The organism is Kordia sp., from assembly GCF_965283645.1.
In the GTDB taxonomy this organism is placed as follows: Bacteria; Bacteroidota; Bacteroidia; order Flavobacteriales; family Flavobacteriaceae; genus Kordia.
On sequence record NZ_CBDIPG010000001.1, the window covers coordinates 1,384,114 to 1,441,784 of the forward strand.

Below are 57,671 nucleotides of genomic sequence, written 5' to 3' on the forward strand. Positions count from 1 at the left end.
CATATTACAAAGAGTCTATATTTGAACCTCTTGAAATGTATTCAACTGGTTTTAATGCACATCGAAGTGAAACTATAAAATTAGTGAAAACGTATAAAATTGATAAAACTGGAACGCTTGTTTTACTGAATAAAGCTGAGGATTTTGATAAAAATAAGACCGCAAAAGTATATATGGGCGGAAGCGGATTGATCTCAACTGCTGAAGATTATTTGAAGTTTTGTCAAATGCTACTTAACAATGGAAACTATAAAAATGTGAACATCGTATCTAGAAAATCTATTGAGCTAATGACTCAAAATCAGATTCAGGATTTAGTATATCCCAAAGGATACAATCGTATCTTAGGAAAAGGAAATACATTCGGGTTTGGTGTCAATGTAGTTACGGAAAAAGGAAGTATGAATGAGTTATATTCTATTGGCAGTTATTTTTGGGAAGGTTCTTATTCTACTTCATTTATTATAGATCCAAAAGAAGGATTTACAGCAATTATCATGACACAAATTGGAGGATTAAAATCTCTTGATATACGAAAAAAGTTTAGGAAATTTGTATACAGTGCTTTAAAATAGTAATTGCATTGTATTTCATTTTTTTAATGGTTAATTAACCTGAGTTCGATATAACAACTACAAAATTAAAATTTAAGTATTTGACTTTTAATCACTTATATTAGAATTCTTTGCTCGTATAAAGAATACTGAATCAAGTTCAGTACAAACTTCACTAAAGAAAGTGCGCTTTTAGTTCACACACTTATATCTTTAAATCAAGATGTTTATAAATGTAGACATTTCCAGAGGTATTTTTAGTTTTTCAAAAAAAGAAAAACCACTATTGACTTTTATTTCGAACTCATGTTAATTAATAATAAGCGTTACTTTTTTGATTAATCAGCTATTTTCAATATTCTTATTTTAGACCAGTGTTTTACTATACTTTTTCCTTAACTCCTTTATACCAGTAGTAAATTCCAAATACAGCAGTTACAATTGCAAAAGCAATTCCGTTTTCGCCAAGCCAATGTTCAGTTCCTTCAACTTTTACTGTTAGCGGTGGAAATATTTTTTGAATATATACATTACTAACTGCATGAAAGATTACTGCTGGCCACAAACTTTTAGATTTGAAGGTGTAATACGTCATAATAAATGACATTGAGATGATAATAATAAAAAATGTTGTCAATTCCAATGCTACATTTTTTCCATAGTAAACAATTAATGGCCAATGCCAAGATGCCCAAATAATTCCACTAAAAATAGAAACACCTGTAAAAGAAAGCACCTTTTTTAATTCATAGATAAAGAAACCTCTCCATCCAATTTCTTCTCCTAAAGTTGTTGCCATTGCCCTTATAACTCCAATAGTTCCTAGCAATAGTACGGCTATGATAACTGCAACTGTTGGCGTTAATGTTCCTATTCCCATTAGTTTGAGTTCTTTAGCCCATTCTAAAATTACTTCTACAGTTGGTAATCCACCTAATGCAAATAGCCAAATAAGTAAGTAGGTTATTGAGACATATAGTACAGGAATAAGATAAGACAATCGAATGTATTTCCAGTTTCCCCAATTCCAATGTAAGGAAGAAATAGACCTTCCTTTTAGTTTAAGCGTGATAATTGCAGCTATGGCAGGACACCACATTAAACCTCCAATATATATGCGAGATGGATATAAATTAACTATCGCATAATGAAATAATGAACTTAAAACGGTAACAATGAGAAGGAACATAAAGATGGTACTCCAAGCTTCCTTTCGTTCGGATAAATTTGCTTTCATTTTAAATTTTTAGTTGGTCCGTCTATAAAAGACGAATGGATAGTAGTTTTGTTACCTCAAGTTTAGAGTTTTCGTGTATAAGCGCAATAGTGAAAAAAAATCACAAACGTTTGGTTTATAAATTACTTACTTAAAATGAAATAGCGGTAAGAGTACGTGCCCGAACCGCTATTACGCTTGTAAATTTCAATAACTGTTTACTTACGCTACATGAGTGAATATCTTGTTTACAATTTTCCAATTATTATCAATAGTAGCTAGTGATAAATAATCATAATAATTATATCCTAGCATTGGAACATGTAATTTTACCATTGCGATTTTACCCATAATATCTATTCCAATTATTTTCATTTGGAAAGATTCGCCCAAATCTTTCGGGCTTGGTCTATTCTCGACTCCAGCTAGATATTCTTTTATGCTTTTGAGATATTCAATTTCTTTTACATCTCCATATATATGCACATTATCGTCAAAACAGGCTTCAAGTTTTGCACTATCTCCATTGAAAATTCCCATGAAGTAATTGGTAATTAAATTTTCAATTTCTTTTACATCCTTTTTATACATGATGATTTCTTTTAGATTGCATGTCCGACAGTATGACCGCCAGCCACATTAATTGTTTCTCCTGTTACAAAATTTGATGTAGCCAAATAATAAGCCGCTTCAGCAATTTCAGTTGCTTCTCCAATTCTATTTAGCAAGTGCAATCCGGCTAAACTGTCTGCATCTTCAATTCCAATTTTGCCTTGTAGCGGACTTCTAATAATTCCTGGAGCAATTGTATTTACCTTGATATTATTTTTTCCAAATTCAGTTGCTAATTGTCTTGTTAATGTATGTATTGCGCCTTTACTTGTTAATGGTGCGGTTGCAGGAAATCCATCTATAGCATGATCAACTAAAACAGTTCCTATATTAATTATGGAGCCATTTTGTTGTTTTATCATTTGAGGAATTGCCGCTTGAGACGTGAAATAAGTTCCTTTTAGGTTTACATTCCAGTAAAGGTCTAACTCTTTTTCTTCAACATCTAAAAAGGGTTTTGGAGCAAATACTCCTGCATTGTTAATTAAAACATCTACAGTGTTGAATTTTTTAAGTGCTAAATCGATAAGGTTTTTACCTGTTTCTTGCTTGCTAATGTCACCAGCAAAATAAATTGCATTAGATGGAGAACCTAATTCATGGTAAGCCTTTCTTAAATTTTCCTCACTTGAAGAGTTCATTACAATATTACTTCCTCGTGTTATAAAATATTTTGCAATTTCTTTTCCAATTCCTGTAGATGCACCTGTAATTATTACGGTTTTATTTTTCAATTTCTTTATTTTTTAGTTCCTAAATATTGTTTCCCATTTACTCCCCAATTTTCAATAGGTATTTCATCAATAACTACATGTGTTGTTTGCGGATTTTTGTTAAGTATGTCAACTACTAGTTGTGTGGCACCTTCTATCAATTGACGTTTTTGTTCTTGTGTTACTTGTTCGTCAGTAACTCTAATATTAATGTATGGCATAACTTTTTTATTAAATTATTTGTCATACAAAGTTGGTGAGAACTTCATTTTTCTGAAAGGAGATTTATCACTTCTTTGGAGTGATATAGATCACATTTGTTGAATTTTTTAACACTGATTAAATGCACTTTTGAAGTACAATTCTACCAATTTTGCTTTTCAGGCGAAAAATATACTGTGATTTTTGTCAGTTCTTCTTTCTAATTCATGATCAAACATGATTGCACTAATTAAAACTTTGATTTATTTTTTTAAGTACGGCTTCCTTTTTAATCTTTTTCAACACAAAAAGAGCAATCATAATAAACGGTAAGGTCAGAATTATAGGAGCAATTGAAGCACCGTTTCTTCTGTAGTTTTTATACTAGGTAAGAATGTAAGAGAAAAGGGAAAATTTATTAGTTCGTGAGTTAATGTAACAGGTATTATTTTATTCGCTTTTAAGACTACTACACCGAAAAAGAAACCAATAAACGAAGCAAAAGCTACTTGTATTAAAACAGTAAATACATCATCATTGCTCACCAAATTAATAAGGTGAAATAGTCCGAAAATCATGACGGGAATTAATGTACCAATAAGAATTCCATTCTTATGAAAGCTCTATTTGTTTTCAAAATAATAATTGTAATAATCCTTTAAACAGAAGCTCTTCGGCAAACCTAATTGTTAAGCAAGCAATGAGTAGTAGCAATAAGTTGTCTATCTGAATTATGTCAAATCTTGAGATAAAATACTCAAAACGCCAAGCACCATAAGGTAAATAGGGATCATATTCAAAGACTTAAATTTCCAGCTATAACTAGAAGATAAGCCTACAATACTTTCTATTTTCAATATTTTACATTTCTTTAATGTTGTATGTAAATATGATTCTTTTTAATTTTCAAAGATTGTTTTCCATTAAATCCCCAATTTTGAATTTGTATTTCATCTATAACTACGTGTGTCGTTTCGGGTTTTTCATTTAAAACACTCACTATCAATTTCGTAACACCTTCAATTAATAGTTTTTTTTGTTCACTTGTTACATTTGTATCAGTAACTCTTATGTTGATGTAAGACATATTTTTCTGTGTTATAATAAAGTATGCAACACTACTAAACCCTTCTTAATGGGTTCTTAATCCCATTTTGAAGTGGTAGAAACTGCATACTTTCCTGCTCCTACTAAAAATAATACAATCGCTCCAAATAGATATAATCCTTGTAGCTCAATTCCCCAACCACCAAATTGATTTAAGGTAAAAATATCGGCGGTATGCGCCATTAAAACTGCAATGAGTATATTAAAAGCTAAAACTAAACTCGCCAATCTTGCTCTCCAACCTATGATTATTACTATTGGCGCAATTATTTCGCCTATAAAAACCAAGTAGGCTATAAACTCTGGCATTCCCATACCACTGAGTAAACTTTTGACAAATGCATAATTGGATGTTAAGTTTGCAATTCCGTGAAATAGAATCAGTACACCAATACTTATTCGTTGTAATAGCAATCCTGCGTCTTTGTTTTGAGATTCTTCTAAAGCATTCATATCATTTAATTTATTGTTAAAATTAGTATGATGCAAAAGTCATTAAATAGTAAGACAGACCACAGGACAATTATCACTAAAAATTTGTGATACATATCACATATTAGAGTAATTTTTGGTATTATTTTATGAATTTAATCGACTTAGAGTTTCTCTACTAACACCTAAATAGGAAGCTATTAATTTTTTTGGAACTCGTTGGAAAAGTTTTGGATATTGTTCAAGAAGTAATTCATAGCGTTCTTTAGAAGAATTTTTTAATAGTGATAAAATTCTGTTTTGAAGAGCAATTCTACCAAACTTACTTTTCTTTGCCCAAAAGCGTTCCATTTTGTGCATTTCTTTGGTAAGTTTTTCTCTGTTTTCAAATGTGATGTACAACAGTTCGCAATCTTCAATGCAGTCTATATTAATTTTAGATATTGATTGTTTTACGAAAGATTCATAATCAGTTATCCACCAATTTTCCATTCCGAATTGTAGAATATGTTCTTTTCCTCTTTCGTCAAAAAAGTAGCTTTTTAGACAACCTTTCACGATCCAATATTCTTTATCGGCAATTTCCCCTTCCTGCAAAATATATTGATGTTTGCGTTTGTTTGTCCGTTCAAAGTGACTCAATACGAATTGAAACTCCTCATTAGTTAGCTCAATTAGTTCTTCTATATGTTGTCTTAGCGGATGTTTCATATTGATTGTAGCACACGAAATTGGATACGACTCGTTGCCTATTTTTGAACACCAAATTTAGCAAATATAAACCGAATAGAAAATTTGTTGGTTCGAATAGCATAAATAAGCTAGATTCAAGCTATTAATTTTATACGTTACTAAGTGCAGTCTTTTTTGCTTTTGTGAATATGTGTGATCCTATTAAAAATAAAAATGCTATTCCAAAGCCTAAAATTCCAATATTAATTCCAAACACAGTCTTTTCACTTCCATCTACATATTTCATAGAACCACCATATCCATCTTTTATAAAGAATGCTACTAAAAAACCTCCCATAACAATGAGACTCAATACAGCACTCAATTGGACTTCTTTTTTGTACCAAACTAACCACAAGCATAAAAACCCAATACTTGAGTTGGTAATCAATTGCCAGACTTCATGAATTCTGGCATGTGGAGTCCAATCTGGATTCCAAACATGCGTTTCATTGAGATCCAAATAAGGTACGACAACTGCATATAAAAATACACTGAATGTGATTGCTATTTTTTTTATCATGACTAATTGTTTTTAGATGCACACGACTAATGTTGTAGAACGTATTTCACGTAAAGTATTCTAAAGTTTGAGAAAACTTTTTTTATCAAGAGCGTTCCCATTAAGTGTTTTATAAATTTCGTTTCTGAATTCTTGATAGTATAATAAAACGCCGCTTGGATCTTCAATTTGTGGCCAATGCCCGATGTTTTTCTCCAATATTTTTACGTTCGGGTTTGGAATTAGTTCTTTGTATCGATTTGCCATATGAATTCCAGAATTGGGATCAAATGGACCATTTATAAAGCACATTGGAATCTTTGTGTTTTGCATGGCGTGTATCCATCTTTCTTGATGGTTTACTTTGTTAAAAACCAATCTTCCAATTAAATATGCAATTGACTTACCATCATTGTAGTTTAAAATATCCCAAAATTGATTTATGAGCTTATCCGTTGGCTGTGTGTTGGGACCAAAAACTGATTGTATCGATTTTTCCAGTTTCTTTTTTGTAAGAAGCTTGCTCAATAATTTCCCAATAGGCTTTGGAGATTGTGAAAGTAACCGCTGTATCATTCTAGGTTTGTAACTATCCATGAACAAACCTCCGTTCATAAATGCCACCGATTGTATTTCAAAACAGTTTTGTGAAGCTAAGTCTCTTGCTAATAATTCTTGTACAACACTGACTCCTAAATCATGTGACAAAATATGAGTTTGTTTGATACCCCAAAATTCAGTTAAAAAATTGATCATTTCGCAATGTTCATGAAAGCTATAGTGATGATCTTTAGGTTTGTCTGAAAATCCCATACCCAAATAATCAAATGTATAAACGGTGTAGTTTTTTACTAGGTTTTCCCAAACAGATTTCCATTCGAAAGTATTGAAAGGATATCCGTGAAGTATTAAAAGATTAGGACCGCTACCTTCTTTTATGTAAAATACTTGATGATTTTTTACATTTATTGTTTGCCCCTTGTTTTTCCATGCAATCACTTCTTTGTCCATTCCTAATTTATTATGATTAGCAATGTCAAAGTTACTTATTAGGTATGATAGAAATTTGTAAGAATCGGTCGTTTTCGTTATTTGATAGGCTTTTCGGAGTGTTGTTTGTGTATTTTTTTATCTCTTTATTAAAATGAGATCTGTCATAATAATTTTGGTTAGAAAATAATTCACCTTTCTTTATGTCTTTGAATGATGCTGAACATCGTAGTATATTACAATAGCTTTTTAGTGAAAGTCCGAACATTTTATTAAAATATCTATTGATTTGTCTGCTCGACCAAAATAATTTATCTGCAAAATAACCTACACTTTCATTGCCTTTAGTTTTACTCAATAAGCTGAACAATTTGAGTTTTCGATTGTCTACTTTTTTTCCCTTATTAACTTCTTTTTTTAGTATAGAATTTAAACTATCAATCGTAGCTGAATTTTCGGAAAAGTCAACTAAATTTAGATTCCAAAAACTGTCGGGCAACTTTTTTTCAGAATTTAAAAACGGAGCAATACTTTCGTAGAATATATATTCAACGGCTGGTAACTTGAACTGTATACCAAAAATTTGATGATTTGGTGGAATTACTACTTCAATCTCTTTTGTATACAATCCTGTTAGCGCGGTACTTTGGTATTCGTAATTATCAAAGCGGACGAGAATATCAAAAAAACCATCTGGTAAAATGGTATAATTAAGAGCTTCTGAAGAATCGTTGTCCAACCACCAAAAACATCGGATGTATTGTTTCAAAACGGTATTAGGTGCTTGTTGGTAGTAGTTCATGTTTTATATTTAAGTTTGTGTCAAGATTACGAATAATAGTTTGTGCATTGCATGGTTAGTTGCTATTGTTAAACAACTAAAATAGCGAAAGGAAACCGAATTTTTGGGAAATCCATAAAATTTTCAAAGTAAACAAGAATTGAGCAATTAACTATATATACATCACCAATAGCTTTTCTGCTTTTTTATTTTAGCTGGATTAGTTACAAAGATATAGGCAAAAAGTATTGCTAAAATCATATATACTACTGTGAGTGAAATTATAATTTCTGGATGTATTTGGATACCAGAAACAATTTTAATTAAAGCAATTGCCCCAACTCCAAACTGCAGTAGATTTCCAATGGCAATTGGCTTATTATATATTCCTCCAATTAGCGTTCCTCTTGCCATCCAATTCATAATTGCAAAACCCAAATATAGTGCACTCAATATATTCAAAAAGAGTGTTGTAATGACATTTGATTCTACATTGAGATACTCCATTATTTCTTTTGGTAAAAAAGAAAAGAGGATTCCAGCAATCGCCTAGAATAAAGCACTTAACGTCATGACTATTCTTGTATTCATGATTTTTTTAATTTTTTACTAAATTTTCCCAAACAATACTTCTTTATCAATCCCTAATTCATTGAGATTGGTAATATCACAAAGTTACTTATTAGGCATGATTGAAATTTGTAAAAATCGGTCGTTTTTATTATTTGATAGGCTTTTGAAAAGGTGATTTTACCTTCGTATTAAGAATGAAAATTCTAAAAAACTATGAAATTTTAAGAAAACACTATGCCCATACTTACTAAGCGAAGATCGTTTACAAATGCTGAAACGATATAGGAGTTATGTTAATGCATATAATGATTTAGTAAAGAAACGAAATAGAAATATACAAAATTCGATACATACCTATGTTATATATTTTTTGCTTGAATTTAATTTGTATTTTAGTTCAATTAAGAACGCAAAAAAACATATATATAACATTGTGTAAATCTGCATTAAAACGTAGTTTACACTTAACGTTGTGGTTAATTTGAGAAATGAATAGTTTACTAAAGAAAATATCAGAGAAAGCGATTAAATTAGCTGATTTTGAGTTTACTCAAGAGCAGACTGAAAATAAATGGTTGGGAACTAAATCAGCATCTGAAAACGAAATACAACTGACCGAAAAAAGACTCGGAATTGAATTTCCGACGGATTTTAAACAGTTTCTATCTATCACAAACGGATTTTCTGCACCAAACGACATCGAACCGACTTTTGAGCCAATTAAAAAAATTGACTTTCTAAAAAATATTGACAGTTTTGTAATAGAAGCTTATAGTATAAGCGGAATTGAAAATATCGGGAAACAACTTGAAAAAAGCATTTTAGTTGGAGGAATAAATCAAGAACAATACTTTCTTCTAATTCCACCGAATTCAACAAATAAAAAGTGGAAATACTGGAAATTTGCAAATTGGCATCCTGGAGAAGTAGCACATAAAAATTTGGAAAGTTATTTTACGGAAGTTTTGAACTTTATGAATGAACAAATTGAATCGGAATAAAAAAACGAACCACAACACAAGTAACTGTTGCAGAATCCAATAATTTCACAAAAAACAAGGCATTCTTAGTGCTTTTTAGAGCATCTTTCTTATAATTCTTACTATGAAGTTCTAAAATGGACACCGCTTACAATCAAGATATCGTTGTTTTCTAGTGATTTTACTTTAAAAATGGCTAAGCTAAGCAAGCTTACTCTACTTTTTTCATATCTTGATTTTCCCTTACAGTTATTTTAATTATTCTTAATACATTTGGTTCTAAAAGGAACTTATCATACATGCAAACAAGTATTTATACTTCAAAGAAACTCGAAAAAATTATTTCAAAACTTATAAAAACGTCTGAAATTGAAACTAGTGAAGGAATTCTAGGAAAATGGAATGTAACATTGTTTTATATCAATCGAAAGAAATGTTTCCTATTTACCAACGCAAAGACAGCTTATAACGTAATCTTAACTGATATTAAAGCGACAGATTTAAATGTAATAGATGATTTGTTCAAAGATACTTTATATGCTCAATTAACTTATGATACTATTATAACTAGTTTCTCTGATTTAGACTCCATTATTGGAACAATAAATTTTTATACAACAGACAACGACAAAAGAACAATAGGATTCCAAAATCATTCCATTCAAATAATGAATCATTGGAAGCATCAATTTGCCAGAATTGAAAAAATGCATATAAAAGATTTAACTAATAGAATGAATACGCTACCTATTCATTTAGGAAAAGGGAAAAAAATGTCTGATTACACAACTCCTGTTAAAGAAATGAAAAAGCTTCTATCATAGAAAAGTATTTGTAGGTAAGGTTTTTTCAGTACAAGACACATATACATATCATTTAATCGTTCAAAGAGTTATCATTATTAACTCATAATATCGTTACAAATCATGCAACATCTGAATAATTTCAAAGCTTCGCCAAGCGGAGTAAACATAAAACAATTCGAAATAACAAAGTCGTTATTTATACTAGAGTTTCCGATATAAAGCAACGAGACAATACAAGTTTAAATAGTCAATTAAAATACTGTAGCGAATATGCAGTTAAAACAAAATGGAAGTCTGGGGTTAATTTGGTAGAACAAGTGAAAGTGCCAAGACAGATGATCGTAAAGAGTTTCAACGTATGCCAACTTTTGTAAAAAAGAAAAAGATAGCTAATATTATTGTGTATAATACAGATCGTTTTCCTGAGCAGGAGAAAGCGCCTTTCATAATACGTCGTATTGGAATCAATTTAATAGCTGTAACACAACTTGCAAATACAAAAACTTCTAGAGGTCGTTTTTATCAAAATACTTAAAGAAATACAACGATGAAAAAGAAGGAATTCAGAAAGAAATCCAAAAAAACAGTTTAGATAGTTCGAACCTTGAAACGTACATTGATAATTCGATTGATTTACTCTATAACTTACACAATATTTGGAGATTAGGGAATTACAATGAAAAACAAAAGTTTCAAAAACTCATGTTCCCTGATGGAATTGTGTATGATCGAAAAAATGATGTAGTTCGAACCAGTAGAGCTAATTCAATATTTGAATTAACACGCTCACTTTTAATAAGTTTAAACCAACAAAAAAGCGGACAAAAAAACAATAATGTTAATTTGTCCGCTCTTGTGATCGCGACAGGATTCGAACCTGTGACCGTCTGCTTAGAAGGCAGATGCTCTATCCAACTGAGCTACGCGACCATTGCACTTTCTAAACGGAACCTGTGACCGTCTGCTTAGAAGGCAGATGCTCTTTTAATATTTCGATTTGTCGGGGTGGCAGGATTCGAACCTGCGACCTCCGCGTCCCAAACGCGGCGCGATAACCGGGCTACGCTACACCCCGAAATACTAAAAAAATTCTAAAAAAAGCGGAGAGACTGGGATTCGAACCCAGGCATCCCTAAGGATGACAGCTTAGCAGGCTGCTGCATTACCACTCTGCCACCTCTCCAATATTCTTTATGATTTAAGAACTTACGCAATCGTGAAATTGCGGTTGCAAATGTAACTTTTCATTTTATATCAAACAACTATTTGCGTGTTTTTTTAGTCTTTTTTTGTTATTTTTTTTACAATATTTTAATTTTCAAGAGACTACCTTTTATTCAGGGTATTCAATTCGTAAATGATAAATATTATTTAACTTCTTTTTTAGCACTTTTTTGATGGTTACAATTTCTTTTAAAGTAATATCCGCATTCATAAATTGCAATTCATCCATTTGCTTGTCAATGATACGTTCTACGAATTCATCAATTTTTTGTGATGTTGGTTCTTTCAAACTTTTTGAAGCCGCTTCCACCGAATCTGCCATCATTAAAATTGCCGTTTCTTTTGAAAATGGAATCGGTCCAGGATACTGAAATTTCTCAATAGCAACATTTTCATCCAATTCTTTAGCCTTTTTATAAAAATAATATACGGTTGATGTTCCATGATGTGTTCGTATGAAATCAATGATACGATCTGGCAATTTGTTACTTTTCGCTATTTCAATGCCATCCAACACATGATCAATAATCATGGTAGCACTTTCGTCAGGCGCTAATTCGTCATGCGGATTTACAGAAGTTGCCTGATTTTCAATAAAAAATGTCGGATTGTTCATTTTACCAATATCATGATACAACGCTCCTACTCTGACCAACATCGTGTTTGCGCCTATTTCACTTGCCGCGGCTTCCGCCAGATTTGCCACTTGAAGCGAATGATGAAACGTACCTGGCGCTTCGTTAGCGAGTCGTTTCAAGAGTTTAGAATTTGTATCCGACAATTCTAACAACGATACATCTGACACCAATCCAAAAATCTTTTCGTAGATGTAAATTAAAGGTTGTACAAACAATGTTGCCAATCCACATAACATAAACTGCATGAAATAAATCCAAGTTACATGAACATTTCCTAATTCATTTTTACTAAATACTTCTGAAAATTTTATTCCACCTTCATGTGTGATGTAGAATGCAAAATACGCCACTATATAGATTAATGTGATCTGTCCGACAGAAATGAAGAGATTCGCGCGCTTATATAGCTCAGAAACCGTTAAAATCGTTACGATACCAGCAATTATTTGTAAAAAGATATATTCTGAACTGTTTGGTACAATAAAGCCTAGCAATAAAACTGTTAATACATGTGCAAATAACCCTAAACGTGCATCAAAAAATGCTTTTAAAATGAGCGGAAGAATACATAATGGTACAACATATACATAGTTTGCGTTATACTTTACCACTAAAGTTGTCAACACAATCATAAACACAATATTCATGAAAATAAAAGTCACTTTATTATTATTTTCATAGATATCAGGACGGTATTTTCGAATGAACAATAACAACATCAATAATGCTAAAGCCACTAAAATTGTATAACCAAAGACTATCCAATTGTAATTTGATTCATTCCAAACTTGTGATTCGTATTCTTTTTTGAGCGAGTTTAACTGTGCTAATTTTTCTCCTTCTACAACTTCTCCTTTTGCAATAATTCGAATACCTTCTTGAATGTTTCCAAGTGTAGGCGCAATTGTGCTTAATTCTTGCGAAAGCACACTATTTGTCATTTCAGTATTGACAGAAATATTAGGTTCTACAACATCAAAAAACAAACTATATAACTGCGTTTCGTAATTTTCTAACAATTCTTGCTGTACAAAATCACTAATATAATTTTGGAGATTATTTAGTTTGATGAATTTATTATAACTAACATTTAGTGGTTCATTATCTTGAATTAAAAAAACTAGTTTGTCCGTTTTAGAATCATCTGCAGTTGCTATAACTCCATTTTTGTAAAAACTGGATAATAACTGATTTGCTTTGGATTTTAACCTAGAAAATGCTCGTGACTCAATAACACTATCATTGGCAAAAAGTTCATTAAATTCTTCATTAAAATCCTTTTTTACACGTTTTACAACAGCTTCATCGTAGTAATAATATGTTTTTGCATTCGCGATAATAGCTGCTCTATCAGCTTCAATATCTTCAGGACTTTTCAGGACAGGAAAATCAAAAGGAGCAATTAAGGTTTCATACTGCCAAGGTTTCCCTTTTTGAAACTCATATTGAAACTTTCCGCCTTTTGGAAAAAGATATACAACCAAAAAAGTCGTGAGTATATATAAAAAGGTTTTATAGACTAACGATTGGTTCTTATATAACTTATTGATGAGTTGCTTCATTAAACGAATATATGGTAATATTTAAAAGTAATAAAATTAAGCATGCTTATTATCGCTTAAATTGATAATTTATAGGGATATCTTCTAAAAAATAATTAAATTCGCAACAATTAAACTTTAAGCAAAAATCATGAGTAAAGAAGTTGTTATTGTAGCAGCTGCAAGAACTCCAATCGGAAGTTTTTTAGGCGCTTTATCCACTATACCAGCTCCAAAGTTAGGAGCAACTGCCATAAAAGGTGCATTAGCACAGATAAATTTGGCTCCAGAACATGTTCAAGAAGTGATCATGGGAAATGTTGTGCAAGCTGGAACAGGACAAGCTCCTGCTAGACAAGCCGCTATTTTCGCTGGAATTCCAGATACAGTTCCATGTACGACTATAAATAAAGTATGTGCTTCAGGAATGAAAGCCGTAATGCAAGCCGCACAAGCAATTGCATTGGGTGATGCAACTATTGTTGTTGCCGGAGGAATGGAAAACATGAGTTTAATTCCACATTATTATCACGCAAGAACAGCAACTAAGTTTGGACCTGCTACGATGGAGGACGGAATGCAAAAAGACGGATTGGTAGATGTGTATAATAATGTAGCTATGGGAGTTTGTGCAGATGCCTGTGCAACTGAATATAACTTTTCAAGAGAAGACCAAGATGCATTTGCAATTCAGTCGTACGAACGTTCAGCGAAAGCTTGGGCTGCAGGAAAATTTGCAAATGAAGTTGTTCCTGTGGAAGTGCCACAACGACGTGGAGAACCTGTTATTGTAAGTGAAGATGAAGAATACAAGAATGTAAAGATGGAAAAAATTCCTGCTTTGCGTGCCGCATTTACAAAAGACGGAACCGTTACTGCCGCAAATGCTTCTACTATTAATGATGGTGCTGGAGCAATGGTATTAATGAGTGCTGAAAAAGCTACCGAATTAGGTTTAACGCCTTTAGCAACTATAAAAAGCTATGCAGATGCCGCTCACGAGCCAAAATGGTTTACAACTGCGCCTGCAAAAGCACTACCGAAAGCATTAGCAAAAGCCAACATTAATATTGAAGATATTGAGTATTTCGAATTTAATGAAGCATTTTCAGTTGTTGGATTGGCAAATATGAAGATTCTTGGGCTAACTGATAAAAACGTAAACGTAAACGGTGGCGCTGTTTCTTTAGGACATCCATTAGGTTGTTCAGGAGTTCGTATCTTAATTACGTTATTGAATGTTTTAGAACAGAATAATGCAAAATTAGGAGCGGCGGCTATTTGTAATGGTGGCGGTGGCGCTTCTGCGTTAGTACTAGAAAGAGCTTAATATTTTCAATCTAAAAATTACCCGAATTTAATACATGCAATACGGAATTTGCAATTTGAGTATTGTTCCGCTTCGTGCTGAACCAAGTGATACAAGTGAACTCGTGTCACAAGTTTTGTATGGAGAACATTTTAAAGTGTTAGAAAAACGCAAAAAATGGAGTCGCATTCGTATTGCATATGATAAGTATGAAGGCTGGATTGATAATAAACAGTATTTAGAAGTTTCTGAAGATATTTATAAAGAGAAAAATAAAGAAGAATTAAAGTTATCTTCTGATTTGGTCGAATTTATTACTGATGAAAAACTTTTGATGCCAATTCCTATTGGTGCCGTTTTGAATTCGTTGTCATTACTTTCACATCAATATGATGGAAACATTGTAAGTGGAATTCTTCCAAAAGAGAATATTGTAAAAACTTCCTATATGTATTTGGGCGCACCGTATTTATGGGGCGGAAAAACACCTTTCGGGATTGATTGTTCAGGTTTTACACAAATGGTGTACAAGTTGAACGGTTACAAACTTTTGCGTGATGCTTCACAACAAGCAACACAAGGTGAAGCGTTGAGTTTTATTGAAGAAAGTGAACCGGGCGATTTAGCATTTTTTGATAATGAAGAAGGAACTATTATTCACGTAGGAATCATTATGGAAGATAATTACATCATTCATGCACATGGAAAAGTTCGCATTGATCGTATTGATCATTCAGGAATTTTTAATGTAGAAACCAATCGTCATACACATAGACTTCGTGTTATTAAGAAGATTATTTAAATAAAAACATACAGTATTATAAAAAGAGGTTGTCTAAAAAAGTCGTTATTCCGAATGAAATAAGCAATCTTTAAAATTTAAGTTATTGATTAACAGATTACTTCGAGATTAAAAATTTCTCGTAATGACAGTATTAGTAGCTTTTTAGACAACCTCTTTTTTATAAGCTTAGAACAACTACTTACGTCTTTCCAGTTAAAAAATTGATTACCAACAGAGTTCACTCTAATTGTTTGTGACTGATTTACCAATCGTTTTTTTGAATGATTTCAGACAAATATTCCAATTCGCTTTCCCATAAATCAGCTGAACTCATTTGCTCTCGAAATTGCAAGATTATGCTTTTAGCATTTACCACAGCATCTTTGTACCAAGGAAATTCTTGAGTCGTGGATATTAATTTCGCAATTGCTTTTAGATTTTGATCATTTTCTATGAGCCAAAAGGCATGTTGACTTCTAAAAAATGGACAATGATAAAATTCTGCTGCCGCCTTGTTCCAAGTAGTTTCATCAGTTGCTGTATTTGATAACAATCCAACAGCATATACCGACGAATTGAGAATGTCGTTACTATACTCTATTATTTCAATAATATTGATTTCATCTTTGTTCCAATCTTTCAATGTACTACTCTTTAAAATAGCTTGATAGATTTCATGGGCTTCATCATGTTTATTCGTCATATGCAAAGAATCAGCCAAAGCAATTTGAGCTTTTTTATTTTCGCTATTTAGATTGATTGCTTTTTGAGCTAATTCAATACTTTTGTCATAATTAGACAGGAAGAAATGACATTTTGATAAAGAAGCTAATATTTCATCATTTTTGAGATCATCTTCAGAGATGTACTTTTCACTAAACATGAGCGCTTTTTCTGGATATCTATCAATGACGAATCTTTCTATAATTTGTTCTTTTGGTATGTTACTTAGATATATTTCATCAAGTGCCGAAAATATGACACTTCTTCTGTCCCAAACAGATTGAATCGTTTTCCATTCGTTATACGTTCCTTCAAAAGCAAACGAAGGTGGAATTACATTTCCTTTTTTATCTTTAAATTCATAATCAACCTTACCATCTGTAACGCCTATGTATCTTTTTAGGGCATCGTCAAAATCTGAAGTAAATTCCTTGTCTTCAATTATTTTTTTTCTTCCAAATAAGTTTCCAAACATTCGTTTTCTGTTTTATTATGCTACGTTTATTCTTTGTGAGATATGTAGCAATTAAATTTCAATATTCTCAAGTATTTTGTAACGAAAATATATTTTTTCTTCTATTTAAGAAACTATTTAAAACAAAAAACCTCGCGAATTGCGAGGTTTTATATGATATATGGTTAGAAAATTATTGTCCTAACTGAGTCAATTTTGCCTTTACAGCTTTCATCTTAGCATCTTCTCCTAAGAAAGAGTATAAACCTTTTAGTTGTTTTAAGATTTGTACATTATCAGGAACTTTTACAGAAAGCGCTTCCAATACTTTTAACGCTTCTTTATACAATGCTGTTTGCTGTGCTTGTAACTCGTCAAACTTTTTATTGTCAGCAGTTGAGTTTCCTAATTTATTCATCTTGTCTACTACATCTGCGGCTTCATCAATGTATGTTTTTGATAAGTTGATTCCTGCATTTGTGTATCCTGGATCAATTTGCAATACTCTAACATATGCTTTTCTAGCTTCTTCAAGTTCACCATTTTCAGCACTAATTACTCCAATGTTGTAATGCGAATCTGCATCATTAGGGTTTTTAGTAATGATTTCTTGCATGATTTCTTTGAACTTATCTTTTTTACCTTGATCGTAATAGATTTTACCTTTTGCTAATAATAAAGATGCATCATCTGGATTTGCGGCAATTGCTTCATCAACAGCAACCAATGCTTTTTCGTTATCTCCAATATGATTTGAGTAAATCCAAGAAATATTTTTGATGATTTCTGGCAATCTAGATTTCGTTTTCTTTTCAGAAGCATCTTTGTGCGTTCCACCTTTAATAGAAAAATCTCTTACTGTTTTTTCAGGAAAAGCTTCTTTTTTACCTGTTGCAACATTAACTGCATAGTACTCCGTTTTTACACCTGTATAATTCAAATCTTTCAATTCTTCATAATACTTTAATGCTTTGTCATAGTCTTTTCCAGTAATTGAGTTTGAAGCTGCAAAGTATAAGTAATCTTTGTTTGACGGCTCCATTTGATACGTTGCATATAATATGTCAGCGGCTTTGTTATAATCCTTCGCTTTTTGAGCTACGATTGCATTATCAACCAACTTACCAATCATTTCTTGCAATAATGGTTGCGTATCTTTGGTGTAATTAAATTTATTTTGTTCTTTTTCGAACGCAAGTAATTTTCTAAAGTTTTCGCTTGCTGTTTTAAAAGAATTTTCAGCGTCCATTCCTTTTTTGGCTAACTCAAAGTATGTTTTCCCTTTTAAGAAATAGTATTGTGCTTTGTATTTAGCGTCAGCACTTTCGATTAAAGATTCAACACTTGCAATTGCGGCTTTCGCTTCTACAGTGTTTCCTTTTTTTAATGCTTTCTCAGCGGTTCTTAATTCTTTCTTTTGTGCAAAAGTAAATGCGGTAATTAATAATGCTGCGAAAATTGAAATTGTCTTCTTCATTTTTCTAATGTTTAAAATAATTTGAGAGTTTGTTATTATTATTCTTGTGTTTCGTTGTCACTACTATCATCTGTATCAACAGCTGTGCCATTCTCTGTAGCATCAGTGTTTTCAGCACCTTCAACTCCTTCTAGACCATCAACAATATCTTCTTCTTCCTCTTCATTCATTACTTTAGCTACTGCTGCAATTGAATCTTTTCCTTTAATGTTGATTAATCGAACTCCTTGTGTAGCACGTCCCATAACTCTTAAATCTGAAACAGCCATACGAATTGCAATTCCCGATTTGTTAATGATCATTAAGCCATCTTCATCAGTTACGTTTTTAATCGCAACCAATTCTCCCGTTTTATCTGTTACAGAAATAGTTTTCACTCCTTTTCCTCCACGGTTGGTAATTCTGTAATCTTCTAAACTAGATCGTTTACCATATCCATTTTCAGAAACCACTAAGATGTTACTTTCCATATCGTTAACAGCAACCATTCCTACGACTTCATCACTTTCGCTAGCAAGTCTGATTCCACGAACACCAGAAGCATTTCTTCCCATTGGACGTGTTTTCTCTTCTTCAAATCGGATTGCCTTCCCAGATTTTACAGCTAACATTACCTGACTGTTTCCAGTTGTTAATTTTGCTTCTAGTAATTCGTCTCCGTCTTTAATCGTAATTGCATTGATACCATTGGTACGCGGACGTGAATATTGCTCTAAAGGTGTCTTTTTTACTTGCCCTTTTTTCGTAGCCATAATCACATAATGATTATTGATATATTCTTCGTCTTTTAAGTTTTGCGTACAGATAAATGCTTTTACTTTATCTTCTTTTTCAATATTGATTAAATTCTGAATTGCTCTTCCTTTTGATGCTTTACTTCCTTCAGGAATTTCATATACACGCATCCAGAAACATTTTCCTTGCTGTGTAAAGAATAACATGTATTGGTGATTGGTTCCAACGAAAAGATGCTCTAAGAAATCTTCATTTCGAGTTGCACTTCCTTTTTGTCCAACGCCACCTCTGTTTTGTTTTTTGTATTCTGTTAACGAAGTACGCTTGATGTATCCAGCATGTGAAATTGTAATAACTACTTTTTCATCCGGAATTAAATCTTCAATACTTACATCTCCACCAGCATATTCTATTAAAGAACGTCTTTCATCACCATATTTATCTTTGATAACCGTAAGTTCATCTTTGATGATGTCCATTCTTCTTGACTTGTTTGCCAAAATATCACGATAATCTTCAATGCTTTTCATGATGTCGTCATACTCAGCACGCAACTTGTCTTGTTCCAGACCTGTTAACTGACGTAATCGCATTTCCACAATCGCTTTGGCTTGAATTTCCGTCAATTCAAAACGCTTGATTAAGTTGTTACGAGCATCTTCCGCATTTTGCGAACCTCTAATAATAGCAATTACCTCATCAATATTGTCAGAGGCAATAATTAAACCTTCTAAAATGTGCGCGCGTTCTTCTGCCTTTCGCAGTTCGTATTCTGTTCTACGTGTTACTACTTCGTGTCTGTGCTCAACAAAATAGTGAATCATTTCTTTCAGATTCAATAATCGTGGACGTCCATGAACTAATGCAATATTATTTACACTAAACGAAGATTGTAGTGCAGTATACTTGTATAATTTATTTAATACAATATTTGGAATTGCATCACGCTTTAAAATATATACGATACGCATTCCTTTTCTATCCGATTCATCACGAATTGTAGAAATACCATCTATCTTTTTATCATTGATCAAGTCAGCAGTTTTCTTAATCATATCTGCTTTATTTACTTGATACGGGATTTCAGTTACAATGATACATTCTCTACCTTGCACTTCTTCCATTGTAGCTTTTCCGCGCATGACAACTTTTCCACGCCCTGTTTTAAACGCTTCACGAACACCATCATATCCATAGATGATTCCACCTGTTGGAAAATCGGGTGCTTTTACATGCTGAATTAACTCATCAATTTCTATATCAGTATTATCAATATATGCATGAATTCCGTCAATTACTTCAGATAAGTTGTGTGGTGGCATGTTTGTAGCCATACCAACGGCAATACCAGATGCTCCATTAATTAACAAACCAGGAACACGTGTTGGTAAAACGGTTGGTTCTTTTAAAGTATCATCAAAATTTAATGAATGATCTACGGTATCTTTGTCAATATCTGCCAACATGTCGTCAGATATCTTACGCATTCTTGCTTCCGTATAACGCATTGCTGCAGGACTATCACCATCAATAGATCCGAAGTTACCTTGTCCATCTACAAGCATGTAACGCAAACTCCATTCTTGCGCCATACGAACCATTGCGTCGTATACAGAGGTATCACCATGTGGGTGATACTTACCTAATACTTCTCCAACAATTCTTGCAGATTTCTTATGAGCTGAACCAGATCTTACTCCGAGTTCATGCATTCCAAATAGTACTCTACGATGCACGGGTTTCATACCGTCTCTAACATCTGGAAGTGCACGTGACACAATGACTGACATCGAGTAATCGATGTAAGCAGACTTCATCTCATCTTCAATATTAATAGGGATTAATTTTTCTCCTTCTGCCATGTATTTTATGTTTTAATATTTCGAGTTTTACAAATCGGGTCAATATACAACATTTGCTAGTATTCAGCGAGGATTTACTGAAGCATTTTAACGTTTTTTTATTAACAATTTTTAATAAGTTTTTTTGATAATTTAATATTATAATTTTTGAATTCGCTGTTTTTTTTCGTCTATTAGCTTTGACAACCTTCTATGACGGAACAATTTTTGTATTATTCGTTCCGAAGTATTAATTTTAATGTCGAAAGGAAACAAGATTTATGGATGATAATTTCTCCCCAAGAGTAAAAGATGTAATCGCCTACAGTAAAGAGGAAGCATTGCGTTTAGGCCATGATTTCATTGGTACTGAACATTTAATGCTAGGACTTCTTAGAGATGGTAATGGTAAAGCTATTAATATTTTGAATGCATTAGATGTCGATTTGACACATTTGCGCAGAAAAGTAGAAATACTGAGCCCAGCAAACCCAAATGTGGCAGTCGCACCAAACGAAAAGCGAAACCTACACTTAACTCGACAAGCCGAAAGAGCGCTGAAAACTACATTTTTAGAAGCAAAACTTTTTCAAAGTTCTTCTATCAATACCGCACACTTATTATTGTGCATTTTAAGAAATGAAAATGATCCTACTACAAAGCTTTTAAATAAGCTAAAAGTGGATTATGATAACGTTAAAGAGCAATTTAAATATATGATAACAAATGATGACGATTATATAGACACTCCACGCGCAAACTCCGACTATGATGAAAATAGCGGATCGCAAGAGCCTTCAAAGGAAAATCCGTTTGGATCTTCTAATACTGGAGGAAAAGTAAATAAAAAATCAAAAACCCCTGTACTCGATAATTTTGGACGCGATCTTACTGCTTTGGCAGAAGAAGGAAAACTCGATCCTGTCGTAGGACGCGAGAAAGAAATTGAGCGTGTTTCGCAAATATTAAGTAGACGTAAAAAGAACAATCCAATATTAATTGGAGAACCTGGCGTTGGTAAATCTGCCATTGCTGAAGGATTGGCCAATAGAATTGTAAAACGTAAAGTATCACGGATTCTCTTTAACAAACGTGTTGTTACATTAGATTTGGCAAGTTTGGTTGCTGGAACGAAATACAGAGGTCAGTTTGAAGAACGCATGAAGGCCGTTATGAACGAACTAGAGAAGAATGACGACATTATTCTTTTCATTGATGAAATTCATACCATTGTTGGTGCTGGTGGCGCTACTGGAAGTTTAGATGCTTCCAATATGTTTAAACCTGCGTTAGCCAGAGGCGAACTGCAATGTATTGGTGCAACCACGTTAGACGAATACAGACAACATATTGAAAAAGATGGTGCGTTAGAAAGACGTTTCCAAAAAGTAGTTGTACAACCAACTACAGTTGATGAAACCATTGAAATTTTAGAGAACATTAAAGATAAATACGAAGAACATCACAATGTAAGTTACACGCCAGAAGCGATTAGAGCTTGTGTTACGTTAACAAATAGATACATGAGCGATCGTTTCCTTCCAGACAAAGCTATTGACGCATTGGACGAAGCAGGATCAAGAGTTCATATCACAAATATTGATGTTCCCAAGCAAATTCTCGATTTAGAGCGTCAGCTAGAAGAAGTTCGTGAAAATAAAAATTCTGTCGTTAAAAAACAGAAATATGAAGAAGCGGCAAAATTAAGAGACGACGAAAAACGTCTTGAAAAAGAACTAGCCATTTCGCAAGAAAAGTGGGAAGAAGAATCTAAACAACACAAAGAAACTGTAAGTGAAGACAATGTAGCTGATGTCGTTTCAATGATGACTGGAATTCCTGTAAATAGAATTGCACAAACCGAAAGCAACAAATTGGCACAACTTCCTGAATTAATCAAAGGAAAAGTAATTGGTCAAGATGAAGCCGTTGGAAAAGTGGTAAAAGCGATTCAGCGTAACCGTGCTGGACTTAAAGATCCGAATAAGCCAATTGGGTCATTTATCTTTTTAGGGCAAACTGGAGTTGGTAAAACGCAATTAGCGAAGGTATTAGCGCGTGAACTTTTTGATTCAGAAGAAACACTGATCAGAATTGACATGAGTGAATACATGGAAAAATTTGCGATTTCTCGTTTGGTTGGAGCGCCTCCAGGATACGTTGGGTATGAAGAAGGTGGACAATTAACCGAAAAGGTTCGTAGAAAACCATATGCTGTTGTATTGCTTGATGAAGTTGAAAAAGCGCATCCAGATGTCTTCAATATGTTATTACAAGTATTAGATGATGGATATTTAACAGATAGCTTGGGAAGAAAAATTGATTTCAGAAACACAATCATCATTATGACATCAAATATTGGTGCGCGTAAGTTAAAAGATTTTGGTGCTGGTGTTGGTTTTGGTACAAATGCTAAGAAAACACAAGCAGACGATCACGCAAGAGGTGTGATTGAAAATGCCTTGAAAAAAGCATTTGCTCCTGAATTCCTAAACAGAATTGATGATGTTGTAATCTTCAATGCACTTGAGCGTGAGCATATTCACAAAATTATTGATATCGAAATTGCGAAGTTGTACGCTAGAATTGAAGATTTAGGATACGATTTATTATTAAGCGACAAAGCAAAAGATTATATCGCTGATAAAGGTTTTGACAAACAATACGGAGCAAGACCACTAAAAAGAGCAATTCAGAAATATGTAGAAGATGCATTAGCTGAAGAAATAATTACCTCAAAAATTCATGAAGGTGACAAAATTTTCATGGACTTAGATGGTAAAACTGATGAGTTAACTATTAAGATTGAAAAAGCAGAAAAGCCTACCGAATCTTAATAATAAAACTTTTAAAATAATTATAAAATCCTGTTTTTTTTAAAAGCAGGATTTTTCTTTTCTCTACTTTTGTGTTCTTTACGGATAAAATAGGTTGTTTATCTAAAATATTCTTAAAGTATCTCAAAATCAAAAAGATACTGTAAGTATACAAGTAATTTAGCCGTCTAATAAAAATAAACTACCCTACATAATGCAGATTGCTGGAAAACAATTAAGAGATATTTACAATTTCGATGGCGGAAAATTATATGTATATAATGATTTGGTTATTGGAGAAGTTTTTGAAGGTGTTCATGTATCAGTAGGCGAAACGCTATCTTTTTTTGAATTCTTTCAAGAAAATTTCAAAATTCCTTACGGATATATTTCGTATCGTAAAAACTCCTACTCTATTGATCCGCAAGTTTATAAACTACTTCCTAATAATAGTTTGTTAAAAGGAATTGCAATTGTTTCTGATGACAAATTTTCTTCTTTAAGCGCGCACATAGAAAAAAACTTTTTCAACGGACGCTATGAATTGTTCACTACACTTGACGCCGCTGTAAATTGGTTAGACAAAATTATTCCATTAGAAGAACATAATCTAAGCACAAAAAAAGATACACTTTAAAAGCTAAAAATAGCACGTACAATTTTTCAAAAATTTTGCTTCTTAACAAATAGTATGTAGTTCATCTATTTTATTCTCGTTTTAAAATAAAAAAAGGTATCTTTAATAAAAGCGTCAACAGTGCAATTAGCTAACGAACATAAAAATTCTCACATCAAGAAGTACATACTGAGTATTGGAGAAATCAAAATCTATGAAGATTATATGGTTGCCCAATTAAACGAAGGCATTACGTTGAATATTGAAACGGTACACGAAATTATATTAATTGCAGAAAAACACTTTCCAAAAAAACCATTTGCATACATTACCGTTCGCAAGCATTCATATGCGGTTGACCCGATGTTGTATTTAAAAGTATTTGAAATTGAAAACTTAAAAGCAATTGCAATTGTTTCAAGCAAATTTATTGACAATCATAATGTCAAAATTGAAAAGCACTTTTTCAATAAACCTATGAGCATTTTTAAAACAATTCTTGAGGCAATTACTTGGGCAAAAACTTACTTATAGCCTTTTATATTGAATGCTAAATTTTGAATTTTGAATTGCTTCATTCCCAAAACACACAACACACAACCCACAACCCATAACTCACAACCCACAACCCACAACCCACAACTGATAATAAACTACTCAAACAAAATCTCATTTTCAATCACCATATTTTGCAAAAACGATATTGTATCTTTAATTGCTATATGTAATTCTCTATCTTCATCAACAAAAGGAACTTCTTCACGATATAGTAATAAATACGTTTCGATGAATTCTGAACTTTTCAAAGGCGCTCTAAACACCAATGCCTGCGAAGCATTCAACAATTCAATTGCCAACACACGCTCAACATTATCAATTACTTTCTTAGCTTTTGTTGCCGCATTTGCGCCCATACTAACATGATCTTCTTGTCCGTTAGATGATACAATAGAATCAATACTTGCCGGTGTTGCAAATTGCTTATTTTGACTTACAATACTTGCTGCAGTATATTGTGGAATCATAAAACCAGAATTCAATCCAGGATTATTTACAAGGAAATCTGGTAAATCGCGCAAGCCTGAAACCAACTGAAATGTTCTACGTTCCGAAATATTTCCAAGTTCAGCTACTGCAATTGCCAAATAATCAAGTGCCAACGCCAACGGTTGTCCGTGAAAATTTCCACCTGAAATAATTACATCTTCTTCAATAAAAATATTTGGATTATCGGTTACCGAATTAATCTCAGTTTCAAATGTTTTTTTAATAAATGCCAACGTATCTTTTGTGGCTCCATGTACTTGTGGCACACATCGAAACGAATATGGATCTTGTACATGTTTCTTTTCTTTCGAAATTAATTGGCTTCCAGCTACAAATTCTTGAACTCGTTTTGCTGTTTTCAGTTGTCCATTGTGTGGACGAATCAGATGAATTAAATCATTAAAAGGTTCCAAACGCCCATCAAAAGCTTCCAACGAAATTGCCGCAAAAAAGTCTGCAAAATACGATAGTTTGTAGGCTTTTAACAACGTATGAACTCCATACGCGCTCATAAACTGCGTTCCGTTTAGCAAAGCCAATCCTTCTTTTGCTTTCAATTCAATTGGTTCCCAATTAAACTCCTTCAAAATTTCTGACGTAGGCACTTCTTTTCCTTTATAATACACACTTCCTTTTCCTAAAAGTGGTAATGACAAATGTGCCAAAGGTGCTAAATCGCCTGAAGCACCAAGTGAACCTTGCTCAAAAACAACAGGTAAAATATCATTATTATAAAAATCAATCAAACGTTGCACCGTAGCTAATTGTACACCAGAATGTCCGTAACTCAACGATTGCACTTTTAACAATAACATCAACTTTATAATCTCTTTTGAAACACGATCGCCTGTTCCACAAGCGTGCGACATTACAAGGTTTTCTTGTAATTTAGAAAGGTGTTCATCTGAAATTTTTACATTGCACAACGATCCAAAACCTGTATTAATACCGTAAATTGGTGTTTTTTGATCTTTCAATCGCTGTTCCAAATATTCACGACATGCAACGATTTTATTTACCGAAGATGCTGCTAGAGAAAGTGTTGCATTAGACAGTAACAATTCCTTAATTATTGTAATATCAAGTAATTGAGAACTTATTTCGTGTATCATGTTAAAAATGCTATAAAATTTAATTCAAAAGTGAAAATTCAAATCATATAATCCAAATAATTGTCAATAATTTATTAATTAAAAAAAGAATCGTTTAAATTTGAATAAACAAACTTTGAAAAAATGAAAAAAATACTGCTATTAATTACAGCTTTCGCAATCTTTTCTTGTGAAAAAGAACCGGAAGCTCCAAAAGATTATGTAACGCTATCTGGAAAAATTGAAAACAAAAACAGTGACTCACTTGTTGTTCGAAGCAGAACATACTCAAAAACGATAAAAGTCAATGAAGATGGTACGTTCAAAGATACTTTAAAAGTTGCTAATGGTATGTATAATCTATTTGACGGAAAAGAAAGCACGAACATTTATCTAGAAAATGACTTTGATTTAAATGTTACGTTAGACACGAAAATGTTTGATGAAACTGTAAAATATACTGGTAAAGGCGCTGTACATAGTAATTTCCTTGCGGAAGAATCGTTACTGCAGGAAAAAATGCTAGATATAGAAATGTTATCAAGTCTTGATTCGCTAGGCTTAGAAAAGGAAATCGAAAACATGTCTAAAAAACTGAACGATTTCTACAACTCAAAAACGGAAGTTGACAGCACAATTATTGCCGCTAAGGTAAAAGATATTGAGCCAATGTTAAAATTCTACAAACAATTTGCAGGAGAAGCAATCACGCTTAGAAGAAAATTTCCACGTGGAGCACCTTCACCAACATTTGATTATGAAAATCACAAAGGAGGAAAAACTTCTTTAGCCGATTTAAAAGGAAAATACGTATATATTGATGTGTGGGCAACTTGGTGTGGACCTTGTATTGCCGAAATTCCTTCTTTAAAAAAGGTTGAAAAACAATACCATGGTAAAAATATTGAATTTGTTTCCATTTCCATAGATACGCCAAAAGCATACGAAACTTGGAAAAAAATGGTAACTGACAAAGACTTAGGTGGTACACAACTAATTGCGGATGATGCTAAAGAAAAAGAAAGTTTCATTAATTTATATAAGATTTCTTCAATTCCAAGATTTATCTTAATTGATCCTAATGGAAATGTTACAAGTGCTGATGCGCCAAGACCTTCTAGTCCAAAGCTAATTGAACTATTCAACGAACTGAAAATATAATTCTCACCAAACTTTACATAATGAAAAAACTCCTCATACTAATCACTGTACTAGCAATTTTCTCCTGTAAAACGGAGCCAAAAGTAGACTATGTGTTGCTTTCTGGAAAAATTGAAAACCCAAAAAGTGATAAAATAAATATTTCTGGAAACGATTTTAAACATGAAATTGCAATCAATGAAGATGGCTCATTTGCTGATACACTTCGTATTGAAAATGAAGGATATTATTCGTTCATTCATGGTAGAGATCGTACTTCATTATATACACAAGCAGGTGACGAATTAAAAGTTACGCTAGATGCTGCAAAGTTTGATGAAACAATTACATATGAAGGAAAAGACGCTGATAAAAATAATTATATCGCCGCTAAATTTCTAGCAAATGAAGATTTTGATTTTCAGAAAGTGTATGCTAAAGAAGAGGCTGACTTCCTAAAAACTATTGGAGACGCAAAAACCAAAAAGGAAGAAGCGTTAACCAATACAAAAGGATTAAGTGCTGATTTCGTGGCTACTGAAAAAGAAAATATCAACTATGAATATTTAGCAAATCTTGCAAGATATCCTAACTATCATCCATACTTTGCTAAAAAAACAGACTTCAAACCTTCTGAAACGCTATTAGATGATTTAAAAAATATAAACTATGATGACGCAAAAGCTTTTGATTTATATGACTCTTATAAAGAAATTGCTACAAGTCATTATATGAAAAAAATATATGAAGATTCATTAATGACTTCAAGTATTGATTTGGTAAAAGGACTAAAATCACAAAACATCAAAAATGAATTGGCGACTCAAATGGCGTATATGTTAACGCCTTCAAACGAGAATTCTGAAAAATTATACAATGCTTTACAGACAATTTCTGACAAGGATGATTTCCAAAAAGAATTGACTAAAAAGTATAACAAAATAAAAAATTTAGTAGCTGGAAAAGAATCGCCAAAGTTTGACTATGAAAATCATAAAGGTGGAAAAACTAAATTGGATGATTTAAAAGGAAAGTATGTATATATCGATGTGTGGGCAACTTGGTGTGGACCATGTTTGGGAGAAATTCCTTCATTAAAGAAAGTTGAAGCAGAATACCATGACAAAAACATAGAGTTTGTTTCTGTATCAATTGACACCGAGAAAGCCTATAAAGCTTGGAAAGAAATGGTAACTGAAAAAGAATTAGGTGGCGTACAAGTAATTGCTGACAATGCTTGGAAATCTAAATTTGTTACAGATTATGCAATTGAAGGTATTCCTAGATTTATCTTAATTGATCCAGAAGGGAAAATTGTAAATGCTGATGCACCAAGACCTTCCGATCCAAAACTAATTGCACTTTTTGACGAATTGAAAATATAAACTCATTCGTATTCAACATAAAAAAAAGCGCTTTGAAAATATTCAAGGCGCTTTTTTTATTATTTAGCTTCTTCCTGTTTCGGTTCTTCTGGTTTTTTAAACAAATCCAGATATGCTTCACCAATATGAGCTACAATATCACTAGCCGTTAATGCCTGATATCCTAATCCTGTTAACGCAATATCTCCAGCTTTTCCATGTAAATACACTCCAAAAATTGATGCCGTAATTGGATCATAACCTTGTGCTAACAAACCTGTAAGCATTCCCGTTAACACGTCGCCACTTCCTGCAGTTGCCATTCCTGGATTTCCAGTATTATTTATATATAAAGAATTATCGTAAATCGTAATTGTATTTGCGCCTTTTATGATTAAAACGATATCATACTTTTTTGCGAATGCTTTTGACTTTTCTAACTTATCAAAATCATCAGACCACTTCCCTATCAAACGTTCCAATTCTTTTGGATGCGGCGTTAAAATTGACTTTGCAGGAACTAATTTTAACATGGTTTTGTTTGTTGCTAAAATATTTAATGCGTCTGCATCAATAATCAATGGTTTTTTGTTTGTCTTCAAAAATGCTTTCAACGCATTAACGGTTACAGCATCTGTTCCCATACCAACGCCCATTCCAATAACTGTTGGATCAATATCATATTTTATTTTAGTGATATTTTTCTCACCTTCATCACAAACCACCATTGCTTCCGCTAAAGCTGTTTGTAAAATAGGATATCCACATTCAGGAATATACGCTGTAACCAATCCTGTTCCAACACGTAAACATGCTTCACTTGCCAACGTTACTGCGCCCATTTTACCAAAACTTCCGCCCATAATCATACTATGTCCGTATGTTCCTTTGTGTGCATATTTCTCTCTAGGAATATATAATGGTAATACTTCAAATGTATCAATCAACTGAACTTCTGTATCAGTCGTTTGTAAATATTCTTGATCAAGTCCAACATCTAACGCTTCCCATTGTTGCATATACACGCCTGTTTCTGGTAAAAAGAAACTCAATTTTGGTGCTTGTCCTGTTAATGTAAAATTACTTTCAATCACTGCTTCTTTATCTTCAGGAGCATGATTTGGATACAATCCGGAAGGAACATCTAACGAAACCGTATAAGCATCGGAAGCATTAATATATTTAATTAAAGTCTTTACCCAATCTGATGTTTCACGATTCAATCCAATTCCAAAAATAGCATCTACAATAATATCATCTTTATGCATTTCTGGAAAATCTTCTCCCGAACTCAACAAACGCGGCCAGACTTTAAATTCTTTAATTCGATCATAATTAATTAAAAAATCTTTGGTACGCTTATCGCTGAAATTTACAACGTACGTATGTACATTATAACCGTGGTGCAACAATTGTCTTCCTAACACCAATCCTAAACCGCCATTATTTCCAATTCCGCTGTAAATATGAATTGGTACTTGCGCGCCTTGCATGTGCGCGTGAAACCAATTAAAAATTTGAGTTCCTGCAAATTCTAGCAAGTCATTAGAGCTAATTTGATTTTTTTCAATAGTAGTAGTAATCGCTTCGTAGATTTGAGCCGCTGAATATATCTTCATGTAATAAGTTTATTAAAGCAAAGATTACACTTTTCATGAAATCACTTGCAATTTACTATGCTTTTTTAGTGCATTTTTAAAAAAAAGGCATTTTCACTACACATACGTGAAAAATGATTTTATAATTTGTTAATGGTCATAAAAGTAATACATTTGAATAACATCATACTATAAAATATGTGCTTAGTAGCAAACAATATTACTTTCTTTAATTGCTTTACAGTAACTACTACAACTGTAACAATTTCTACTAGAACCCCTTTTGGGGTTTAGCTATATAGTATCCGTTAGGTGTTTATTTACACAATTTTAGTATAAAAAATTCTATATAAACACTTCTCTCAATTTTCAAAATAACCATATCAACATAATACCATGAACGTACTAAAATTTGGCGGTACTTCTGTCGCCAATGCACAAAACATAAGTCAAGTCATCGATATTATATCGAAAACTTCTCAAGATAAAAAAGTTGCCATTGTTGTTTCTGCTTTTGGAAACACAACAAATATGTTACTAAAAACTGCCGAACTTGCCGCAATAAAAGACGAACATTACAAATCGTTGTTGCAAGAAATCGAAAACAGACACATGCAAGTCGTAAAAGATTTGATTCCTGTTACGGCACAAAGCGCCATTATAAGTCATACAAAGCGACTTCTAAACTATCTTGAAACTTTGTATGAAGGTTGCTTTTTATTGAGTGAGTTAACGCCTAAAACACTAGCTACAATTGCTAGTTTTGGAGAATTATTATCTTCTTACATTATTTCAGAAGTTATGAAATTTCGTGAATTGGATAGTATATACAAAGACAGTCGCGAATTAATCATCACTTCCGAAAGCTATGAAAATGCACAAGTAGAAATGAGCATTACGGCTAAAAACTGTGTAGATTTCTTCACTGAAAATAAACATCAAATTGTCATCTTACCTGGGTTTATTGCAGAAACAGAAAATGGACAAACAACAACGTTAGGTCGCGGTGGTTCAGACTATACAGCGGCTATCATTGCCGCCGCAGTAGACGCTTCACAATTACAAATTTGGACAGATGTTAGCGGAATGTACACTTCCAATCCACGAATTGTAAAACAAGCAACTCCAATTCCACACATATCGTATCAAGAAGCAATGGAATTATCGCACTTTGGTGCAAAAGTGATTTATCCACCAACAATTCAACCAGTACTAGAAAAAGAAATTCCTATTCTAATCAAAAACACGTTCAGACCAGAAGATTCAGGAACACTAATTACAAAAGAACCTAACGAAAAACAACAAGCTGTAAAAGGAATCAGTTACATTGAAAACATTTCACTACTAACGCTAGAAGGAAGTGGAATGATTGGAATTCCAGGATTCTCAAAACGATTATTTGAAACTTTATTAGCGCAAAAAATAAACATAGTACTAATTACGCAAGCTTCTTCGGAACATTCAATTTGTATCGGAATTAACGACAAAGAAGCATCCAAAGCAAAAATAGCCATCGACGAAACATTTGCATATGAAATTGCTTCTGGAAAAGTAGACCCAATATTAGTTGAACAACAATTGGCTATTTTAGCACTTGTTGGTGAAAACATGAAAAATCATCAAGGATTAAGTGGTAAAATGTTTAGTACGCTTGGACGAAATAATGTAAATATTAGAGCAATTGCACAAGGCGCTTCTGAAAAAAATATATCAGCTGTTATAAACAGTGATGATGCAAAAAAAGCACTAAATGCACTTCATGAAGAATTCTTTGAAGAAAAAATAAAACAACTCAATCTATTTGTAATCGGTGTTGGAAATGTTGGCGAACGTTTCTTAGCGCAATTACACCAACAAAATGATTTTCTGTTAGAACAATTAAAATTAAACATAAGAGTTATTGGTGTTTCCAACTCCAGAACGATGGCGTTCAACGCAGAAGGAATTGACTTAACAACTTGGAAAAATACGCTTGCTGAAGGTGAAGAAGCAAGTTTAGAAGATTTTCATAAAATGACAAAATCACTGAATCTTCGCAATAGTATATGTATAGATATTACAGCAAGTGAAACGGTTTCAAACGTATATGAACACTATTTACGAAACAATATTGCTGTGGTTACGTGTAACAAAATTGCCTGTGCTTCTCAATATGAAAACTATCAAAACTTAAAACGTATTTCCAGAAAATACAATGCGCCATTTTTATTTGAAACAAATGTTGGTGCAGGATTACCAATCATTGACACGCTCAAAAACTTAATTGCTTCTGGTGACAGAATGCACAAAATTCAAGCAGTATTATCAGGTAGTTTAAATTTTGTCTTCAACAACTTTAGCAATGAAAACACATTCAAAGAAGTTGTCATACAAGCACAAAAAGAAGGGTATACGGAACCAGATCCAAAAATAGATTTAAGTGGTGTTGATGTGGCGCGAAAAATCTTAATTTTAGCACGTGAAAGTGGTTATATCCTAGAATTAGAAGATATACAAAACAATGCTTTCCTTCCGGAAGAAAGTTTAGCGACTACTACTAATGAGGATTTTTATGCATCGTTAGAAAAACATGAAGCGCATTTTCAGAACATTTACAAAGAAGCAAATGACAAAAATTGTCGTTTAAAATATGTGGCTACATTTGAAGGTGGAAAAGCGAAAGTTGGTTTGCAACACATTCCATCGGATCATCCATTTTACAATTTGGAAGGAAGTGACAACATTGTATTATTCTTTACAGATCGTTATGTAGCACAACCATTACAAGTAAAAGGCGCTGGCGCTGGTGCAGATGTAACGGCCTCAGGAATATTTGCAGATGTTATTAGAATTGGAAAGTTCTAATGAATTATAAATAAAAAACGTAAACGTCACTTCGAGTGAAATTCTGAAAGAATTTAGTATAGAGAAGTACTTGGAAATTGTTAGATAAAAAAGTTACTTTCTATCGTCTTTTCGAAAGTTTTAGAAAAACTTGTGGCAATCTGTTTCTTCAATGAACAGATTACTTCACTTTCGCTCGTAAAGACAACTATTTTTAAAATTGAAATAAAAAGTTCAAAAGCTAGAAAAAATGAACGAAATAAAAATATTCGCGCCAGCAACCATTGCAAATGTCTCTTGTGGATTTGATGTCCTCGGACTTTGCTTAGATACCGTTGGTGACGAAATGATCATTCGGAAAACTGCAGAAAAAGGTATCAAAATAACAAAACTTGTCGGGCAAGATTTACCATTAGAAACCGACAAAAATGTGGCTGGTGTTGCCGGATTAGCCATGTTAGAAAAACTAAACTTGAATCACGGTTTTGAAATTGAAATCTTTAAAAATATCAAAGCTGGAAGCGGAATTGGAAGCAGTGCCGCAAGTTCAGCTGGAACGGTTTGGGCAATGAATGAATTACTTGGAAAACCGTTTACACCAAAGGAGTTAGTACCTTTTGCCATGCAAGGTGAAAAACTAGCGAGTGGAACGGCACATGCAGACAATGTAGCGCCTGCCCTATTGGGTGGTTTTTCATTAGTGAGAAGTTACAAGCCGTTGGATATCATTAAAATTCCAACGCCAACTGAATTATATGCAACGGTCATTCATCCACAAATTGAAGTGAAAACATCCGATTCACGTTCAGTATTGAAGCAAACAATTTCACTTCAAAAATCAATTATACAAATTGGAAACTTAGGTGGTTTAATTAGCGGATTATACACTTCCGATTACGATTTAATAAGCAGATCGTTGCATGACGAAATTGTAGAACCATTGCGTTCCATATTAATTCCTGGATTCAAAGAAGTTAAAGAAAATGCAATCGTCTGTGGTGCTTTAGGTGCAGGAATTTCAGGTTCTGGCCCTTCCATATTCGCATTAAGCAAAGGAAAAGAAATGGCCGAAAAAGTAGCAAAAACGATGTCTGAAACTTATAAAAACCTACACATCGATTACGACATTCATGTATCAAAAATAAATACTGAAGGTTGTCGGGTTATTGGGTAACTTGAGTCTTGCATTTCGACTGTGCTCAATGTGACAAGTCTTGGGTTAAAATTTTAAATGTACAAGTATGAGCTTCTTGACGAAAGCTTATTATAAACTAAAATTATTGAATCATTCAATCTTTTAATTTTTCAATCAAAAATAAAAAAAATGAATTATTACAGTTTACACCATAACGCTCCAAAAGTTTCTTTCAAAGAAGCTGTCATTAAAGGATTAGCGCCCGATAGAGGAATTTATTTTCCAGAAAATATCACAGCTTTACCCAAAGAATTTATTCAAAATATAAGTAATTATTCGCATGAAGAAATTGCTTTTGAAGTGATAAAACAATTTGTTGGTGATGAAATTCCAACAGACATTTTAAAAGAAATTATCAACGAAACGTTGAGTTTTGATTTTCCAATTGTACCTATTGAAGAAAACATTGGAACTTTAGAACTTTTCCACGGGCCAACAATGGCTTTTAAAGATGTTGGCGCACGATTCATGGCGCGTTGTTTAGGCTATTTTAATCGTAATACGAACAACAATGTTACGGTTTTAGTAGCGACTTCTGGCGATACTGGTGGCGCAGTTGCAAATGGTTTTTTGGGTGTAAAAGGTGTTGATGTCGTGATTTTATATCCAAGTGGAAAAGTAAGCGAAATTCAAGAAAAACAATTGACAACGTTAGGTCAAAATATCACAGCATTGGAAGTTGACGGTGTTTTTGATGATTGTCAAGAAATGGTAAAAACAGCATTTTTAGATGCTGAAATTGATCGTACACTAACGTCTGCAAATTCTATCAATATTGCACGTTGGTTGCCACAAATGTTCTACTTTTTCTTTGCGTATAAGGCTTTACACAAAAAACATGAGAACTTAGTATTTTCTGTTCCAAGTGGAAATTTTGGAAATATTTGTGCAGGAATCATGGCGCAAAAACTAGGTTTACCGATTCAACATTTTGTAGCCGCAACAAATGTAAACGATACCGTTTCAAACTATTTAGAAAACGGTGAATATGTGCCAAAAAAATCGATTGCGACCATTTCAAATGCTATGGATGTTGGAAATCCGAGTAATTTTATTCGAATTCAAGAATTATATAATAACGATTTAGAAACGATCAAAAAGCATTTTTCATCCTATAGTTTTACAGATACAAAAACGAAAGTTGCGATGAAATCTTTGTACAATCAAACAAAATACATTGCCGATCCACATGGCGCGGTTGGCTATTTAGGTTTAAAGAATCACGATTTACAAAATGCATACGGAGTTTTTCTAGAAACTGCACATCCTGTCAAATTTTTACCAACAGTAGAATCGACCTTGAGTCTAAAATTAGACATTCCAACACAGATTCAAGAAATTATGCATAAAGAGAAAAAAGCATACTTTATCAATGATTACAAAGGTTTGAAGAAGTATTTGATGGAATAATATTTCTGCGAGTAGCTACCCAAAATGTATCATAAAAACATTTAAAAGTAGTATTTTGTGCATGATTCAAATAAAAATATGAGCATCAATTATAACTTTAATCTTCCTTCAGAAGAAAATGTTATTGCCCGAAATCGTACTATTACAACGTATTATGCGCAATTGTATCAACGAAAACCAACACTGTACAAATGGGCAGGAATGGCGGCTTTTGCTTCTTTTCACATTGGGAAAAAATTACAAATGTGGAATTGGAAAGTATCAGGTATTAAAACGTTGTCTGTTACTTGTAAAAAAACAAATCGTTCTTTGGAAGATGATTTTCAGGTAATTAGAATTATCAATAATAAAATATTTACCGAAATAGGTTGGGCACATCTTGCTTTTAGTCAAATGGATTTTGAAACTTTTAAATCAATTTTACAAGAAAGAGGAAAAAATGAGATCATTATTACTGCATTTGAAAGACTTCATTTTGCAAGAGAAGAACTAAATAACAATGTGTTTTCTGAAACTTCCAATACGCTAGTTTGGCAAGCAAATATTGATCTTTTATGGCATGAACAATCAGAAGTTGTACAACCATTATTTGACAAACTTAGCAATCTATTTGCTGGTGCAATGTCCTTATTTGCAAGTTTTGACTATAAGATAAATCATAACAAGACTGGCTGGCAAACATCTTCTCGTTTTTTTATATTTATGATTTTTAAAGGATTTCGATTCATCAAAAAAAATGGTTTTATCCCAGAAGTTACCGACTTGGAACACCGATGGTTTTGGATTTCTAACGATTTATTAGTGAAATGGAGAAAAATAGAATCAGATCAAAAATTAATTACTTCAGAAATAAAAATTTTATCCCAAATTGAAAAAAGAAACCTCATCATTTAATCTTCTTTATAAGGTTAAAAATATGACCGCTTTCTCCTAAATAAAAAAAACTGATGTTAAATTGAGAATCAAGTAATAATTCATCATTTTTTTAGGTCGATTTTTCATAAATTCGCAATCAATTTAAGACAAACTACATATGAAGGATACAGCTCTCACAGAAATTCATAAAGCATTAGGCGCTAAAATGGTTCCTTTTGCAGGTTATAACATGCCCGTACAGTACGAAGGTGTAAAGGTTGAACACGAAGTCGTTCGTAACGGCGTTGGTGTTTTTGACGTAAGTCATATGGGAGAATTTGTTATTTCAGGACCAAATGCATTGGCGTTGATTCAAAAAATCGCTACAAATGATGCTTCAAAATTGGTAGATGGAAAAGCACAATATAGCTGTATGCCGAATACTGATGGTGGAATTGTAGATGATTTAATTATTTACAGAGTGAATGAGGAAAAGTACATTTTAGTAGTAAATGCTTCAAATATTGAAAAAGATTGGAACTGGATTTCTAGTCATAATGATGTTGGTGCAGAAATGAGAGATGTGTCTGATGACTATTCTTTATTGGCGATTCAAGGTCCAAAAGCGGTGGAAGCAATGCAATCGTTAACAGAAGTTGATTTAACTAATATTAAATATTACACGTTTCAAATTGCCAAGTTTGCAGGTGTTGAAAATGTAATTGTTTCTGCAACTGGATATACAGGTTCTGGCGGATTTGAAATTTATTGTAAAAATGAAGATGTTGCTGCAGTTTGGGCAAAAGTTTTTGAAGCTGGTGAAGCTTTCGGAATCAAGCCAATTGGTTTGGCGGCAAGAGATACATTACGCCTAGAAATGGGCTATTGTTTGTATGGAAATGATATTGACGATACAACGTCTCCAATTGAAGCTGGTTTGGGTTGGATTACAAAGTTCACAAAAGAATTCACAAATTCAGAAGCACTTCAAGCGCAAAAAAGAACTGGTGTAGAACGTAAATTAGTTGCTTTTGAAATGCAAGAACGTGGAATTCCAAGACAAGGATATGATATTGTAGACGGAAACGGAAACAAAATCGGAAATGTGACTTCTGGAACGATGTCTCCATCGATGGGAATTGGAATCGGGTTAGGATACGTACCAACGGTTTTTACAGATGTTGGAAGCAATATTTACATCCAAATTCGTAAAAACAGAGTTGCCGCAAAAGTGGTGAAACTACCTTTTTATAAAAAATAAAAATTACTTTTTGAATAGAATTTTAATATTAGGAGCGAGCGGATTTATTGGTCAGGCACTATATAAAGAGCTTTGCTCCTATTTTGATGTTTACGGAACTTTTTACAGCAACAAATCGTTTGCTAAAAACGCGCATTTTATACGGTATGATTTAGATTATGACGGAATTGACGAAGTGGTTTTGCAAGTGCAACCTACAATTATAATTTCTGCTTTACGTGGTGATTTTGCGGCGCAAATTGAAGTACATACGTTCTTAACCGAGTATGTAAAAACAAAACCGTGTAAGCTTATTTTCTTGTCGTCGGCCAATGTGTTTGACGCATATAGTAGTTATCCATCGTATGAATACGACAAAACACTTTCGGAAAGTATTTATGGAAAATTAAAAATTCGAATTGAAAACATGGTCATGCGTTTACCGCAGAAAAAATATGCAATCGTGCGTTTGCCGATGGTTTTTGGACACAATTCTCCAAGAATTCAAGAAATAAAAGAATGTCTCAAAGAAAAAGTGCCTGTAGAAGTTTTTCCTAACTTAGTAATGAATACGATTTCTGATAAAAAGCTAACACAACAAATTCATTACATGATTAACAGACGTAAAAATGGAATCTTTCATTTAGGTGCTGAAGATTTAATTCACCATGATGAATTTATAGGAGAAATTTTAAAAAGTATGAATGTAAAAAAACCAGTATTCAAAAACGTATATACGTCCAATTTCGATCGTTTTTTAGCTGTTTTACCAAAAGACAACAAGCTTCCAAAACATTTAGCAACAACCAATGAAGAAACGTTGGAATATATTTCTGGAAAGAAAACTTCTTAAATTCAATACAATATTTCTTTTCACTCTTAAATTATAGTTTATTTACTACAAATATTTTGTTTTTTGTAAGAAAATATATTAGATTTACTTCAAAAGTAAATTTCCTCTACAACCACTATCGATACAATTAAAAAAAGTTATCAATGAAACCTATTTTTAACGTATACTCACTGTGTATTATTTTAATCCTTGTAATGGTACTCAGTTGTGAAAAAGGCGAATGGTATCTATTCTGTATCAAACAAATTACTTATGAATAATATGAAACTAAAATTATTCATTCTAACGTTATTCATAACACTTTTCTGTAAATCACAAGAAATCTCAACAACTGATTATACATTGGTAAACATTGTTGTGGATTCGCTGGTAAAGCAATCTAGAAAAGACACCATTGGATTGAGTGTGGAAACCCTTAATAAAAAATTAAACGAAGAAAGTGTCCTAAACCCAGGATTTATGCTCTATAAAAACGGAAAATTCACCAACGAATGCCCTGGTAATGAAATTAAAGACAGCTTGTATACAAAATTCAATTACAAAAAATTTAATGCTCGCCCTAAATCTTGGGATGTGAAAAGAATTGAAAATCCAAAAGTCTTAACAGATTTTACTTTAAGAAAGAAAAATTACATAAATAGATATAATGAATATTTGCAGTTATATCAAGAATCTGACAAACAGGAAATGAAAGAATATATATGGAATTCTGAGCGTGCTATTCCAGTTCATAACATCTCTACACCAATTTTTTCTGATAAAAAAGATATCGGGATTGTGTTGGTTAGAAGATACTATAACGGCTTACAATCTTGGCAACTTCGAAAAAATGAAAAAGGAGAATGGTATCTATTCTGTATCAAACAAATTACTTATGAATAGCATGAAACTAAAATTATTCATTCTAACTTTAGTTAACATTGCACGAAGCACTTCTGTATAGATTTCTAAGAAAATACATCTTAAAATCCTCGTATTTCAAAACACTTTTCTACGCTAGCTAAAAAAGATTTATTAAATTCGTGACTTTCGTTCACTACAAATACTTTTATTCGCATTCATGCACAAAATTATACGTTTCATCATACTGTTCGTAGTTACCAATGCATTTGCGCAAACAGACATTTCTTTTTGCCAAAAAGCAACGTTAGTATTGGAAACTCTAGAGAATAATCATTACCAACCAAAAACGATTGATGATGATTTTTCTAGCTATGTTTTAAAAACATTTTTTAAACGTGTAGATCCAAAACGAATGCTTTTTGCTAAAAGTGATATTGCTACTTTTGACGAATTAAAAACGAAACTAGACGATTATTTATTGAACAACGAATGTGATTTTATTCAAAAACTGAGCAAATCATATGAAAAACAATTGCTTACCGCTCAAAAAAGTATTGCTATTGTTGAAAAAAGCAAGCTTGATTTTTCTGGAAAAGATCATATTTCATACGGAAGCATTAAAGACGAATCGCAATTTTCTAAAAACAGAAAAACGTTGCAAGAACGCTGGACAAAAAAGATTCGAATTGAAATCATTCGTGATTACTTATCTTTTTCAAATCCTTCAAATTTTAAAAAAGTAAAAGCTCAGATAAAATCTAAAATCATTTCAGAAAACAAATGCTATATTCAAGATAAATTGCAAGCTGTCAATGGAATTCAATCGTATATTGAAACAACTATTTTAGATATTATTTGTTCTTATTTTGATCCACATAGTAATTATTTTGATCCAACTGACAATGGTAATTTTTTAAATTCTATCGGAACAGAAACCAACTCTATTGGTGTTTGGTTTTCAAAAAATAGTGATGGAAAAATTATCGTTTCTGGCTTACAAACGGGAAGTACAGCTTGGAAAGAAAAAGAAATCAACGCCGGCGATTTGGTGCTTTCATTACGTGCTGGAGACGCAATTTTAAAAACAACATGTCTTTCACTTTCGAGTTTGTACGATTTTATAAATGATGAAACAAACACTACAATTTCAATAAATGTAGTAACTGCAAAAAATAGCAACAAAACAGTTGTTTTAAAAAAAGAAAATCTAAAAATTGAACAGAATGCAATCAATACGTTTATCCTAAAAGGCGAATATACGATTGGATACATTTCGTTACCGAGTTTCTACACGAACATGGATTATGGTTTTGGAAGCGCAAATGATATCGCGAAACAACTATTTAAACTAAATACTGTAAATATTGACGGTTTAATTCTGGATTTGCGCGACAATGGTGGCGGTTCTATGAAACAGGCAATTGATTTAGCAGGAATGTTTATAGACAAAGGTCCGTTGGGCATTTATCGAGATGCAAAAAACAATAGATCTATTATTAAAGATTTTAATCGTGGAACGTTATTTACGAAACCGATGGTTATTTTGGTCAATCAAGGAAGTGCTTCGGCTTCTGAATTTATTGCAGCCGCTTTGCGCGATCATCACAGAGCTATTATTGTTGGAAGTAAAACCTACGGAAAAGGAACAATTCAACGTGTAATCCCATTAAAAGATGAAATTGGCTTTGTTAAAATCACCATAGATAAAATGTATGGTTTCAAGGGAAATACGCATCAAGCATCTGGAATTCAGCCAGATATTGAATTCCCAAGTTTGTATGCAGGTATTGAAGATGGAGAAAGTGGTAATACAAACTTTATCAAAAACGATACGATTTTAAAAGATGTGTATTTCAAAATACCAAAAGCTGTTGATTATAAAAGCATTCGTGCAAAAAGTATCGCGCGCATGCAACAAAATTCATCTGTAAAAACTATCAAAAACATCAATTCAAGATTACTTTCATATTTAAATCAAGAACGAAAGCTTGCATTATCTGTAAAAGGTATCAAAAAAGATAGTGACTTTTTTGATGCTATTTTTGAAAAAAGTGATGATTTAGAAATGAAACACAACACGTTTGAAGTTGTCAATTTGGAAGATTATAAAGAAATTTTAGCATACAATAAAAACAAAGCAACGCTAAATTCATATATGATCGAAAACATTCAAACGGATCATGAAGTTGAAGAAACTTATCTAATCATTTCTGACTATATAAAACAACTCGCCAATTAACAATTATATGAAATCAAACTACCTTCACTTTGTGATTATTTTACTTTGTGTATTCACATTTCAAACTTCGTCTGCTCAAAAATTTAAAAATGCGAATGAATATCTAAGTTTTATCGGAAAAGAAAACGGTAAGATTAGTAAAAGCATGTGGAATTACACCAAATCATTAGCACATAGTAAAAGTGCGCGTAAAGTTGAAGGTGATCGTAAACGCCTGTTGAAATCACTTGAGCGTGCCATTATCAAAATAAAAAGAGCGACTGCATACAAAGGTGAAGATGCTTACAAAAAACAAGTATTAGATTATATGGATTTGTATTCGAATCTGTTAAAGAATGACTATGCGAAAATTGTTGATATGAAGGAAGTTGCCGAGCAATCGTACGATTTTATGGAAGCATATATTTTAGCGCAAGAATTGGCAGATAAACGCATGCAAGAAGCACAACAAACCTATGCAAGTTCACAAAAAGACTATGCCGCAAGAAATAACATTCGATTGGTTGATAAGGAAACTGAATTAGGGAAAAAGATGAAAATCTCTAACAAAGTGTTTGATCATAAAAATGATGTCTATTTGGTATTCTTCAAAAGTAATATTCAAGAACGTTTTATGCTGAGTGCTTTGTCTTCTAATGACATCAGTGCCATTCAACAAAACGCAAATGCTTTACAAACCTTTGCGAAAGAAGGAATGATTGCCGTAGATACGATTGCTCCCTACAAAGAAGATACTTCACTAATTGAAGCCACGAAAGTTGCGTTGCAATTCTATATAGATGAAACTGAAAATAAGGTTCCAAAACTTATAGAATTCTTTTTATTGAATGAAAAATTTCAGACAATTAAAGAGGCAATTGACAAAAAAGCGGCAAAAGACCGAACAAAAAAAGAAATTGACACATATAATACTATGGTGAATGAAATCAACAAAGCTGTAGAAGATTTCAACAAAACCAACGCTCAATTAAATACAGCACGCACAAAAATTATAAATCAATGGAATGAAGCGTCTGCAAAATTTTTAAGCCGACATATTCCAAAAGAATAATACAAAATCTATATTTGTAAAAAATAAAAAACTAACATAATGGGAAGAGCATTTGAATTTAGAAAGGCACGAAAAATGAAACGTTGGTCAGCAATGGCAAAAACCTTTACACGTATTGGTAAAGATATTGTGATGGCTGTAAAAGAAGGCGGACCAAATCCGGAGACAAATTCAAGATTACGTGCGGTAATTCAGAATGCAAAAGCCGCTAACATGCCAAAAGACAATGTTGAACGCGCTATCAAAAAAGCATCTGATAAAGACACCGATAATTATAAAGAAGTACTTTTTGAAGGATACGGACCGCATGGAATTGCCATTTTAGTAGAAACTGCTACTGATAATAACAATAGAACTGTTGCCAATGTTCGGAGTTATTTTAATAAATGTGATGGAAGCTTAGGGACGCAAGGCTCAGTAGAATTTATGTTTGATCATACCTGTAACTTCCGAATTCCAGCTGAGGGACAAGATCCTGAAGAGTTAGAATTAGAATTTATCGATTTTGGTGTGGAAGAAGTATTCGCTGATGAAGATGGTATTTTATTATACGGACCATTTGAAAGCTTTGGAAACATTCAAAAAGAATTGGAAAATAGAGAACTTGAAATATTATCTTCTGGTTTTGAACGCATTCCACAAGTCACAAAATCATTAGACGAAGAGCAAACTGCCGATATTGAAAAACTACTAGAAAAGCTTGAAGAAGATGATGATGTACAAAATGTATATCACACGATGGCGGAATAAAAATATATTCATACCTAGCTAGTAAAAAGTCGTTTACAGTTCGTGAACGATTTTTTTTATGGAATAACCGTAAAGATGTATCAATTAGTTGACTTACATTTAACTCATAATCAACAAACTACACATCATGTTAAAAAGTATTTTAAAACTACAAGGAACAAAAGAGTTAACTAAAACTTCTCAAAAAGAAATTTTAGGTGGACGCAGACCTGCAAAACATTGCAACTCACAATCTGATTGCACCATCAATCAAATTTGTCAAAACGGTGCATGCTTTAATTGCTATGATCCATTTACAGGATATTGGTACTGTTAAGAAAAAGTAGAAATAAAAATCTATTTTCGAATTACAAGCAAATCATATACATGGAAAAAGTATAACGACATCTTTCAAACCTGAAAATATACTTTTTAATTCCACTAGTTATTTTGTTAAATATCTAGCGAATTTATTCACTTTCAAGTGTTAACTCCATGATTACTATCCGAAAGTCTCCGTACGGAGACTTTTTAAATATTAAATACGGTTTTACCTTACAAATAATATACATTTCTTACACAAAGTAATCAAAAAGCTAGCGTACATTTACACTAAACAAAATTAGTTTATTAGAAGTTCATTCAGAAACTAAAATTTGAGTGTTAGTGCATAAATAAATTAAAGGAGAGAATTCGCCGAAAAATTTGTATCATTTTTTCATATGTGAATTATTAAGTTAATACTAAGTTTTCTTCAAATTTTGATAAAAGCGTATTTCTCTTCTTTTTTTATGCCAACTAAAAATAATACATCCTGTAGAAATTACTTTCTACAACTTTCCAAAACTGAGTTTCAAAAAAATTAGGAATACATGTGTGTGAGATACCGCTATACAGCGGCATTAATTCAACTAGCAGTGTTCCGTTCGCCTTTCAGGCTTCGCAAAACTGAGTGAAAATTATAAAAAAAAGTTGAGATACCGCTATACAGCGGCATTAATTCAACTAGCAGTGTTCCGTTCGCCTTTCAGGCTTCGCAAAACTGAGCGAAAATTATAAAAAAGAAAGTTGAGATACCGCTATACAGCGGCATTAATTCAACTAGCAGTGTTCCGTGCGCCTTTCAGGCTTCGCAAAACTGAGTTTCATTAAAAAGCAGGCCGTAAGCCGGATCCTGTCTAAGCCTTATCATTTATCTAAAATTACAGTTACCCATAACTTTCATCTGCCTACCCTTGAACATTGAGCGTGCCGCTCTTAAACGTTCATATACATGGCATTGCACCTCGTAGAGTTTACCTGGTTTCACTACAGCATTACCTGTACATACTTTCTGCTGCACTTGTCCTCGCCTTTCGACGGACGGATGTTATCCGCTACAATGCACTATGGTGTCCGGACTTTCCTCCTTGTCCCAAACTTGATTTGGGATCTTTTCATTTTATCTCTCGATATCTTAATAAGATGCCGAAACAAGTTCGGCACACGGCGATAAGGTAGCCTGCTCTGTCGGCAAAAGTACACAAATGTTTCAGATTCTGTAGCAGTAATATTAAAAAATGAAGAATCAAAATAGTTTACTTTCTACAACCAAAACTGTTAATAAAAAAGCAGAACTATCTCCTAGTTTTAGGCGTTACATTTGAATTCTATTAGTATATTTGCTGTTATAAGATTACCTTTTTTCTATGGAACATTTCATTGTATCAGCTCGCAAATACAGACCGCAAACATTTAAAGATGTTGTCGGGCAACAAGCGATTACAAATACGTTAGAAAATGCTATAGAAAAAAGCCATCTAGCCCAAGCACTTTTGTTTTGTGGTCCAAGAGGTGTTGGAAAAACAACTTGCGCACGTATTCTGGCAAAGAAAATCAATCAAGATGGAACTGAAAATCCTGATGAAGATTTTGCTTTTAATATTTTTGAATTGGATGCAGCTTCAAACAATTCCGTAGATGATATTCGTAGTTTGATAGAGCAAGTTCGTATTCCACCACAAGTGGGAAAATACAAAGTGTATATTATTGATGAGGTTCATATGTTATCGCAAGCCGCGTTTAATGCGTTTCTTAAAACTTTAGAAGAACCACCAAAACACGCTATTTTTATTCTGGCTACGACCGAAAAACATAAAATTATTCCAACGATTTTATCAAGATGCCAAATTTTTGATTTTAAACGAATTGGTGTAAAAGATGCCAAAGAATATTTAAAATATATTGCTGAAAGTCAAGGTGTAGAAGCCGATGATGATGCACTTCATATTATTGCGCAAAAAGCAGATGGCGCTATGCGTGATGCGCTGTCAATTTTTGATAGAGTTGTTAGTTTTTCTGGAAAACAGTTAACACGACAAGCCGTTACAGAAAATCTGAATGTGCTCGATTACGAAACGTATTTTACGGCAACGGATTTAATGCTAGAGAATAATATTCCGCAACTTTTGGTCGATTTTAACCATACATTATCAAAAGGATTTGATGGACATCATTTTATTGCTGGAATTGCTTCGCATTTTAGAGATTTGTTAGTCTGTAAAAATAAAGCTACGATTGCTTTGTTAGAAGTTGGTGATCAAACAAAACAGAAATATTTAGAGCAATCGCAAAAAACATCACAACAGTTTTTACTGAAAGGAATTGAACTTGCCAATGATTGTGATTTGAAGTATAAAACAAGTAGAAATCAACGACTCTTAGTTGAGTTATGTTTGATGCAACTTGCCTCTATCAATTATGATGGAGAAAAAAAAAATAGCGATCGGTTCATAATTCCGGCTACTTTCTTTTTGGTAAATGGTAAAAAGATTGACCCTATTCAAAAAGCGGAAACGCCACCACAACAACATTCGCAAGAGAACGCAGCAACTCAAGAAACTGAAATTGCAACTACAACTCCTGTAAAAGCAACTGAACAAAAAGTAGCTCCTACTCCAACTGAGAAGCCAAAAATTAATATTTCCGCTATGCGAAATAAAGTTTCTGGTTTGTCATTATCGAGCATCAAAGCAAAGCAAGAACATTTGAAAAAACAACAAGATAAAGTTGTTGCTCATAAAGATTTGCCAAGCGATCCGTTTACTGAAGAACGTATGCTAGAAGTTTGGAATGCGTATGTAGCAAAATTGGACAAAAAGGGTGAAAAAATAATGGCATCTTCCTTATCTACAGATGTTCCGAAGTTGAAAGATGCGACAACTATTTGTATTGAATTGCCTAACGAAACCATGAAAATTGAGATTGAACGCGCGCAATATCCATTGTTAGAGTTTGTACGAAGAGAGTTGAATAATTACGATGTGACACTTGCGATTGATGTGAACGAACTTACCGTAAAAAAATACGCATTTACAACACGTGATAAGTACGAAAAACTAAAAGAAATCAATCCGTTAGTAGAACGTTTGCGAAGAGAATTTGATTTAGAAATTTAATATGTAAAGCACCATGATGTTAGGTTTAAAGTTACCAACAGATCCACGTTGGGTAAATATTGCAGCGAAAAATATTGAAGAAATTTTAACGGATCATGCTTTTTGTGAACAGAAAGCTACAAGTACGGCAATTTCATTAATTGTGAGTTTCCCAGAATATTCTGAATTGGTGGATGCAATGATTGCGTTGGTTAAAGAAGAAATTAGTCATTTTAAAATGGTTCATGATCGAATTCTTGCCAGAGGTTGTAAATTAGGTCGTGATCGTAAGGATGAATACGTTTCTAAATTGTTACAATTTTTCCCAAAAGGCGGAAGTAGAACCACACAATTAGTCCATAGATTGTTATATGCTGCATTGATTGAAGCTAGAAGTTGTGAGCGTTTTAAATTACTTTCAGAGCATATTGAAGATCAAGAATTGGCAATTTTCTACAAAAACTTAATGGTGAGTGAAGCCAATCATTATACCATGTTTTTAGGCTTTGCCAGACAATATGGCGACAGAACCGAAGTTGATGAAAAGTGGGAAGCTTTGCTAGACTTTGAAGCTGAAATCATGAAAGATTTGGGCACAAAAGAAACCATGCATGGATAAGTAAAGCTTGCATTACTTTCATAAGAAAATCACTTGTTAATACCTATTTTTAAAAGAGATTGGTTATGTTGTTTAAGTACCTAATTTAACAAATAAGAACTAGCCATAAATTATATAAAGGTTGTTACATGCCGTTATTTTTCCGTTTCTTAGGTTTATGTATGTTATAATTACAAGATTTATTAATGACTTATAGCCTTAGTTGGCAACTGGCATTATTCTAGTATTTCTTTTAGTTTTTCATTAAGTTTTTCTCCTCTCAAGTTTCGTCCAATTATTTCTCCGTTCTCGGCAATTAAATAGTTATCAGGTATTCCACTAACTCCATAAATAAGAGCAGCTTCATTTCTACCACCTTTTAAATCACTTATGTGTTCCCAATTTAAACTGTCTTTCTTAATTGCCGTAAGCCAACTTTCTTTGTTTTCGTCTAATGAAACTGCAAATATTTCAAATCCTTTTGGATTAAACTTTTCGTAAGTTTTTACAAGATTTGGATTTTCTAGTCGACAAGGACCACACCAAGATGCCCAAAATTCAAGCAGGACAACTTTTCCTTTCAATTCAGACAATTTTTTTAGCTCTCCATATTGGTTTTCAGATTCAAAGTCCACAAATCGATCTCCTATTTTGAGCGCTTTATTCAGTTCAAGGTATCTCTTTATTTCCTTTCCAAATTTTGAATTCTTATTTTCTGTTGAAAATTGTTCGTAAAGCTCTTCCGTTTTTTCTCTTCCCCAAGTTGTTGAATAAAGTGAAAGCATTGAAGAACTAATAATACTTTTTGGATTATTCTTCACAAATTCCATTTCCATTTTTTGCCTTTCACTTCTTGGAAGAGTATCGACTTTTTGATAAAAATTGAAATTTAAATTTTCAGTTTCCGAACCTGTTATTTTAGCATTTCTAAATTCAGTTTTAGTTGCATCAAATGTCATTGGTTTATTTTCTGCCCAAAAGGCCCTGTACTTAGAAAAGTCCTTGTTATGAAGCCAAAGTTCTATAGGTGTATTAGGTAATTCAGTTTTAAAATCGAAAGAGTTATCATTAACTACAGTTGAGTCTAATGCTTTATTGTTGTAGTTAAGATATACCATCGCACCATTTTCAATTCCGTTTGTCGTTCCACTCAGTGAAAATTTAGCTTTTGGTTTTTCATTACAGGAAACAATGAATAATGTTATTATTACAATTATTATTTTTCTCATAGATGTTTGTTTTTATACTTGTCACCAACTTGTTTGTGTATGAGTTAGTTGCGTGGTTAGGCAATTAAGTTAGTAAATAATTACCAAATAGAAAATATGAGAGCATTTTCGTATATAATTTTAAAAAAGTAATAAATTATAGCAATTATATATGATGTTACCTGTAGGTTTTCTCGATTGTTTTTGTCAGTTTATCTTCATTTTTCTTATTCATACCCATTGATACAACTGAACTTCTTTTGTTTGGATCGCAGATGCTATTTACTAATACTGTTGCGTTGTCAATTAAATCCATTGTATTTCTTTGAAAACTTCCTCAAAATAAACCTGATCACTTTCTTCTAATTGTTCTTTTGAAAAATCGTTGACCTGCAAGTTATTTATATCTTCTATACCAATTGAGTTATTATCAATACCTTCACAAATAATAGTTGCAACAGTATTGAGTCGTTTATTTGATCCATATTGTGCATTAAGAGTGAATAATACACCAATAGAAAAAAATAATGAAAATTTCATTTATAATTATTGAAGAGCGAAGTGTCTCTAAATTACAGTCTGTACGTAACTCCAATTTGAATTACAGCATTTTTTCCTTCAATATTTGGCGCTCTTTGTTCGTCAAACATATCTGCTAAACCTAAGCTATAACGAGCTTCTACAGATACATCCTCAAGAATATTTAAACCGATTCCTGCATTTACAGCATAATCAAAGTTTTTGAAACTGTCTTCAAATTCATGCACTTTGAAACCAACTTGTGGACCTGCTTGTATGTTTAGAAAGTTTGTTAATTCGAACTTTAACATTAACGGAATTTGTAAGTAATCGGCACGTAATTCTTTTTCCTTTGAACCCTGTGCAGAGTATAGAAATTCTGGTTGAAATCGTAATTTTCCTGTCACGTGCATGTCTACTAAAAAGCCAAATACTGCTCCAATTCTAGTGTCATTAAAACCGTCTTGAATATCATCGAGATTAGTAGCATTGTAGTTTGACAGATTGATTCCTGCTTTAAAACCGTATCTAGTTTGCGTGTCTATATCTTGTTCATCTTCAGAATATATAGTAGTTTCCGTATCCGTATCTGACTTATTTTCGGATTCTTGCGAAAACGCAATGAAACTAAATAGTAAGCATGAAAGTAGTATTAGTTTTTTCATCAGTTTATTTTATTTTTTTGGTATCAAATCACGTAATTTTTATTTGAACGTTAGTTTTACAAATTTCAATTATGTGAATTATTCAGTTATTTGAATTAAATGTAAGTATTGGGTATTTAAAAACTTAAAATATTCGATGCATTTTCTGCATTTTTCGATGTTTCGAAGAATAATGTCTTTATAATACCATCTGCCAGTCCAATTTTTGGCACAAATATCTTTCGCGCGCCACTCCATTTGCATGCAGAAAGGTAAATTTGTGTCGCTGGAATGATTACATCGGCTCTATCTGGATTTAATCCTAATTCAGAAATTCGTTCTTCATAGGATAAACTTTGCAAAAATTGATACTGCGCATTTAGATAGATGTACGATAAAGGTTCACCAATTGCAGTTCCCGACATTTTATGGAGCTTGTTGATGTTTCCACCGGAACCAATTAGCGACAAACGTTTTAAGTCTTTTGTATTTCGCTTGATCCACTTTTCAGCATCTTTCCAATCTTCTTTGGTGATGATTTCATTTAATAAACGAACTGTTCCAATTTTGAAAGATCGTGATGTTTTTATTTTTCCGTTAGAGAATATGGTAAATTCTGTACTTCCACCACCAACATCAACATATAAATAATCTTTTTCTTTTTCGATAACATTGTGTAAGTCAGTAGAGGCAATGATTTCTGCTTCACGTTTTCCATCAATAATATCAATAGTGATTCCTGCCTTTTTCTTTATTTTCTCAACAATATCCTGACCGTTTTTAGCTTCACGCATTGCAGAAGTTGCACAAGCCATGTAGTTTTCAACACCATGTATATCCATCAGTAAACGATAAGATTTCATAGCGTTAATCATACGTTGTGCATTGTTTCGAGAAATCATTCCATTTATAAATACGTCTTGCCCTAAACGAATTGGCACACGCACTAATGAACTTTTTTTGAACTTAGGATTTTTATTTTCTTCTTCAATCACATTTGCAACTAACAATCGTATAGCATTCGATCCAATATCAATGGCAGCAAATTTTCTAATCTTCAAAATGGACTTATTTTTATGTGTTAATTAGACATTTTTTGTAAATAATAGTCATACGTAGCAAATTGCGAACGCACTTTTATAAGTTGGTTGGTACGATATGCATTGTCTTGTTTTGACGAAAACACACGTGCTTTTACATTGTCACTCCAACCAATATTAAAGGTATCCAAGAGTTCTTGTTTAATATCTTCATCATATATTGGACACGAGACTTCTACTCTATTGTCAATATTTCGCGTCATCCAATCGGCAGAAGATATATATACTTTTGGATTTCCATTGTTTCCAAAGATAAACATTCTTGGATGTTCTAAAAATTTGTCTACAATACTTATGGCTTCAATATTTTCACTCATTCCTTTTACGCCTGGAATAAGGCAGCAAATTCCTCGAACTATGAGTTGTACTTTTACACCTGCTCGGCTTGCATCATACAATTTATCTATAATTTTATAATCAGATAAACTATTGACTTTTATTTTAATATACGCGTCATTTCCTTCTTGCGCATTTTTTATTTCGGTATTGATTAGTTTGTAAAAAGCATTTCGTGTGTAATGTGGAGAAACGATTAAATGCTTGTATTTTGCTACTTTGTAATTAGTCTCAAAGAAATCGAATACTTTTCCAACTTCTTTTAAGATGTTTTGATCTGCTGTAAATAGCGTATAATCTGTGTAAATTTTCGCTGTAGATTCATTTACATTTCCTGTACTTACAAAACCATAACGAATTGTTTTCCCTTCTTCAAGACGTTCAACAACACACGTTTTACTATGTACTTTTAATCCTGGCACACCAAAGATGAGATTGATTCCTTCACTTTGTAATTGTTCAGCATATTTAATGTTTGCAGCTTCGTCAAAACGTGCTTGCAATTCAATCTGAACCGTTACTTTTTTACCATTTTTTACTGCATTTACCAATGAACTCGCAACATGCGATATTTTTGCCAAACGATAAATAGTAATTTTTATATCTTTTACTTTTGGATCTAAAGCAGCTTCTCGCAAAAAGCGAACTACGTACGAGAATGTATGATATGGAGCAAATTGCAAGTAATCTTTTTGAGCAATTTTTTCAAAAATACTTCCTTCCATACTCAATCCTTTTATTGGCAATGGCGGATATGATTTGTATAACAAGTCTTTTCGACCTAAACTTGGAAACGACATGTAATCTTTACGATTGTGATATCTTCCACCTGGAATTAAACTGTCAATATCATCAATTCCCATTTTGTCAATAAGATATTCAAATGTAGCTTTTCCGATGGTTTTGTCATATACAAAACGAACAGGTTCGCCACTTGTACGACCTTTTACACTTGATGAAATTTTCTGGATGAAACTTTTTGACAAATCGTTATCAATGTCTAATTCTGCATCACGAGTAATTTTGATCATGTGTGCTGACAAAGTTTCGTATTCAAAAATACTGAAGATATTTGCCAAACAATGACGAATTAAATCATCTAATATGATAATATATTGCTTGTCTCCTTCACTTGGTAATACGATGAAACGATCAATTGTTTTTGGAATTTCAATTAATGCGTGACGAACTTCTTTTACTTTTGGTTTGAAGAAACGCGTAACTTTACTGGTGTTTTTAACATGTGATTTAAGCACCATTCTTATTGCCAAATAAGCGGCTTTATCTTTTAAGCTAGGCATTTCGTCAATATCATCTAAAATAATAGTGACCAAAGCTGGACTTACTTTTTCGATGAAATATTTTTCGATGTATTCACTTTGGCTTTTGGATACTTTTTGCTCGTTTACAATGAAAATGTTTTCTTTTTCTAGTTCTTTTTGAACCTCACTTAATATACGAAGACTTTCCGTTTGCTGTGTGATTACAATTTTTGTGATTTGCTCTAATAAGTCTTTTGCTTTTGCGCCACCTAATACACTTCTTCCGCCTTTTCCGGCTTGCGCAATACGTTTTACGGTTGCATAACGTACTTTGAAAAATTCGTCTAAATTGTTTGAGAAAATTCCAATAAAACGCAATCGTTCAATTAACGGAACTGTTTTATCCGCTGCTTCTTGTAGCACACGTCCGTTGAATTGCAACCAGCTTATTTCTCTATTTATATATTTATTTTTTGATTGTTGCATTATTATTTTAAATCTTTAGGGAACACTTTTAGTATTGTTTTTCCGTCCTCAAGTTTTTTCCAAGAAGTTGTATTGAATTGAATCATAACAAAACCACTTGTAGGTACATTGTCGAAAAATTTATCTCCATAGGTATTTACAACAGCTGTAATTGCATGATTGTGTCCAAATACCATTAATGAATCGACAGCATCATCACAGGATTTGATGGTTTGCAATAAGCTTGATCCGCCAAAATCGTACATTCCGTCTTTGATGGTGATTTCTTCCAAAGGATATCCGAGTGTTCTACAAAAAATAGCACAGGTATGTAATGCTCTGTTTGCAATACTTGAATATACAACTTCGGGCATTTTAATTTTGTCTATAATATGTTTTGCCACTAAATGCGCATCTTGAATTCCGCGCAATTTTAATGGACGATCTTTGTCATCTACAGGATGTTCCCAAGACGATTTTGCGTGTCGGACAATGAATACTGTTTTCACTTTTCTTTTTTTTATGGCGATAAACGCTCTATTTTCCATGAATAGTCTTCTTGTAATTGATAGCGTATACGATCGTGTAAGCGATTGGCTCTACCTTGCCAGAATTCTATTTCTTGTGGTTTTATGATATATCCGCCCCAATGTGAAGGTCTTTCTATTTCTTTTCCTTCGTAGTGGGTTTCTAAATTTTTTAATTTTTGTTCTAATATTTCTCTGGAAGCAATTACTTCGCTTTGTTTGGAAACAATTGCACCTAGTTGACTTCCGCGTGGGCGCGATTCAAAGTATCCATCTGAAAGATTTTCAGCAATTTTTTCAGCTCTACCTTTGATGATGATTTGTCGTTCCATAGCTGGCCAAAAAAACGATAAACATACATGTGGGTTTTCGACAATAGCTAATCCTTTTTCACTTTCATAGTTTGAATAAAAGATGAAACCTTCATGTGTGTATTTTTTTAGTAGCACTACTCTACTTTTTGGAAAACCATCTTTACCGAGCGTACTTATTGTCATTGCATTAACTTCAGCTATTGTTTCTGACTTTTCTACTTCCAAAAACCAGTTTCTGAACATCTCTATTGGGTTTTCAACACAGTTTTCTTCTAATAATTCGCTTTTTTCGTATGATTTTCTGTAATCGCTTAAATCTTGTTTCATTCGTCTATATTAATGCGTTTCAGCAACATTTTATAGTGCCTGCAATTTACAGATTTTCATTCGTATTGTGAAGTAAAAGCAAGGGCATTTACATTAAGTTTTAGTAAAGTTATCAAAAGTTTAAAATAAAAAAAGGGACAACGATTGTTATCCCTTTTTGGTACATACTATTTGTATTTTTAATTCTCTTGCTCATATGTGCATCTACCAACACTACAGAAGCCCGAACAACCAAGAGTTCCAGCTCCATGTATCATTTTTTGATCTAGTGATGAAATGTTACTTTTCTTTAATTATAATTTTAGTTTCTTTAATTTTTATGGCTATAAAATTTTAATTGTACCTCCATTTGTATAGGTTTTCAGCAATACCTTTCAATCGATTGTTGAGTTAAAATTAGAAAGTGTTTGAGGAGAAAAAAAACGACTGTAACGTAAATTGGATAATTTATGGGCATAAAAAAAGGACAACTTTTTGTTGCCCATTTTATCCAAAACTCTATTTATTATTTTATTGCATTGTTAAAAACTCACAAATTACGCCAGTAGTTCCAATTCCACCACCAGTAATAGAGCCGCATCCAACATCCGTGTGGCAAGCATTACAACTAACTCCAACACACGTATTGTCTAAATGATCGTCCGTATGATTCCCACCACAAGCGGTTCCAAAAATAGTTCCTCTGTCATCTCCTCCTTTAAATTTTGAAGCATGTAAATCAGAGATTGATGTTTTGTTGAGTCTCAAACTGTTTAAATTCTTTTTTTTCATGATTTTAAAATTTTAAATATGCCTACGTTTGTATAGGTTTTCGGCAACACCTTTCAATCGATTGTTGATCTAAAATTAGAGCGTGTTTTAGCAGAAAAAAAACGTATGTAACTTAAATTGGATGATTTAAGGGCATAAAAAAAGACAGCTTTTTGCCGTCCTTTTTGATTATTTTTTATGTTGGATATTCTGTTTTTAGTTTACACCATAAAAAAAGGAGCGATAAACGCTCCTTTTTCAACATGTGATTTTTTTTAGTAACACTGTTGGTTTCCACATCGAGTGTATAAAGCCGTTTGTGTACATGTTGGCGTACATGAATAATGTCCACCTTTTAATGCGTTTTCTTCTAATTTTGAAACTTTCTTTTTGTTTAATGTTAATTTTAAAGGTTTCGATTTTTTCATGGTTATAGATTTTAATAATGCCTACTGTTAGTAAAGGCTTTCGGCTTTTCCTTATTAAATTTTGGTAAAAATAATACTACAACTTACTGAATAAATTAGTACTTTAAAAAAAGTAGTTCCTCAAATTAAATAATTTAAGTCATAACTATTTTACCGCAAAACAGATATTATTTTCGTTAGGATGGTCAGTCATATTAGGATCTGTCGGTGCTGTTCCACCTTTTACTTTTAATGCTTTTTCATTTGTAAATTGAGCGATTGCTATTTTTGAAAATTGAAACTTTTTTGTTTGTCTTTTTTTCATAATACCTATTGTGTTTAATTATTAATGTGTGTTCTCGGTGTGATAAATCTATCAATTAAGTCTGTTTCTACAACAATGAAAAGCCTTAAATCATCTAATTTAAGGCATAAAAAAGTGTTTTTTAAAGCTCATTGATTGCACTGAGCTTTTCTATTTCTTTTATGTAGTATGAAGGATTAATTCCTGTCGTTTTTTTGAAGTGTTTGGTAAACGATTCTGGACTTTTGTAGCCAACTTCTTTTGCAATGTGTTTGATAGCGTATTTGCGGAATTGCTTATCGGTTTGTAATCGTTTTATAGTGTAGTTAATTCTCAACGTATTGATATATTCATAGAATGTTTTCCCTTCGTGTTCTTTTAGTATTTTGGTAAGATAAGTTCCATTGGTTTTTGCTTTTTTTGCCATTTTAGACAATGAGCATGAAACTTCTAAATAGTATTCTTGCGCTTCTAGTTTCTTTAATCTTTTAATGATTTCATCAACTTTTGCATCATTTATGACAATTGTATTCGTTTTACTTTTTTGCTTTAAATTTTCTTGTGCTTCTGATTCCTTTTGAAGTTTTATTAGGGCTTCAAATTTCATTTTATCGCGTTTTGCCTTTTTCTTATAATAGAAAAAAGAGCCTAATGCAGCTAGTAAAAGACCAAAAATGATATATAGTAATTTATGTTGAAATTTTTCTTTTCGCTTTAAAACATCTGCCAATTCTTTGATTTGACTTTTGTACAGCGAAACTTTCACTTTGTTGTTGTTGTCATTAATTTCTATGCTTAATTTTTTTTGATTGGATTTTACGAGTTCTATAAGTTTCTCATCCTTTTTTAATTTTCGATAACATGCTGCCAGTAAATCGTAGGTATCAACTAATTCTTGTGGTTCAAATTTTGAGTCTTCTGTTTCATCAGAACCATCAATCATCACAATTACTTGTTCAAATTGTTCACTGGCTAATTCATATTTTTCTAACCCATAATAGCACTTTCCAATATAGAATAACGATTCCGCAGAACGTTCGTTATTTTTTATAGATTTTGTATAGTTTGCTACTTTATATAGGTTTTTGAGCGCTTCTTTATACTCTTTCTTCTGTGTGTAGGCAATTCCAATATCATGATAGAAATAGCTTTCTAACATTTTATGATTGAGTTCTTTTGAAATTTTTAAACCTTTTTTACTGTAATACAATGCGGAATCAGGTTTATTGAGTGTTAGCAACGTTCCACCAATTCCCATAAATATTCGCAACTTGTTTGTTTCTGAAATTTTAAAGTCATTCGCCTGCGCATACATTTCTTTGTAAATTTTTAGCGCTTCTTGTTTGTCTCCAATATTTCGCATTACTTTGGCTGTATTAACTTGTGCAATACATTTCCAGTTTCCATAGCCGTTTGTTGTTGCTACTTTGTTTGCTTCTTGATAATAGTGTAAAGCTTCTGAGTTTTTCCATGGGATTACGTATGCATTTCCAATCCCTAAGTAGTAACGACATTTCATTTCTGCGTACGCTTCTTTTTCTAACATTGAAAATTGTCCTTTTAGCGTATCTATAGCTTTTTCATAATTTCCCAAATGTGTCAAGACAATACCTTTTTGTAAATATCCTTCTAGTAATTGCAAGGTATCTTTGGCTTTTC

General features: G+C 32.7%; 53 protein-coding genes, 3 tRNA genes and 1 other RNA gene (2 of these 57 only partly in view). 24 read left to right on the forward strand and 33 right to left on the reverse strand.

Features of this window, described 5'->3' with window-relative positions:
* Nucleotides 1-575 carry the final stretch of a serine hydrolase domain-containing protein gene (locus ACQ654_RS05845; RefSeq protein ID WP_430409391.1) on the forward strand. The gene continues 661 nt to the left of window position 1, outside the view, so only the last 575 of its 1,236 coding nucleotides appear in the window; its start codon lies off the left edge, out of view; the stop codon is at nucleotides 573-575.
* A gap of 361 nt (nucleotides 576-936) precedes the next feature.
* Here the strand turns inward: ACQ654_RS05845 and ACQ654_RS05850 are convergent, their stop codons facing one another.
* The 12 genes from ACQ654_RS05850 to ACQ654_RS05905 all read right to left on the reverse strand — a co-directional run bounded on the left by ACQ654_RS05850 (nucleotide 937) and on the right by ACQ654_RS05905 (nucleotide 8,347).
* Nucleotides 937-1,791, reverse strand: a complete 855-nt coding sequence (locus ACQ654_RS05850) for a CPBP family intramembrane glutamic endopeptidase (RefSeq protein ID WP_430409392.1) — start codon at nucleotides 1,789-1,791, stop codon at nucleotides 937-939.
* 201 nt (nucleotides 1,792-1,992) lie between these two features.
* On the reverse strand, nucleotides 1,993-2,361 hold the full coding sequence (locus ACQ654_RS05855; protein WP_430409393.1) for a nuclear transport factor 2 family protein: 369 nt from the start codon (nucleotides 2,359-2,361) through the stop codon (nucleotides 1,993-1,995).
* Nucleotides 2,362-2,372: 11 nt separating this feature from the next.
* Nucleotides 2,373-3,116 carry an SDR family NAD(P)-dependent oxidoreductase gene (locus ACQ654_RS05860; protein ID WP_430409394.1) on the reverse strand — a complete coding sequence of 248 codons (744 nt, stop codon included), beginning with the start codon at nucleotides 3,114-3,116 and terminating at the stop codon, nucleotides 2,373-2,375.
* A gap of 5 nt (nucleotides 3,117-3,121) precedes the next feature.
* Nucleotides 3,122-3,316, reverse strand: coding sequence for a tautomerase family protein (locus ACQ654_RS05865; protein WP_430409395.1), 195 nt, complete (start codon nucleotides 3,314-3,316; stop codon nucleotides 3,122-3,124).
* A 321-nt stretch (nucleotides 3,317-3,637) separates the two neighbouring features.
* On the reverse strand, nucleotides 3,638-3,901 hold the full coding sequence (locus ACQ654_RS05870; RefSeq protein WP_430413003.1) for a CPBP family glutamic-type intramembrane protease: 264 nt from the start codon (nucleotides 3,899-3,901) through the stop codon (nucleotides 3,638-3,640).
* Nucleotides 3,902-4,167: 266 nt separating this feature from the next.
* Nucleotides 4,168-4,383: a tautomerase family protein gene (locus ACQ654_RS05875; protein ID WP_430409396.1), complete on the reverse strand. Its 216-nt coding sequence runs from the start codon at nucleotides 4,381-4,383 to the stop codon at nucleotides 4,168-4,170.
* Between the two features lie 56 nt (nucleotides 4,384-4,439).
* On the reverse strand, nucleotides 4,440-4,856 hold the full coding sequence (locus ACQ654_RS05880) for a DoxX family protein (protein WP_430409397.1): 417 nt from the start codon (nucleotides 4,854-4,856) through the stop codon (nucleotides 4,440-4,442).
* Between the two features lie 126 nt (nucleotides 4,857-4,982).
* On the reverse strand, nucleotides 4,983-5,546 hold the full coding sequence (locus ACQ654_RS05885; protein ID WP_430409398.1) for a Crp/Fnr family transcriptional regulator: 564 nt from the start codon (nucleotides 5,544-5,546) through the stop codon (nucleotides 4,983-4,985).
* 130 nt (nucleotides 5,547-5,676) lie between these two features.
* Nucleotides 5,677-6,090 (reverse strand): hypothetical protein, encoded by a 414-nt coding sequence (locus ACQ654_RS05890; RefSeq protein WP_430409399.1) that lies wholly within the window; start codon nucleotides 6,088-6,090, stop codon nucleotides 5,677-5,679.
* 60 nt (nucleotides 6,091-6,150) lie between these two features.
* Nucleotides 6,151-7,080, reverse strand: a complete 930-nt coding sequence (locus ACQ654_RS05895; RefSeq protein WP_430409400.1) for an alpha/beta fold hydrolase — start codon at nucleotides 7,078-7,080, stop codon at nucleotides 6,151-6,153.
* Nucleotides 7,081-7,111: 31 nt separating this feature from the next.
* Nucleotides 7,112-7,861, reverse strand: coding sequence for a DUF6597 domain-containing transcriptional factor (locus tag ACQ654_RS05900; protein WP_430409401.1), 750 nt, complete (start codon nucleotides 7,859-7,861; stop codon nucleotides 7,112-7,114).
* Nucleotides 7,862-8,023: 162 nt separating this feature from the next.
* The gene (locus ACQ654_RS05905) at nucleotides 8,024-8,347 is read right to left on the reverse strand and encodes a hypothetical protein (RefSeq protein WP_430409402.1); all 324 of its coding nucleotides are present in this window, start codon (nucleotides 8,345-8,347) and stop codon (nucleotides 8,024-8,026) included.
* Between the two features lie 554 nt (nucleotides 8,348-8,901).
* On the opposite strand from ACQ654_RS05905, the gene ACQ654_RS05910 reads away from it, so the two are divergent.
* From ACQ654_RS05910 to ACQ654_RS05920, 3 genes are all read left to right on the forward strand, one after another.
* Nucleotides 8,902-9,414, forward strand: coding sequence for an SMI1/KNR4 family protein (locus ACQ654_RS05910; protein WP_430409403.1), 513 nt, complete (start codon nucleotides 8,902-8,904; stop codon nucleotides 9,412-9,414).
* 278 nt (nucleotides 9,415-9,692) lie between these two features.
* Nucleotides 9,693-10,217, forward strand: coding sequence for a DUF6933 domain-containing protein (locus tag ACQ654_RS05915; protein WP_430409404.1), 525 nt, complete (start codon nucleotides 9,693-9,695; stop codon nucleotides 10,215-10,217).
* A 340-nt stretch (nucleotides 10,218-10,557) separates the two neighbouring features.
* Entirely contained in the window at nucleotides 10,558-10,734 is a 177-nt protein-coding gene (locus ACQ654_RS05920) for a hypothetical protein (protein WP_430409405.1), read from the forward strand.
* Between the two features lie 321 nt (nucleotides 10,735-11,055).
* On the opposite strand, the gene ACQ654_RS05925 is transcribed toward ACQ654_RS05920, so the two are convergent.
* The 4 genes from ACQ654_RS05925 to ACQ654_RS05940 form a co-directional block, all read right to left on the reverse strand.
* Nucleotides 11,056-11,129: transfer RNA gene (locus tag ACQ654_RS05925), tRNA-Arg, on the reverse strand.
* Between the two features lie 70 nt (nucleotides 11,130-11,199).
* Nucleotides 11,200-11,274: transfer RNA gene (locus ACQ654_RS05930), tRNA-Pro, on the reverse strand.
* Between the two features lie 26 nt (nucleotides 11,275-11,300).
* Nucleotides 11,301-11,382 (reverse strand) — tRNA-Ser (locus tag ACQ654_RS05935).
* Nucleotides 11,383-11,532: 150 nt separating this feature from the next.
* Nucleotides 11,533-13,623 carry an HD family phosphohydrolase gene (locus ACQ654_RS05940; RefSeq protein WP_430409406.1) on the reverse strand — a complete coding sequence of 697 codons (2,091 nt, stop codon included), beginning with the start codon at nucleotides 13,621-13,623 and terminating at the stop codon, nucleotides 11,533-11,535.
* Between the two features lie 130 nt (nucleotides 13,624-13,753).
* On the opposite strand from ACQ654_RS05940, the gene ACQ654_RS05945 reads away from it, so the two are divergent.
* Both ACQ654_RS05945 and ACQ654_RS05950 read left to right on the forward strand, forming a co-directional pair.
* Complete coding sequence (locus ACQ654_RS05945) at nucleotides 13,754-14,932, forward strand: acetyl-CoA C-acyltransferase (protein ID WP_430409407.1); 1,179 nt, start codon at nucleotides 13,754-13,756, stop codon at nucleotides 14,930-14,932.
* Between the two features lie 34 nt (nucleotides 14,933-14,966).
* On the forward strand, nucleotides 14,967-15,713 hold the full coding sequence (locus tag ACQ654_RS05950; protein WP_430409408.1) for an NlpC/P60 family protein: 747 nt from the start codon (nucleotides 14,967-14,969) through the stop codon (nucleotides 15,711-15,713).
* Nucleotides 15,714-15,957: 244 nt separating this feature from the next.
* Here ACQ654_RS05950 and ACQ654_RS05955 read toward each other — a convergent pair whose 3' ends face one another.
* The 3 genes from ACQ654_RS05955 to gyrA all read right to left on the reverse strand — a co-directional run bounded on the left by ACQ654_RS05955 (nucleotide 15,958) and on the right by gyrA (nucleotide 20,946).
* The gene (locus ACQ654_RS05955; RefSeq protein WP_430409409.1) at nucleotides 15,958-16,893 is read right to left on the reverse strand and encodes a tetratricopeptide repeat protein; all 936 of its coding nucleotides are present in this window, start codon (nucleotides 16,891-16,893) and stop codon (nucleotides 15,958-15,960) included.
* 172 nt (nucleotides 16,894-17,065) lie between these two features.
* Nucleotides 17,066-18,349, reverse strand: a complete 1,284-nt coding sequence (locus ACQ654_RS05960) for a tetratricopeptide repeat protein (protein ID WP_430409410.1) — start codon at nucleotides 18,347-18,349, stop codon at nucleotides 17,066-17,068.
* Between the two features lie 38 nt (nucleotides 18,350-18,387).
* Nucleotides 18,388-20,946: a DNA gyrase subunit A gene (gene gyrA, locus ACQ654_RS05965; protein ID WP_430409412.1), complete on the reverse strand. Its 2,559-nt coding sequence runs from the start codon at nucleotides 20,944-20,946 to the stop codon at nucleotides 18,388-18,390.
* A 260-nt stretch (nucleotides 20,947-21,206) separates the two neighbouring features.
* Between gyrA and ACQ654_RS05970 the strand changes: the two genes are divergently transcribed.
* The 3 genes from ACQ654_RS05970 to ACQ654_RS05980 all read left to right on the forward strand — a co-directional run bounded on the left by ACQ654_RS05970 (nucleotide 21,207) and on the right by ACQ654_RS05980 (nucleotide 24,891).
* The gene (locus tag ACQ654_RS05970) at nucleotides 21,207-23,762 is read left to right on the forward strand and encodes an ATP-dependent Clp protease ATP-binding subunit (protein ID WP_430409413.1); all 2,556 of its coding nucleotides are present in this window, start codon (nucleotides 21,207-21,209) and stop codon (nucleotides 23,760-23,762) included.
* A gap of 193 nt (nucleotides 23,763-23,955) precedes the next feature.
* Nucleotides 23,956-24,378, forward strand: a complete 423-nt coding sequence (locus ACQ654_RS05975; RefSeq protein WP_430409414.1) for a hypothetical protein — start codon at nucleotides 23,956-23,958, stop codon at nucleotides 24,376-24,378.
* Nucleotides 24,379-24,498: 120 nt separating this feature from the next.
* A complete protein-coding gene (locus ACQ654_RS05980; RefSeq protein ID WP_430409415.1) occupies nucleotides 24,499-24,891 on the forward strand; it encodes an STAS/SEC14 domain-containing protein in 393 nt (130 codons plus the stop codon).
* A 119-nt stretch (nucleotides 24,892-25,010) separates the two neighbouring features.
* Here the strand turns inward: ACQ654_RS05980 and hutH are convergent, their stop codons facing one another.
* Nucleotides 25,011-26,516 (reverse strand): histidine ammonia-lyase, encoded by a 1,506-nt coding sequence (gene hutH / locus ACQ654_RS05985; protein WP_430409416.1) that lies wholly within the window; start codon nucleotides 26,514-26,516, stop codon nucleotides 25,011-25,013.
* A 123-nt stretch (nucleotides 26,517-26,639) separates the two neighbouring features.
* Here hutH and ACQ654_RS05990 point away from each other — a divergent pair, with 123 nt between their 5' ends.
* Both ACQ654_RS05990 and ACQ654_RS05995 read left to right on the forward strand, forming a co-directional pair.
* The gene (locus ACQ654_RS05990; protein ID WP_430409417.1) at nucleotides 26,640-27,656 is read left to right on the forward strand and encodes a TlpA family protein disulfide reductase; all 1,017 of its coding nucleotides are present in this window, start codon (nucleotides 26,640-26,642) and stop codon (nucleotides 27,654-27,656) included.
* A gap of 20 nt (nucleotides 27,657-27,676) precedes the next feature.
* Nucleotides 27,677-29,020 (forward strand): TlpA family protein disulfide reductase, encoded by a 1,344-nt coding sequence (locus ACQ654_RS05995; protein ID WP_430409418.1) that lies wholly within the window; start codon nucleotides 27,677-27,679, stop codon nucleotides 29,018-29,020.
* A gap of 59 nt (nucleotides 29,021-29,079) precedes the next feature.
* On the opposite strand, the gene ACQ654_RS06000 is transcribed toward ACQ654_RS05995, so the two are convergent.
* Entirely contained in the window at nucleotides 29,080-30,618 is a 1,539-nt protein-coding gene (locus tag ACQ654_RS06000; RefSeq protein WP_430409419.1) for an NAD(P)H-hydrate dehydratase, read from the reverse strand.
* A 375-nt stretch (nucleotides 30,619-30,993) separates the two neighbouring features.
* On the opposite strand from ACQ654_RS06000, the gene thrA reads away from it, so the two are divergent.
* The 11 genes from thrA (at nucleotide 30,994) to ACQ654_RS06055 (ending at nucleotide 44,172) form a co-directional block, all read left to right on the forward strand.
* Complete coding sequence (gene thrA, locus ACQ654_RS06005; protein WP_430409420.1) at nucleotides 30,994-33,441, forward strand: bifunctional aspartate kinase/homoserine dehydrogenase I; 2,448 nt, start codon at nucleotides 30,994-30,996, stop codon at nucleotides 33,439-33,441.
* A gap of 229 nt (nucleotides 33,442-33,670) precedes the next feature.
* Entirely contained in the window at nucleotides 33,671-34,594 is a 924-nt protein-coding gene (locus tag ACQ654_RS06010) for a homoserine kinase (RefSeq protein WP_430409421.1), read from the forward strand.
* Nucleotides 34,595-34,744: 150 nt separating this feature from the next.
* Nucleotides 34,745-36,025, forward strand: a complete 1,281-nt coding sequence (gene thrC, locus ACQ654_RS06015) for a threonine synthase (RefSeq protein ID WP_430409422.1) — start codon at nucleotides 34,745-34,747, stop codon at nucleotides 36,023-36,025.
* A gap of 78 nt (nucleotides 36,026-36,103) precedes the next feature.
* Nucleotides 36,104-36,919 carry a DUF2515 family protein gene (locus tag ACQ654_RS06020; protein ID WP_430409423.1) on the forward strand — a complete coding sequence of 272 codons (816 nt, stop codon included), beginning with the start codon at nucleotides 36,104-36,106 and terminating at the stop codon, nucleotides 36,917-36,919.
* Nucleotides 36,920-37,058: 139 nt separating this feature from the next.
* Nucleotides 37,059-38,141, forward strand: coding sequence for a glycine cleavage system aminomethyltransferase GcvT (gene gcvT / locus ACQ654_RS06025; RefSeq protein ID WP_430409424.1), 1,083 nt, complete (start codon nucleotides 37,059-37,061; stop codon nucleotides 38,139-38,141).
* A gap of 10 nt (nucleotides 38,142-38,151) precedes the next feature.
* Entirely contained in the window at nucleotides 38,152-38,973 is an 822-nt protein-coding gene (locus tag ACQ654_RS06030; RefSeq protein ID WP_430409425.1) for a sugar nucleotide-binding protein, read from the forward strand.
* Nucleotides 38,974-39,225: 252 nt separating this feature from the next.
* Nucleotides 39,226-39,855, forward strand: coding sequence for a hypothetical protein (locus ACQ654_RS06035; RefSeq protein WP_430409426.1), 630 nt, complete (start codon nucleotides 39,226-39,228; stop codon nucleotides 39,853-39,855).
* A 178-nt stretch (nucleotides 39,856-40,033) separates the two neighbouring features.
* The gene (locus ACQ654_RS06040) at nucleotides 40,034-42,055 is read left to right on the forward strand and encodes a S41 family peptidase (RefSeq protein WP_430409427.1); all 2,022 of its coding nucleotides are present in this window, start codon (nucleotides 40,034-40,036) and stop codon (nucleotides 42,053-42,055) included.
* Between the two features lie 7 nt (nucleotides 42,056-42,062).
* Nucleotides 42,063-43,106 (forward strand): LIC11966 family surface protein, encoded by a 1,044-nt coding sequence (locus tag ACQ654_RS06045; RefSeq protein WP_430409428.1) that lies wholly within the window; start codon nucleotides 42,063-42,065, stop codon nucleotides 43,104-43,106.
* Nucleotides 43,107-43,145: 39 nt separating this feature from the next.
* Entirely contained in the window at nucleotides 43,146-43,856 is a 711-nt protein-coding gene (locus tag ACQ654_RS06050; RefSeq protein ID WP_430409429.1) for a YebC/PmpR family DNA-binding transcriptional regulator, read from the forward strand.
* Nucleotides 43,857-43,983: 127 nt separating this feature from the next.
* A complete protein-coding gene (locus ACQ654_RS06055) occupies nucleotides 43,984-44,172 on the forward strand; it encodes a hypothetical protein (protein ID WP_430409430.1) in 189 nt (62 codons plus the stop codon).
* An 810-nt stretch (nucleotides 44,173-44,982) separates the two neighbouring features.
* On the opposite strand, the gene rnpB is transcribed toward ACQ654_RS06055, so the two are convergent.
* Nucleotides 44,983-45,278, reverse strand: an RNA gene (gene rnpB, locus ACQ654_RS06060) — RNase P RNA component class A.
* 245 nt (nucleotides 45,279-45,523) lie between these two features.
* On the opposite strand from rnpB, the gene ACQ654_RS06065 reads away from it, so the two are divergent.
* Both ACQ654_RS06065 and ACQ654_RS06070 read left to right on the forward strand, forming a co-directional pair.
* On the forward strand, nucleotides 45,524-47,272 hold the full coding sequence (locus ACQ654_RS06065) for a DNA polymerase III subunit gamma/tau (protein ID WP_430409432.1): 1,749 nt from the start codon (nucleotides 45,524-45,526) through the stop codon (nucleotides 47,270-47,272).
* A gap of 16 nt (nucleotides 47,273-47,288) precedes the next feature.
* Nucleotides 47,289-47,870, forward strand: a complete 582-nt coding sequence (locus tag ACQ654_RS06070) for a tRNA-(ms[2]io[6]A)-hydroxylase (RefSeq protein ID WP_430413004.1) — start codon at nucleotides 47,289-47,291, stop codon at nucleotides 47,868-47,870.
* Nucleotides 47,871-48,085: 215 nt separating this feature from the next.
* On the opposite strand, the gene ACQ654_RS06075 is transcribed toward ACQ654_RS06070, so the two are convergent.
* The 11 genes from ACQ654_RS06075 to ACQ654_RS06125 all read right to left on the reverse strand — a co-directional run.
* Nucleotides 48,086-49,078, reverse strand: a complete 993-nt coding sequence (locus ACQ654_RS06075) for a redoxin domain-containing protein (RefSeq protein WP_430409433.1) — start codon at nucleotides 49,076-49,078, stop codon at nucleotides 48,086-48,088.
* A 285-nt stretch (nucleotides 49,079-49,363) separates the two neighbouring features.
* Nucleotides 49,364-49,597 carry a hypothetical protein gene (locus tag ACQ654_RS06080; protein ID WP_430409434.1) on the reverse strand — a complete coding sequence of 78 codons (234 nt, stop codon included), beginning with the start codon at nucleotides 49,595-49,597 and terminating at the stop codon, nucleotides 49,364-49,366.
* Nucleotides 49,598-49,629: 32 nt separating this feature from the next.
* Nucleotides 49,630-50,241, reverse strand: coding sequence for a porin family protein (locus tag ACQ654_RS06085; protein ID WP_430409435.1), 612 nt, complete (start codon nucleotides 50,239-50,241; stop codon nucleotides 49,630-49,632).
* Nucleotides 50,242-50,357: 116 nt separating this feature from the next.
* A complete protein-coding gene (locus tag ACQ654_RS06090) occupies nucleotides 50,358-51,284 on the reverse strand; it encodes a Ppx/GppA phosphatase family protein (protein ID WP_430413005.1) in 927 nt (308 codons plus the stop codon).
* Between the two features lie 17 nt (nucleotides 51,285-51,301).
* Nucleotides 51,302-53,404 carry a polyphosphate kinase 1 gene (gene ppk1, locus ACQ654_RS06095; RefSeq protein WP_430409436.1) on the reverse strand — a complete coding sequence of 701 codons (2,103 nt, stop codon included), beginning with the start codon at nucleotides 53,402-53,404 and terminating at the stop codon, nucleotides 51,302-51,304.
* 2 nt (nucleotides 53,405-53,406) lie between these two features.
* The gene (locus ACQ654_RS06100; RefSeq protein WP_430409437.1) at nucleotides 53,407-53,892 is read right to left on the reverse strand and encodes a SixA phosphatase family protein; all 486 of its coding nucleotides are present in this window, start codon (nucleotides 53,890-53,892) and stop codon (nucleotides 53,407-53,409) included.
* 11 nt (nucleotides 53,893-53,903) lie between these two features.
* Nucleotides 53,904-54,551 (reverse strand): pyridoxamine 5'-phosphate oxidase, encoded by a 648-nt coding sequence (pdxH, locus tag ACQ654_RS06105; protein WP_430409438.1) that lies wholly within the window; start codon nucleotides 54,549-54,551, stop codon nucleotides 53,904-53,906.
* Nucleotides 54,552-55,061: 510 nt separating this feature from the next.
* A complete protein-coding gene (locus ACQ654_RS06110) occupies nucleotides 55,062-55,322 on the reverse strand; it encodes a hypothetical protein (protein ID WP_430409439.1) in 261 nt (86 codons plus the stop codon).
* A gap of 254 nt (nucleotides 55,323-55,576) precedes the next feature.
* Complete coding sequence (locus ACQ654_RS06115; protein ID WP_430409440.1) at nucleotides 55,577-55,729, reverse strand: hypothetical protein; 153 nt, start codon at nucleotides 55,727-55,729, stop codon at nucleotides 55,577-55,579.
* Nucleotides 55,730-55,874: 145 nt separating this feature from the next.
* Entirely contained in the window at nucleotides 55,875-56,033 is a 159-nt protein-coding gene (locus tag ACQ654_RS06120) for a hypothetical protein (RefSeq protein ID WP_430409441.1), read from the reverse strand.
* A gap of 121 nt (nucleotides 56,034-56,154) precedes the next feature.
* On the reverse strand, nucleotides 56,155-57,671 hold the 3' portion of the coding sequence (locus ACQ654_RS06125; RefSeq protein ID WP_430409442.1) for a tetratricopeptide repeat protein. It continues 214 nt past the right edge of the window; the window shows 1,517 of its 1,731 coding nt (coding positions 215-1,731); its start codon lies beyond the right edge, outside the window; it ends in the stop codon at nucleotides 56,155-56,157.

Bases quoted from the DNA above. Each gene is read 5' to 3' on its own strand.
- ACQ654_RS05865 (WP_430409395.1), bottom strand. From the start codon at position 3,316: ATGCCATACATTAATATTAGAGTTACTGACGAACAAGTAACACAAGAA.
- ACQ654_RS06115 (WP_430409440.1), bottom strand. From the start codon at position 55,729: ATGAAAAAATCGAAACCTTTAAAATTAACATTAAACAAAAAGAAAGTT.
- ACQ654_RS06070 (WP_430413004.1), top strand. From the start codon at position 47,289: ATGTTAGGTTTAAAGTTACCAACAGATCCACGTTGGGTAAATATTGCA.
- ACQ654_RS05920 (WP_430409405.1), top strand. From the start codon at position 10,558: ATGCCAACTTTTGTAAAAAAGAAAAAGATAGCTAATATTATTGTGTAT.
- ACQ654_RS05885 (WP_430409398.1), bottom strand. From the start codon at position 5,546: ATGAAACATCCGCTAAGACAACATATAGAAGAACTAATTGAGCTAACT.
- ACQ654_RS05945 (WP_430409407.1), top strand. From the start codon at position 13,754: ATGAGTAAAGAAGTTGTTATTGTAGCAGCTGCAAGAACTCCAATCGGA.
- ACQ654_RS05955 (WP_430409409.1), bottom strand. From the start codon at position 16,893: ATGTTTGGAAACTTATTTGGAAGAAAAAAAATAATTGAAGACAAGGAA.
- ACQ654_RS06055 (WP_430409430.1), top strand. From the start codon at position 43,984: ATGTTAAAAAGTATTTTAAAACTACAAGGAACAAAAGAGTTAACTAAA.
- ACQ654_RS06080 (WP_430409434.1), bottom strand. From the start codon at position 49,597: ATGAAATTTTCATTATTTTTTTCTATTGGTGTATTATTCACTCTTAAT.
- ACQ654_RS06020 (WP_430409423.1), top strand. From the start codon at position 36,104: ATGAGCATCAATTATAACTTTAATCTTCCTTCAGAAGAAAATGTTATT.
- ppk1 (WP_430409436.1), bottom strand. From the start codon at position 53,404: ATGCAACAATCAAAAAATAAATATATAAATAGAGAAATAAGCTGGTTG.
- ACQ654_RS06085 (WP_430409435.1), bottom strand. From the start codon at position 50,241: ATGAAAAAACTAATACTACTTTCATGCTTACTATTTAGTTTCATTGCG.
- pdxH (WP_430409438.1), bottom strand. From the start codon at position 54,551: ATGAAACAAGATTTAAGCGATTACAGAAAATCATACGAAAAAAGCGAA.
- ACQ654_RS05900 (WP_430409401.1), bottom strand. From the start codon at position 7,861: ATGAACTACTACCAACAAGCACCTAATACCGTTTTGAAACAATACATC.
- ACQ654_RS05940 (WP_430409406.1), bottom strand. From the start codon at position 13,623: ATGAAGCAACTCATCAATAAGTTATATAAGAACCAATCGTTAGTCTAT.
- ACQ654_RS05850 (WP_430409392.1), bottom strand. From the start codon at position 1,791: ATGAAAGCAAATTTATCCGAACGAAAGGAAGCTTGGAGTACCATCTTT.
- hutH (WP_430409416.1), bottom strand. From the start codon at position 26,516: ATGATACACGAAATAAGTTCTCAATTACTTGATATTACAATAATTAAG.
- ACQ654_RS06065 (WP_430409432.1), top strand. From the start codon at position 45,524: ATGGAACATTTCATTGTATCAGCTCGCAAATACAGACCGCAAACATTT.
- ACQ654_RS05960 (WP_430409410.1), bottom strand. From the start codon at position 18,349: ATGAAGAAGACAATTTCAATTTTCGCAGCATTATTAATTACCGCATTT.
- ACQ654_RS05950 (WP_430409408.1), top strand. From the start codon at position 14,967: ATGCAATACGGAATTTGCAATTTGAGTATTGTTCCGCTTCGTGCTGAA.
- ACQ654_RS06110 (WP_430409439.1), bottom strand. From the start codon at position 55,322: ATGAAAAAAAAGAATTTAAACAGTTTGAGACTCAACAAAACATCAATC.
- ACQ654_RS05915 (WP_430409404.1), top strand. From the start codon at position 9,693: ATGCAAACAAGTATTTATACTTCAAAGAAACTCGAAAAAATTATTTCA.
- ACQ654_RS05970 (WP_430409413.1), top strand. From the start codon at position 21,207: ATGGATGATAATTTCTCCCCAAGAGTAAAAGATGTAATCGCCTACAGT.
- ACQ654_RS06035 (WP_430409426.1), top strand. From the start codon at position 39,226: ATGAATAATATGAAACTAAAATTATTCATTCTAACGTTATTCATAACA.
- gcvT (WP_430409424.1), top strand. From the start codon at position 37,059: ATGAAGGATACAGCTCTCACAGAAATTCATAAAGCATTAGGCGCTAAA.
- ACQ654_RS05995 (WP_430409418.1), top strand. From the start codon at position 27,677: ATGAAAAAACTCCTCATACTAATCACTGTACTAGCAATTTTCTCCTGT.
- ACQ654_RS06010 (WP_430409421.1), top strand. From the start codon at position 33,671: ATGAACGAAATAAAAATATTCGCGCCAGCAACCATTGCAAATGTCTCT.
- ACQ654_RS06000 (WP_430409419.1), bottom strand. From the start codon at position 30,618: ATGAAGATATATTCAGCGGCTCAAATCTACGAAGCGATTACTACTACT.
- ACQ654_RS05895 (WP_430409400.1), bottom strand. From the start codon at position 7,080: ATGGACAAAGAAGTGATTGCATGGAAAAACAAGGGGCAAACAATAAAT.
- ACQ654_RS05875 (WP_430409396.1), bottom strand. From the start codon at position 4,383: ATGTCTTACATCAACATAAGAGTTACTGATACAAATGTAACAAGTGAA.
- thrA (WP_430409420.1), top strand. From the start codon at position 30,994: ATGAACGTACTAAAATTTGGCGGTACTTCTGTCGCCAATGCACAAAAC.
- ACQ654_RS05910 (WP_430409403.1), top strand. From the start codon at position 8,902: ATGAATAGTTTACTAAAGAAAATATCAGAGAAAGCGATTAAATTAGCT.
- ACQ654_RS06075 (WP_430409433.1), bottom strand. From the start codon at position 49,078: ATGAGAAAAATAATAATTGTAATAATAACATTATTCATTGTTTCCTGT.
- ACQ654_RS05880 (WP_430409397.1), bottom strand. From the start codon at position 4,856: ATGAATGCTTTAGAAGAATCTCAAAACAAAGACGCAGGATTGCTATTA.
- gyrA (WP_430409412.1), bottom strand. From the start codon at position 20,946: ATGGCAGAAGGAGAAAAATTAATCCCTATTAATATTGAAGATGAGATG.
- ACQ654_RS05990 (WP_430409417.1), top strand. From the start codon at position 26,640: ATGAAAAAAATACTGCTATTAATTACAGCTTTCGCAATCTTTTCTTGT.
- ACQ654_RS05905 (WP_430409402.1), bottom strand. From the start codon at position 8,347: ATGGAGTATCTCAATGTAGAATCAAATGTCATTACAACACTCTTTTTG.
- ACQ654_RS05975 (WP_430409414.1), top strand. From the start codon at position 23,956: ATGCAGATTGCTGGAAAACAATTAAGAGATATTTACAATTTCGATGGC.
- thrC (WP_430409422.1), top strand. From the start codon at position 34,745: ATGAATTATTACAGTTTACACCATAACGCTCCAAAAGTTTCTTTCAAA.
- ACQ654_RS05890 (WP_430409399.1), bottom strand. From the start codon at position 6,090: ATGATAAAAAAAATAGCAATCACATTCAGTGTATTTTTATATGCAGTT.
- ACQ654_RS06050 (WP_430409429.1), top strand. From the start codon at position 43,146: ATGGGAAGAGCATTTGAATTTAGAAAGGCACGAAAAATGAAACGTTGG.
- ACQ654_RS05855 (WP_430409393.1), bottom strand. From the start codon at position 2,361: ATGTATAAAAAGGATGTAAAAGAAATTGAAAATTTAATTACCAATTAC.
- ACQ654_RS06045 (WP_430409428.1), top strand. From the start codon at position 42,063: ATGAAATCAAACTACCTTCACTTTGTGATTATTTTACTTTGTGTATTC.
- ACQ654_RS06040 (WP_430409427.1), top strand. From the start codon at position 40,034: ATGCACAAAATTATACGTTTCATCATACTGTTCGTAGTTACCAATGCA.
- ACQ654_RS06120 (WP_430409441.1), bottom strand. From the start codon at position 56,033: ATGAAAAAAAGACAAACAAAAAAGTTTCAATTTTCAAAAATAGCAATC.